This is a genomic window from Aquimarina sp. KJ22-3 (genome assembly GCF_055808215.1).
This window is the reverse complement of record NZ_CM147859.1, coordinates 3973357-4030540: the sequence shown is the minus strand read 5'-3', so window position 1 is coordinate 4030540 and position 57184 is coordinate 3973357. Positions and strand designations below refer to the sequence as shown.

57 protein-coding genes, 2 tRNA genes and 1 pseudogene (2 of these 60 running past the window's edge) are annotated in these 57184 nt (G+C 36.3%); 26 read left to right on the top strand and 34 right to left on the bottom strand.

The features are described from left to right. From AC0L3Q_RS18610 to AC0L3Q_RS18600, 3 genes are all read left to right on the top strand, one after another. Positions 1-244, top strand: partial view of a CsgG/HfaB family protein gene (locus AC0L3Q_RS18610; protein ID WP_473281837.1) — the 3' portion only. It extends 1229 nt beyond the left edge of the window; 244 of the gene's 1473 nt are visible here — the last part of the coding sequence; the start codon falls outside the window, past its left edge; its stop codon occupies positions 242-244. Positions 245-296: 52 nt separating this feature from the next. After that, on the top strand, positions 297-1787 hold the full coding sequence (locus tag AC0L3Q_RS18605) for a carboxypeptidase regulatory-like domain-containing protein (protein ID WP_473281835.1): 1491 nt from the start codon (positions 297-299) through the stop codon (positions 1785-1787). Between the two features lie 121 nt (positions 1788-1908). Further along, positions 1909-3090: an AIR synthase related protein gene (locus AC0L3Q_RS18600; protein ID WP_473281833.1), complete on the top strand. Its 1182-nt coding sequence runs from the start codon at positions 1909-1911 to the stop codon at positions 3088-3090. On the opposite strand, the gene AC0L3Q_RS18595 is transcribed toward AC0L3Q_RS18600, so the two are convergent. The 3 genes from AC0L3Q_RS18595 to AC0L3Q_RS18585 form a co-directional block, all read right to left on the bottom strand. Beyond that, the gene (locus tag AC0L3Q_RS18595) at positions 3087-3578 is read right to left on the bottom strand and encodes a peptide-methionine (S)-S-oxide reductase (protein ID WP_473281831.1); all 492 of its coding nucleotides are present in this window, start codon (positions 3576-3578) and stop codon (positions 3087-3089) included. The genes AC0L3Q_RS18600 and AC0L3Q_RS18595 overlap by 4 nt on opposite strands. An 87-nt stretch (positions 3579-3665) precedes the next feature. After that, the gene (locus AC0L3Q_RS18590; protein WP_473281829.1) at positions 3666-3869 is read right to left on the bottom strand and encodes a hypothetical protein; all 204 of its coding nucleotides are present in this window, start codon (positions 3867-3869) and stop codon (positions 3666-3668) included. A gap of 95 nt (positions 3870-3964) precedes the next feature. Further along, positions 3965-4351 carry a hypothetical protein gene (locus AC0L3Q_RS18585; protein ID WP_473281827.1) on the bottom strand — a complete coding sequence of 129 codons (387 nt, stop codon included), beginning with the start codon at positions 4349-4351 and terminating at the stop codon, positions 3965-3967. 115 nt (positions 4352-4466) lie between these two features. On the opposite strand from AC0L3Q_RS18585, the gene prfA reads away from it, so the two are divergent. Beyond that, positions 4467-5543 carry a peptide chain release factor 1 gene (prfA, locus tag AC0L3Q_RS18580; protein ID WP_073317649.1) on the top strand — a complete coding sequence of 359 codons (1077 nt, stop codon included), beginning with the start codon at positions 4467-4469 and terminating at the stop codon, positions 5541-5543. A 54-nt stretch (positions 5544-5597) separates the two neighbouring features. Here the strand turns inward: prfA and AC0L3Q_RS18575 are convergent, their stop codons facing one another. Further along, positions 5598-6032, bottom strand: a complete 435-nt coding sequence (locus tag AC0L3Q_RS18575) for an Lrp/AsnC family transcriptional regulator (protein WP_473281825.1) — start codon at positions 6030-6032, stop codon at positions 5598-5600. A 105-nt stretch (positions 6033-6137) separates the two neighbouring features. On the opposite strand from AC0L3Q_RS18575, the gene AC0L3Q_RS18570 reads away from it, so the two are divergent. Continuing rightward, a complete protein-coding gene (locus AC0L3Q_RS18570) occupies positions 6138-6854 on the top strand; it encodes a sulfite exporter TauE/SafE family protein (RefSeq protein WP_473281823.1) in 717 nt (238 codons plus the stop codon). 115 nt (positions 6855-6969) lie between these two features. Here the strand turns inward: AC0L3Q_RS18570 and AC0L3Q_RS18565 are convergent, their stop codons facing one another. From AC0L3Q_RS18565 to folE, 5 genes are all read right to left on the bottom strand, one after another. Then, positions 6970-7911 carry a glycoside hydrolase family 5 protein gene (locus AC0L3Q_RS18565; RefSeq protein ID WP_473281821.1) on the bottom strand — a complete coding sequence of 314 codons (942 nt, stop codon included), beginning with the start codon at positions 7909-7911 and terminating at the stop codon, positions 6970-6972. Between the two features lie 106 nt (positions 7912-8017). Next, a complete protein-coding gene (gene lgt, locus AC0L3Q_RS18560) occupies positions 8018-8959 on the bottom strand; it encodes a prolipoprotein diacylglyceryl transferase (protein WP_473281819.1) in 942 nt (313 codons plus the stop codon). A gap of 124 nt (positions 8960-9083) precedes the next feature. Next, positions 9084-9335, bottom strand: a complete 252-nt coding sequence (gene yidD / locus AC0L3Q_RS18555) for a membrane protein insertion efficiency factor YidD (protein ID WP_473286964.1) — start codon at positions 9333-9335, stop codon at positions 9084-9086. 20 nt (positions 9336-9355) lie between these two features. After that, positions 9356-10852: a cysteine--tRNA ligase gene (gene cysS, locus AC0L3Q_RS18550; RefSeq protein ID WP_473281817.1), complete on the bottom strand. Its 1497-nt coding sequence runs from the start codon at positions 10850-10852 to the stop codon at positions 9356-9358. Positions 10853-10877: 25 nt separating this feature from the next. Then, complete coding sequence (gene folE, locus AC0L3Q_RS18545; RefSeq protein ID WP_473281815.1) at positions 10878-11555, bottom strand: GTP cyclohydrolase I FolE; 678 nt, start codon at positions 11553-11555, stop codon at positions 10878-10880. A gap of 262 nt (positions 11556-11817) precedes the next feature. On the opposite strand from folE, the gene AC0L3Q_RS18540 reads away from it, so the two are divergent. Continuing rightward, positions 11818-13323: a T9SS type B sorting domain-containing protein gene (locus tag AC0L3Q_RS18540; protein ID WP_473281813.1), complete on the top strand. Its 1506-nt coding sequence runs from the start codon at positions 11818-11820 to the stop codon at positions 13321-13323. Between the two features lie 60 nt (positions 13324-13383). On the opposite strand, the gene AC0L3Q_RS18535 is transcribed toward AC0L3Q_RS18540, so the two are convergent. Together AC0L3Q_RS18535 and AC0L3Q_RS18530 are read right to left on the bottom strand one after the other, a co-directional pair. Then, the gene (locus AC0L3Q_RS18535) at positions 13384-14895 is read right to left on the bottom strand and encodes an OmpP1/FadL family transporter (RefSeq protein WP_473281811.1); all 1512 of its coding nucleotides are present in this window, start codon (positions 14893-14895) and stop codon (positions 13384-13386) included. An 80-nt stretch (positions 14896-14975) separates the two neighbouring features. After that, entirely contained in the window at positions 14976-16097 is a 1122-nt protein-coding gene (locus AC0L3Q_RS18530; RefSeq protein ID WP_473281809.1) for a hypothetical protein, read from the bottom strand. 99 nt (positions 16098-16196) lie between these two features. On the opposite strand from AC0L3Q_RS18530, the gene proS reads away from it, so the two are divergent. The 8 genes from proS to AC0L3Q_RS18490 all read left to right on the top strand — a co-directional run bounded on the left by proS (position 16197) and on the right by AC0L3Q_RS18490 (position 22639). Next, complete coding sequence (proS, locus tag AC0L3Q_RS18525) at positions 16197-17675, top strand: proline--tRNA ligase (protein ID WP_473281807.1); 1479 nt, start codon at positions 16197-16199, stop codon at positions 17673-17675. Positions 17676-17755: 80 nt separating this feature from the next. Next, positions 17756-17827 (top strand) — tRNA-Glu (locus AC0L3Q_RS18520). A gap of 70 nt (positions 17828-17897) precedes the next feature. Continuing rightward, positions 17898-17969: transfer RNA gene (locus tag AC0L3Q_RS18515), tRNA-Glu, on the top strand. A 39-nt stretch (positions 17970-18008) separates the two neighbouring features. After that, positions 18009-18257: a 30S ribosomal protein S20 gene (gene rpsT, locus AC0L3Q_RS18510; protein WP_073317281.1), complete on the top strand. Its 249-nt coding sequence runs from the start codon at positions 18009-18011 to the stop codon at positions 18255-18257. Positions 18258-18801: 544 nt separating this feature from the next. Further along, positions 18802-18984, top strand: a complete 183-nt coding sequence (locus AC0L3Q_RS18505; RefSeq protein WP_473281805.1) for a hypothetical protein — start codon at positions 18802-18804, stop codon at positions 18982-18984. Between the two features lie 312 nt (positions 18985-19296). Further along, complete coding sequence (locus tag AC0L3Q_RS18500) at positions 19297-19920, top strand: hypothetical protein (RefSeq protein WP_473281803.1); 624 nt, start codon at positions 19297-19299, stop codon at positions 19918-19920. A 23-nt stretch (positions 19921-19943) separates the two neighbouring features. Next, positions 19944-20462, top strand: coding sequence for a TlpA family protein disulfide reductase (locus AC0L3Q_RS18495; protein WP_473281801.1), 519 nt, complete (start codon positions 19944-19946; stop codon positions 20460-20462). Positions 20463-20467: 5 nt separating this feature from the next. Continuing rightward, the gene (locus AC0L3Q_RS18490) at positions 20468-22639 is read left to right on the top strand and encodes a peptidase domain-containing ABC transporter (RefSeq protein WP_473281799.1); all 2172 of its coding nucleotides are present in this window, start codon (positions 20468-20470) and stop codon (positions 22637-22639) included. Between the two features lie 11 nt (positions 22640-22650). Here AC0L3Q_RS18490 and AC0L3Q_RS18485 read toward each other — a convergent pair whose 3' ends face one another. From AC0L3Q_RS18485 to AC0L3Q_RS18475, 3 genes and pseudogenes are all read right to left on the bottom strand, one after another. After that, on the bottom strand, positions 22651-23889 hold the full coding sequence (locus AC0L3Q_RS18485; RefSeq protein WP_473281797.1) for a glycosyltransferase family 4 protein: 1239 nt from the start codon (positions 23887-23889) through the stop codon (positions 22651-22653). A 63-nt stretch (positions 23890-23952) separates the two neighbouring features. After that, a complete protein-coding gene (locus AC0L3Q_RS18480; protein ID WP_473281795.1) occupies positions 23953-24729 on the bottom strand; it encodes a zinc ribbon domain-containing protein in 777 nt (258 codons plus the stop codon). Between the two features lie 3 nt (positions 24730-24732). Next, positions 24733-25826, bottom strand: a pseudogene (locus tag AC0L3Q_RS18475) (Nif3-like dinuclear metal center hexameric protein). A gap of 80 nt (positions 25827-25906) precedes the next feature. On the opposite strand from AC0L3Q_RS18475, the gene lpxK reads away from it, so the two are divergent. Continuing rightward, a complete protein-coding gene (lpxK, locus tag AC0L3Q_RS18470; protein WP_473281793.1) occupies positions 25907-26917 on the top strand; it encodes a tetraacyldisaccharide 4'-kinase in 1011 nt (336 codons plus the stop codon). Positions 26918-27010: 93 nt separating this feature from the next. Here lpxK and AC0L3Q_RS18465 read toward each other — a convergent pair whose 3' ends face one another. The 5 genes from AC0L3Q_RS18465 to lipA all read right to left on the bottom strand — a co-directional run bounded on the left by AC0L3Q_RS18465 (position 27011) and on the right by lipA (position 31164). Next, complete coding sequence (locus AC0L3Q_RS18465) at positions 27011-28378, bottom strand: response regulator (protein WP_473281791.1); 1368 nt, start codon at positions 28376-28378, stop codon at positions 27011-27013. A gap of 74 nt (positions 28379-28452) precedes the next feature. After that, positions 28453-28677: a hypothetical protein gene (locus tag AC0L3Q_RS18460; protein WP_473281789.1), complete on the bottom strand. Its 225-nt coding sequence runs from the start codon at positions 28675-28677 to the stop codon at positions 28453-28455. Positions 28678-28706: 29 nt separating this feature from the next. Next, a complete protein-coding gene (locus AC0L3Q_RS18455) occupies positions 28707-29252 on the bottom strand; it encodes a hypothetical protein (RefSeq protein WP_473281787.1) in 546 nt (181 codons plus the stop codon). Between the two features lie 9 nt (positions 29253-29261). Continuing rightward, on the bottom strand, positions 29262-30266 hold the full coding sequence (gene gap / locus AC0L3Q_RS18450; protein ID WP_473281785.1) for a type I glyceraldehyde-3-phosphate dehydrogenase: 1005 nt from the start codon (positions 30264-30266) through the stop codon (positions 29262-29264). A 25-nt stretch (positions 30267-30291) separates the two neighbouring features. Then, positions 30292-31164 (bottom strand): lipoyl synthase, encoded by an 873-nt coding sequence (lipA, locus tag AC0L3Q_RS18445; protein ID WP_073317298.1) that lies wholly within the window; start codon positions 31162-31164, stop codon positions 30292-30294. 269 nt (positions 31165-31433) lie between these two features. On the opposite strand from lipA, the gene AC0L3Q_RS18440 reads away from it, so the two are divergent. Continuing rightward, positions 31434-32081 carry a hypothetical protein gene (locus tag AC0L3Q_RS18440; protein WP_473281783.1) on the top strand — a complete coding sequence of 216 codons (648 nt, stop codon included), beginning with the start codon at positions 31434-31436 and terminating at the stop codon, positions 32079-32081. Between the two features lie 150 nt (positions 32082-32231). Further along, the gene (locus AC0L3Q_RS18435) at positions 32232-32465 is read left to right on the top strand and encodes a hypothetical protein (protein ID WP_073317304.1); all 234 of its coding nucleotides are present in this window, start codon (positions 32232-32234) and stop codon (positions 32463-32465) included. 27 nt (positions 32466-32492) lie between these two features. Here AC0L3Q_RS18435 and AC0L3Q_RS18430 read toward each other — a convergent pair whose 3' ends face one another. The 4 genes from AC0L3Q_RS18430 to AC0L3Q_RS18415 all read right to left on the bottom strand — a co-directional run bounded on the left by AC0L3Q_RS18430 (position 32493) and on the right by AC0L3Q_RS18415 (position 35582). Next, the gene (locus AC0L3Q_RS18430; RefSeq protein WP_244548161.1) at positions 32493-33065 is read right to left on the bottom strand and encodes an RNA polymerase sigma factor; all 573 of its coding nucleotides are present in this window, start codon (positions 33063-33065) and stop codon (positions 32493-32495) included. 41 nt (positions 33066-33106) lie between these two features. Continuing rightward, entirely contained in the window at positions 33107-33313 is a 207-nt protein-coding gene (locus AC0L3Q_RS18425; protein ID WP_073317309.1) for a membrane or secreted protein, read from the bottom strand. A 65-nt stretch (positions 33314-33378) separates the two neighbouring features. Beyond that, the gene (gene murB / locus AC0L3Q_RS18420) at positions 33379-34392 is read right to left on the bottom strand and encodes a UDP-N-acetylmuramate dehydrogenase (RefSeq protein WP_473281781.1); all 1014 of its coding nucleotides are present in this window, start codon (positions 34390-34392) and stop codon (positions 33379-33381) included. Beyond that, the gene (locus AC0L3Q_RS18415) at positions 34392-35582 is read right to left on the bottom strand and encodes a pyridoxal phosphate-dependent aminotransferase (RefSeq protein WP_473281779.1); all 1191 of its coding nucleotides are present in this window, start codon (positions 35580-35582) and stop codon (positions 34392-34394) included. Before AC0L3Q_RS18415 ends, murB begins: the two co-directional genes overlap by 1 nt. Before the next feature lie 104 nt (positions 35583-35686). Between AC0L3Q_RS18415 and AC0L3Q_RS18410 the strand changes: the two genes are divergently transcribed. Beyond that, positions 35687-37036 (top strand): retropepsin-like aspartic protease, encoded by a 1350-nt coding sequence (locus tag AC0L3Q_RS18410; RefSeq protein WP_473281777.1) that lies wholly within the window; start codon positions 35687-35689, stop codon positions 37034-37036. A 52-nt stretch (positions 37037-37088) separates the two neighbouring features. On the opposite strand, the gene AC0L3Q_RS18405 is transcribed toward AC0L3Q_RS18410, so the two are convergent. Further along, positions 37089-37484 (bottom strand): DUF1573 domain-containing protein, encoded by a 396-nt coding sequence (locus AC0L3Q_RS18405; RefSeq protein WP_473281775.1) that lies wholly within the window; start codon positions 37482-37484, stop codon positions 37089-37091. Between the two features lie 233 nt (positions 37485-37717). Here AC0L3Q_RS18405 and AC0L3Q_RS18400 point away from each other — a divergent pair, with 233 nt between their 5' ends. Beyond that, positions 37718-40354: a valine--tRNA ligase gene (locus tag AC0L3Q_RS18400; RefSeq protein ID WP_473281774.1), complete on the top strand. Its 2637-nt coding sequence runs from the start codon at positions 37718-37720 to the stop codon at positions 40352-40354. 55 nt (positions 40355-40409) lie between these two features. On the opposite strand, the gene AC0L3Q_RS18395 is transcribed toward AC0L3Q_RS18400, so the two are convergent. The 6 genes from AC0L3Q_RS18395 to rsfS all read right to left on the bottom strand — a co-directional run bounded on the left by AC0L3Q_RS18395 (position 40410) and on the right by rsfS (position 45281). Continuing rightward, entirely contained in the window at positions 40410-40676 is a 267-nt protein-coding gene (locus AC0L3Q_RS18395; RefSeq protein ID WP_473281772.1) for an acyl-CoA-binding protein, read from the bottom strand. A gap of 2 nt (positions 40677-40678) precedes the next feature. Further along, a complete protein-coding gene (locus AC0L3Q_RS18390; protein ID WP_473281771.1) occupies positions 40679-41326 on the bottom strand; it encodes a phosphatidylserine decarboxylase family protein in 648 nt (215 codons plus the stop codon). Continuing rightward, positions 41316-42119: a phosphatidate cytidylyltransferase gene (locus tag AC0L3Q_RS18385; RefSeq protein ID WP_073317331.1), complete on the bottom strand. Its 804-nt coding sequence runs from the start codon at positions 42117-42119 to the stop codon at positions 41316-41318. Before AC0L3Q_RS18385 ends, AC0L3Q_RS18390 begins: the two co-directional genes overlap by 11 nt. 90 nt (positions 42120-42209) lie before the next feature. After that, positions 42210-42821 (bottom strand): LUD domain-containing protein, encoded by a 612-nt coding sequence (locus AC0L3Q_RS18380; protein ID WP_073317333.1) that lies wholly within the window; start codon positions 42819-42821, stop codon positions 42210-42212. Between the two features lie 113 nt (positions 42822-42934). Continuing rightward, positions 42935-44893 (bottom strand): ATP-dependent zinc metalloprotease FtsH, encoded by a 1959-nt coding sequence (gene ftsH, locus AC0L3Q_RS18375; protein WP_073317336.1) that lies wholly within the window; start codon positions 44891-44893, stop codon positions 42935-42937. 16 nt (positions 44894-44909) lie between these two features. Next, entirely contained in the window at positions 44910-45281 is a 372-nt protein-coding gene (rsfS, locus tag AC0L3Q_RS18370) for a ribosome silencing factor (RefSeq protein ID WP_073317339.1), read from the bottom strand. 160 nt (positions 45282-45441) lie between these two features. Here rsfS and AC0L3Q_RS18365 point away from each other — a divergent pair, with 160 nt between their 5' ends. Then, a complete protein-coding gene (locus AC0L3Q_RS18365; RefSeq protein ID WP_473281768.1) occupies positions 45442-46101 on the top strand; it encodes a biotin--[acetyl-CoA-carboxylase] ligase in 660 nt (219 codons plus the stop codon). Between the two features lie 11 nt (positions 46102-46112). Here the strand turns inward: AC0L3Q_RS18365 and AC0L3Q_RS18360 are convergent, their stop codons facing one another. Both AC0L3Q_RS18360 and pyrE read right to left on the bottom strand, forming a co-directional pair. After that, positions 46113-46505: an SRPBCC family protein gene (locus tag AC0L3Q_RS18360; protein ID WP_473281766.1), complete on the bottom strand. Its 393-nt coding sequence runs from the start codon at positions 46503-46505 to the stop codon at positions 46113-46115. A gap of 14 nt (positions 46506-46519) precedes the next feature. Beyond that, a complete protein-coding gene (pyrE, locus tag AC0L3Q_RS18355) occupies positions 46520-47161 on the bottom strand; it encodes an orotate phosphoribosyltransferase (protein WP_473281764.1) in 642 nt (213 codons plus the stop codon). Positions 47162-47169: 8 nt separating this feature from the next. Here pyrE and AC0L3Q_RS18350 point away from each other — a divergent pair, with 8 nt between their 5' ends. After that, positions 47170-47778, top strand: a complete 609-nt coding sequence (locus AC0L3Q_RS18350; protein ID WP_473281762.1) for an NUDIX hydrolase — start codon at positions 47170-47172, stop codon at positions 47776-47778. Here AC0L3Q_RS18350 and AC0L3Q_RS18345 read toward each other — a convergent pair. Next, on the bottom strand, positions 47770-49515 hold the full coding sequence (locus AC0L3Q_RS18345; protein WP_473281760.1) for a M14 family metallopeptidase: 1746 nt from the start codon (positions 49513-49515) through the stop codon (positions 47770-47772). The two genes, AC0L3Q_RS18350 and AC0L3Q_RS18345, sit on opposite strands and share 9 nt — an antisense overlap. A gap of 149 nt (positions 49516-49664) precedes the next feature. Between AC0L3Q_RS18345 and AC0L3Q_RS18340 the strand changes: the two genes are divergently transcribed. From AC0L3Q_RS18340 to AC0L3Q_RS18325, 4 genes are read left to right on the top strand one after another with little or no spacing between them, the layout of a single operon-like run. Further along, on the top strand, positions 49665-51263 hold the full coding sequence (locus AC0L3Q_RS18340; RefSeq protein ID WP_473281758.1) for a SulP family inorganic anion transporter: 1599 nt from the start codon (positions 49665-49667) through the stop codon (positions 51261-51263). Between the two features lie 38 nt (positions 51264-51301). Beyond that, positions 51302-52063 carry a prolipoprotein diacylglyceryl transferase gene (locus AC0L3Q_RS18335; RefSeq protein WP_473281756.1) on the top strand — a complete coding sequence of 254 codons (762 nt, stop codon included), beginning with the start codon at positions 51302-51304 and terminating at the stop codon, positions 52061-52063. After that, positions 52035-53429 (top strand): radical SAM protein, encoded by a 1395-nt coding sequence (locus tag AC0L3Q_RS18330; protein ID WP_473281754.1) that lies wholly within the window; start codon positions 52035-52037, stop codon positions 53427-53429. Before AC0L3Q_RS18335 ends, AC0L3Q_RS18330 begins: the two co-directional genes overlap by 29 nt. Then, a complete protein-coding gene (locus tag AC0L3Q_RS18325; RefSeq protein WP_473281752.1) occupies positions 53426-53644 on the top strand; it encodes a hypothetical protein in 219 nt (72 codons plus the stop codon). The genes AC0L3Q_RS18330 and AC0L3Q_RS18325 overlap by 4 nt, the downstream gene beginning before the upstream one ends. A 322-nt stretch (positions 53645-53966) precedes the next feature. Here the strand turns inward: AC0L3Q_RS18325 and AC0L3Q_RS18320 are convergent, their stop codons facing one another. Continuing rightward, positions 53967-54461, bottom strand: a complete 495-nt coding sequence (locus AC0L3Q_RS18320) for a class I SAM-dependent methyltransferase (protein WP_473281750.1) — start codon at positions 54459-54461, stop codon at positions 53967-53969. 338 nt (positions 54462-54799) lie between these two features. Between AC0L3Q_RS18320 and AC0L3Q_RS18315 the strand changes: the two genes are divergently transcribed. Continuing rightward, a protein-coding gene (locus AC0L3Q_RS18315) for an RICIN domain-containing protein (RefSeq protein WP_473281748.1) crosses the window boundary here: on the top strand, positions 54800-57184 show its 5' portion. Its footprint extends 1197 nt past the window's final position; only the first 2385 of its 3582 coding nucleotides appear in the window; the start codon lies at positions 54800-54802; its stop codon lies off the right edge, out of view.

Below are 57184 nucleotides of genomic sequence, written 5' to 3'. Positions count from 1 at the left end.
TAACATAGGACTCCTGGCCAATGCTACTCATAATGTATTGCTTGGAGATAAATTGGATAATATTGCTCAAGGAAAAAGAGATGATCAATACTTTAATTTCTCTTTAGGATTAAACTGGTATTTCGACAATCCAATTAAAATGAATAAGGATGCGCGAAGAGCCAAAAAAATCGAAGAAAAAGAGTTGTATAACTTAAGGCAAAGAAATAGAAAAGTTAGAAAACAACGATCTTCTACCAACTAGTAGATGTGTTTTATCAGTTGTGCTGATTGCTTAGAATTAAAAAAAGAACAAAGTGAAAGGATTTATCTATAAAATAATAGTAATCGTATTGGTTTTTTCTGCAGTTTCCTGTAGTGAAGATACTATTGATGTAGCAGGTTTAGGAACGGTAAGAGGAAGAGTGGTACGATCAGGTTCTAATGAACCTCTGGAAAATGTAAAAATCTCTACGAATCCAGGAACCAGTACTGTGTTTACGAATGTAGAAGGGTTTTATGTTTTAGAAAATGTTCCGGCTGGTGATTACTCTCTAACTGCGGAGCGCGAAGGTTTGTTAGCTTCTTTTGAAGGAATTACTGTGATTGCAGATGCAGCCTTGGAAGTTGTTTTTGAGATGGATACTGAAACGGCAGGGAATCGACCTCCTAATGCGCCGGTACTACTAACACCGGCTGATAATGCCGAAGATGTGCCTGTAGAAATAGAATTAGTTTGGAGTATTAGTGATCCCGATGATGATGAGCTTACCTTTACCGTGACTCTGCGCAATGAAGATGATTCTAACGTAGAGGTGTTCGAAAATATTACAGATACCACATTTACGCTTTCTAATTTGTCTTTCAGTACAAAATATTTTTGGCAAGTAACGGCAAGTGATGATATTAATGACCCTGTAAATAGTCCTACTTTCGCTTTTGAAACCGCAGGTCCTCCAAATAATAGAATTGTATATACTCGATTAGTCAATGGGAACAGTGTGATTTATTCTGCGGATGAGAATGGTGAAACCGAAATTGCGCTTACAACTACTTCAAAAAATAGTTTTAGACCCAGAAGAAATGTGGCCACAGGTAAAATTGCATTTTTACAATCTGTAGGTTCGCAAACTCATTTGTTCATTATGAATGAAGATGGTTCCGATGTGCAGCAGGTTACTTCGCAGATAGGAGTAGCAGGATTTAACCTCGAAGAAATAGATTTCTCTTGGGATGCTAATGGGTCTAAATTGTTGTTCCCGAATCAGGATAAGTTGTATTCTATTAATACAACAGGAAGTGGATTGGTATTGGTGTATCAAACCACCAATGGTAATTTGATTACAGAAGTAGACAAAAACGAAAACACTGGGATCATAGCCTTGAAGACAAATAATCTTGATGGGTACGAAGTAGAAATCTTCACGATCAACACTGCTGGAGTAGTACAAGCAACCGTTTTAACGGGTGTAACAGGTGCTGCAGGAGGAATCAATTTGTCTGTTGATGGATCCAGATTGTTGTATACCAGAGATGTTTCAGGTGTAGAAAACACTAATTATAGAAGGCTTAATTCGAGCATGTTTATCCATAGTTTTGGAGGAGATCCATTGGTAAACCTTTCAACAGATAAACCTTCAGGAACCAACGATTTGGATGCAAGGTTCTCGCCAAATGAAGCTTCAGTGATATATGTGAATACTTCTAATGATGGTATATCTGCTAATAATATTCAGACGTTATTGATTTCTGATCTGGATAATAGAAATACACTTATCGAGAATGCTGCTATGCCCGATTGGGAATAGTCAGTTGTCCTTGAATAAATAGAGGTTTGAAAGAAGCAGTTTTTCGTTTACAATAAATCACTACTTCCTATTCGTTATTAGTGATTAATTCAATTATCTTTGCGCTTTAATTTTAATGACTATGAGCCAAGAAGTAAGTAAGCGATATGCTCAACGAGGTGTTTCTGCAGCAAAAGAAGATGTACACAGCGCTATCAAAAATATAGACAAGGGACTTTTCCCTAAAGCGTTCTGTAAAATTGTACCTGATTATCTTACTAGTGATGAGGAGTACTGCTTGATTATGCACGCCGACGGAGCTGGTACCAAATCTTCTTTGGCTTATATGTATTGGAAAGAAACAGGAGATCTTTCTGTTTGGAAAGGTATTGCACAAGATGCACTAATCATGAATATCGATGACTTGTTATGTGTTGGTGCTACAGATAATATTGTGTTGTCCTCTACCATCGGGAGGAATAAAAATTTGATCCCCGGAGAAGTCATTTCTGCAATTATTAATGGTACCGAAGAGTTGCTTGAAGAACTCAAGTCCTTTGGAGTGCAAATTCACTCTACTGGAGGTGAAACTGCCGATGTTGGAGATTTGGTAAGAACGATTATTGTGGATTCTACCGTTACTGCTCGAATGAAACGTAAAGATGTAATCGACAATGCTAACATTCAAGAAGGAGATGTTATTGTTGGTTTAGCTTCTTTTGGACAAGCTACTTACGAAAAAGAGTATAACGGTGGGATGGGAAGTAATGGTTTAACCTCCGCCAGACACGATGTGTTTTCGAAAATTCTGGCAGAAACATATCCAGAAAGTTTTGATCCGTCAGTACCTTCAGACCTGGTGTATTCTGGTAAGACCAAACTTACTGATTCGGTCGAAGGTTCTCCAATTGATGCAGGTAAATTAGTGCTTTCACCAACCAGGACTTATGCACCAATTATCAAAAAGATTTTAGAGAAATTTGATAGTACAAACATTCATGGTATGGTACATTGTAGTGGAGGTGCGCAAACCAAAATCTTACATTTCGTAGATCATCTTCATATCATCAAAGATAATCTGTTTGATACACCACCACTATTTCGATTAATTCAGGAAAACTCAGGAACAGACTGGAAAGAAATGTACCAGGTGTTCAATATGGGACATAGAATGGAATTATATGTATCTCCAGATATAGCCGAAGAAATTATTGCCATCTCAAAGAGTTTTAATGTAGATGCCCAAATTGTGGGTAGAGTAGAAGCTTCGGAAGAGAAAAAGCTAACTATCAAAAGCGAATACGGCACCTATAATTACAACTAATCTGATATCATCGAATTAGTATATTTTTTCCTTAACAATTCGAGTTTTGGGTGAATGTATCTCTTGCAGAAGGGTTTTTCAGGGTTCTTGCTGTAATATTGGACAAACTCCTCTGACGAAGAAACAAAATCGTTGAAGGGCAATACCAAAGTAATGATAGGAAGCTCGAAATCACTTTGCAGATCTTTTAAGATATGTTGTATTTCTTCTTTTTTAGACGCTTCAAAATAGTAAATAGCACTTCTGTATTTCTTTCTAAAACTATGGTTTGAAGTACTTTTGTGGGTGTGTAGATGAATTTCTATTAGATCTTGTAACCGTATGATATCAGGATCATAGTGGACAATAACAGCTTCAGAATAGGCTTCGAATTCATCAAAACTACTGATGTAGCCTTGTTCTACACTTGTAACACCACGCAACGCATCAAAAACAGCTTCGGTACACCAATGGCATCCTCCACCTAGTCCTATCTTTTCTAATTTCATAGCATATAAAATTAATGCTTTTGTAGAAATGTATAAAAACAGTTTTGATAAGATACGTTACGTGGTTGAGTAAGTCCAGATTTCAGATTAAGATTTCAATTCCTGATCCAGTTTTTTGGTTTGTTCCTCTTCCGAAACGTTCTGTTGTTTTTGTTCAACTAGTTCTATGATATTATCACTATTGAACTTTCCCTGTTTCTTTTGGAAGAAAATAGGTGCAGGAACCATGGCGGCCATGATGATTAATGTAATTAATAGTATTCTTCTGAGTATTCTTTTTAATCTGCTCATTTTATGAATAGGTAATGACCCCTCGAAAACACAAAGGGTGCTGGGTTTTAAAAAATAAATGAATGTCCTAGGCTGTGAGTGTTAGGAATACAACACTAAGCCGTGATACAATGAGCAGAATCTTCGTCAGGAAATACTTGTGGTGTACTAAAATTAATTTTCTTTCTAAGCGATAATGCTAGATGAGGTGTGTGCTTCTTAAGAAATTTGTGAGTAACAGATGCATGCATATCAGACAAATCGAGAAGTGATTGCTGTATATGAATTGTAGAACGCTGGATTTCTTTGGATTGTACAGCCTTTTCAAAACGAATAGTTCTTTTCGTATCTGTTGCTGTAACAGTGAGTAATTCAATTTCCACCCTTTTGGTTTGAGGAGGGGTGTACTGCGAATACCCACCAAAACTAAAAATAGCAGCAAAAAGAAAAAACCACTTGATTATCGGAAAGTTTTGATATGTACTTGTTCCGTTTTGTTTCATGACACATTAAAAATACAACTTTTAGAAGAAAACCATGGTTAGAATGAAAGTAGAGTATAGGCTTTTCTTCAAAAAAGCTTACTTTTGTATATTCTACAGATTAGGACAATTTACGATGATTGATAAATTAAATATAGTTAAGCAGCGATTTGATGAAGTGAGTGATTTGATCATTCAGCCGGATATCATTGCGGATCAAAAGAGATATATTAAGTTAAACAAAGAATATAAGGATCTAAAAGCCTTGATGGATGAGAGAGATCGTTATATCGAATTGACAAATAACTTGAAGGAAGCCGAAGAAATTATTTCAGACGGTAGCGATGCCGAAATGGTAGAAATGGCCAAAATGCAGCTAGAAGAGGCAAAAGAAGAGCTTCCGTCTCTTGAGGAGAAAATCAGATTTATGTTGGTGCCCAAGGATCCCGAAGATGCCAAAAACTGTGTGGTTGAAATTCGTGCAGGAACGGGTGGAGATGAAGCAAGTATTTTTGCAGGAGACCTGTTTAGAATGTATACCAAGTATTGCGAAGGTAAAGGCTGGAGTACTAGTGTGGTAGATCTTAATGAAGGAACCAGTGGAGGATATAAAGAAATCATTTTTGAAGTAAACGGTGAAGATGCCTACGGTACCATGAAGTTTGAAGCTGGAGTGCATCGTGTACAACGTGTGCCACAAACCGAGACCCAAGGTCGAGTACATACCAGTGCTGCAACGGTTATGGTGCTTCCTGAAGCTGAAGAGTTCGATGTAGAATTAGATATGACCGAAGTGCGAATCGAGAGAACCACTTCTACAGGTCCAGGAGGACAGTCAGTAAATACTACTTACTCTGCAATTAAACTGCATCATGAACCTACAGGTATGATTGTGAGTTGTCAGGATCAAAAGTCCTCTCATAAAAACCTGGAAAAAGCGCTGAAAGTATTACGTTCTAGATTATATGAGTTAGAATTGGCTAAGAAACAAGCGGCAGACTCAGAGAAACGTAAGAGTATGGTATCATCTGGAGATAGATCTGCAAAGATTAGAACCTATAATTACCCGCAAGGTAGGGTGACCGATCACAGAATCGGACTAACCCTGTATGATTTAGGGAATATTATTGATGGCGATATCCAAAAAATTATAGACGAATTACAGTTGGTAGAAAATACCGAGAAACTGAAGGAATCAAACGAAGTTTTCTAGCCAGAGTTTCTTTTCTTATAACAACATAGGTGTTTCAAATTTGAAGCACCTTTTTTATGCTTGTTTATCAATAGTATTGGTAAGATCCGAAAGGATCAAATGTGTCGTTGGTTCTCCGTATGAAATGAGTTGGTCAATAAATTTCTGCAAATGAATTTGATCTACAAGTATCGCCTTTAGAAAAATGTTATAGTTACCTGTAACTCTATATATTTCCTTGATTTCGGATAAAGAATCCCATTCTTTGGTAAATGGATCCAGTTTACCGCTATGCAGTTTTAGCATGATAAAAACTTCTAATCCGTATCCTAGTTTGGCATAGTCAAGAGTTATTCCATATTTTTTTATGATTCCTTCGTCCTCCATTTTTTTAATACGCTCTCTTACAGAAGAAGGTGATAACCCTATTGTATTCCCTAACTCTACATAACTAACTTTAGAGTTTTTAATCAATACATCGATTATTTTTAAATCTAATTGATCTGCCATTGAATTTTTGGTTTTTTGTAAAATTACAATTTTTTAAATGGCAAATATGTTTTAATTCAATTGATTCTTTTTCTTGATATCTGCCTCAAGAAGTACTTTTGATCCATGGATATTTTTGTACTTATTTTGGCTGTGGGCATCTTTGTAGGTTTTTTTGTTCAGACTATTCTTGGGTTTGGAGGTGCGTTGGTCGCTTTGCCGATATTACTATTCGCGATGCCAGTACCAGAAGCTATAGCATACATTTCCATTTTTTATGTGTTCTCCAGTTTGTATTTAATGCGAAAAGAATGGGAGCATATAGATAAAAACCTGCTAAAGAAAATGACAGTGTCTTCATTGATAGGGGTTGCTATTGGTGTTATACTGTTAAGTTTTGCGAAACCGTTACTATTAAAAAAAGCACTAGGGTTATTTATTATTCTGTATGTTATTTATAAGTTAAAGGCTAATACCTCATTCAGATTATCTAATAGTTTCCAATTTGTGTTCAGCTTATTAGGAGGTTTTTTCTCTGGGCTGTTTTCTACAGGAGGGCCTTTATATGTAGTTGTGGTAAATGCATCTACACCTACTGTTCATACTTTTAGAGCAACGATGTTTGGTATTTTGGCATTAGTAACCTTTGCAAGAATCCCTTTGCTGATAGCTGGAGGGATATTGCATATAGAGCAATTTAAATATACCTTAATGACACTTCCTTTCTTTGCGATGTCGCTATTTTTAGGAAAATGGGTATATAAGGTGATCAACAAGGAGTTTTTGAGCAAAATGATTATGCTCATTCTTTTGTTGTCTGGTATTGTGTTGTTGATCAAATAAAATTCCTGGTTAGAATATTATTACGGATTTTTGTTTTTGATTTCACTTCTCACAAGCTTACCAGAAGTGGTTAATTCGTTTTCTGTCCATCCTCCGGTTCCACTAGCTCCCGGAGTTAACGCAGCAGATGCTTCTTGTTTGTCGGCGATCGACCAATTACACCAGGATATCTTGTTTTGATCCAAAAATCCCACCAAGCCTGTGTTTCAGTAGTGTCTATAAAACCATCTCCAGAGGCCTCGGTGACTCCGTATTCGGTTACAAATAATGCGATCCCTGCATCCAGTGCTTTCTGAGCTTTATCTCTTAAAAATTGTTTGTGGGTTGCTGCATAATAATGTAAAGTATAAGCAACATTATTGTCATTAATTGTATTTCCGATCACTTCGTCTACATCTTGAGACCAGGAACGGGTCCCGCAAATGATTAAATTATCAGCATCGTGTTTTCGTATTTCTGCGATAACCTGTTCGTGATAAGGTTTTAGAATATCATTCCATGAAGCTCCAGGAAGGGGTTCATTGTAGATTTCATAAATCACATTAGGTTGGTCTCCGTATTTTTGAGCAACTTCGGCAAAAAATGTTTTAGCTGCTTCTACATGATCTTCGGCGTGATGACTGTGCCAATCTACGATTACATAAATACCTTGTTCTATAGCGGCATCGATCACCGTAAAAATCTTTTGTTTTTCAATATCTGGTTTGCTTAAATACCCATCCGCATCTTCCACACCCATAGCAGCTCTTACGATTGTAGAATTCCAATCTTCTTTTAGCCATTGTACGGCTTCCTTTGTGTAGTATTGCCCCATCCACTGACTCCAAAATAAAGACATACCTCGCAACTGAACAGCTTCGTTTTGTTTGCCAACAATTTGATTTCCGGAAACTTTGAGTAATCCATGCTTTTGTACAATCGAAGAGGAATTATCTGGTTCTTCGGTGCCATCACCTCCAGTTGAATCGGTATCGGGCATAGCATCCGAATCTGATTCGCATGCAATCACAAAAGAGGTAGCAAATATAAATAGGAGTAAGGTCTTCAGGATTCTCATAGTGTGAAAGTTCTATTTGGTTATGTTTGAAATAACGAATAGAAGTCTCTTTTAGTGTGAGATTTTGAAGTTAACTATTAATATTTATTCAGAATTTATCTGTTATTTAATTTTGAGTTGCTTCCTCTTTCTTCTTGAATGAAACAATAACAAAATAAATTCCTGCGACAATAAAAGGAATACTAAGCCATTGACCGGTAGATAGTGTTTTACCTAAAGCTTCTTCGAAACCTCCTTGGCTCTTTTTTACGTATTCTACTACAAATCGTACAGTCCATAGAAGTATTAGGAATACCCCAAAGATAAACCCTCTGTAGTTGCGTTTGTCTGTTTTCCAATAGATCAACCAAAGGATGATGGCTACAAAAACATAACCAAAGGCTTCGTATAATTGAGCTGGATGTCTGTAAGGTACGCTGTCCAAAAGCGCCGAAAATTTTGGATTATCCACTATAGCAGCATAGGCTTTATTAACATCTTTGATACCTGTTTCTTTTACAACCTCAAACTTGCTAATTCCATCCCGGATAAATTTTACACCAAAAGGAGAGTCACCTGATTCTTTTCCAATAATTTCAGAATTGAAGAAATTACCTAATCTCACAAAAATTCCTCCAAATGCTACAGGAATAACGATTCTATCCAATACCCAAAGAATATGTTTTTGTACTACTTTTTTAGAGTAGTAATACATGGCGGTAATGATACCAATGGCAGCTCCATGGCTAGCCAAGCCTTGAAAACCAATAAATTCAAATTTTGGAGAGAATCTAAAAGGTAATATGATTTCTAGCAAATGATTTCTATAGTAATCCCAATCGTAGAAAAATACATGACCTAATCTTGCTCCAATTAATGTGGCCACCACGGCATAAATGAAGATAGAATCCAGTTTTTCCATAGAGATGTTTTCTCTGATGTAAATTTTCTTCATCAAATACCAACCCAGCGAAAAGGCTACAACAAACATCAGACTATAAAAACGAATGACAAAAAAACCAAGGTCGATGCCTTCTACGGGATTCCAGACAATTTTTGATAATATCATGGGTGGATTTATTTTTCGTGAGTAAATATAGGTATTTCTATCAGAAACTACTTAGCGGATTTTTATGGAAATAATGAATAGATAATGAAGATAAGTTCATAGTGCAAACAACAGATTTAGCTATTTATTTTGTATTTGATTTTTTCTTTACCTCTGGAACAGGGTCATACCCGCTTCCTCCCCATGGGTGGCAACTGAAAATTCGTTTTATAGCCAGTACACTTCCTTTGAATAATCCGTGTTTCTGCAGCGCTTCAATAGTATAATGAGAGCATGTGGGGTGGTATCTGCAGGTAGCAGGAGTTAATGGTGAGATCAAATTTTGATACAATTTCACCAATACCACAAAAGGAAATATGAGTACCTTTTTTATGATTTCCTTTGTCTTCAAAACATTTAATTCAAGGTGAATGTAGTTCCTTCTCGACTATCCTTAAGTTGAATTCCCATTTCTGCTAACTCATCCCTAATTTTGTCACTAGTTGCAAAATCCTTGTTAGCTCTAGCTTCTGCTCTTAGTTTAATCAGTAGTTCTACTGCTCCAGAAAGCTTGTCGGTAGCATCAGATGATACCTCGTTTGCATTTACCAGACCAAGAACATCAAAAACAAAATCACGCATGGTTTGACTCAAAAGTGCCAGGTCCTCTGCAGATATGCTTGCCTTTTGTTCTTTAAGCGTATTGATAAATTTTACAGCATCAAATAGTTTAGCAATAAGTATTGGACTATTGAAATCATCATTCATAGCCTCATAACACTCATTTCTCCAGGCAGTAACATCAAAACCTTGAGTTGCTTGAGTTGCTTCTAGAATAGATAGTGTTTGTAAAGCATCCATAAGTCTATGAAATCCTTTTTCGGAGGCCTCTAATGCGTCATTCGAAAAATCTAAGATGCTTCTATAGTGAGCTTGCATCATAAAAAAGCGCACGATAGAAGGGTCAAAAGCTTTGTTGAGCACGCTATTCTCTCCTGTAAACAATTCTGCAGGTGATATCGTATTTCCTGTCGATTTCGACATTTTTTTACCATTTAAGGTAAGCATATTAGCGTGCATCCAGTAATTAACCGGTGTCTGTCCACAGGCGGCCTCTCCTTGAGCGATTTCACATTCGTGATGAGGAAATTTCAGATCCATTCCACCTCCATGAATATCAAATTGCTCGCCTAGGTATTTGGTGCTCATTACAGTACACTCCAAATGCCATCCCGGGAAACCATCGCTCCAAGGTGCTGGCCATCTCATAATATGCTGAGGTTCTGCTTTTTTCCAAAGCGCAAAATCCTGAGGGTTCTTTTTGTCTGTTTGTGCTGCCAATTCTCTGGTGTTGGTAATCATGTCCTCAAGGTTACGGCCACTTAGCTTACCGTATTGACTAGTTTCATTGAACTTTTGTACATCAAAGTATACAGAACCATTAGATTCATAAGCAAAACCATTGTCAATAATCGTTTTGATAATTTCTATTTGCTCTACAATATGCCCCGTGGCCGTAGGTTCAATACTAGGAGGAACGGTGTTAAATTTTGCCATAACATTATGGAAATCCAAGGTGTATCGTTGCACGATTTCCATAGGTTCCAATTGCTCAAGACGAGCTTTTTTAGCTACTTTGTCTTCTCCTTCTTCAGCATCATTTTCCAAATGTCCAGCATCTGTAATATTGCGTACATACCGCACTTTGTAGTCAAGATGTCTTAAATATCTAAAAACAAGATCAAAAGAAATAAAAGTTCTACAATTCCCAAGGTGTACGTTGCTGTATACTGTTGGACCACATACATACATGCCAATATTCCCTTCGGTAATAGGAGTGAAGGTTTCTTTTTGACTTGTTAAGGAGTTGTAAATTTTTAATTCTTGAGTTTTGTACAAAGGAGCTGTCGCCATAATTTGTTAGGTGCCGAAATTAATATTAGAATGTTGTGTCTAGTTGGATGTAATCTAAAAATTCTCTTTTTGTAGCAGGATCTTTAAACTTTCCACCAAATTCACTGGTAACCGTGCTACTTTCAATGTCACGTATTCCTCTGGAGTTTACGCACAAATGTTTTGCATCTATCACACAAGCTACATCTTCAGTTCCTAATACCACTTGTAGATCTTGAACAATTTGCATCGTTAAACGCTCTTGTACTTGAGGTCTTTTGGCATAGTAATCTACAATACGATTCATTTTGGATAGTCCTACTACAGTACCATTGGAGATGTAGGCAACATGTGCACGACCAACAATAGGTAATAAATGGTGTTCGCAAGTAGAATATACCGTAATGTTCTTTTCTACCAACATCTCGCCATATTTGTAATGGTTCTGAAACGTAGAGGCATCGGGTTTTCTTTGCGGGTGTAACCCGGCAAAAATTTCATTTACAAACATTTTTGCAACGCGTTGTGGAGTACCTTGAAGGCTGTCGTCGGTAAGATCTAAACCTAAGGTTTCCATAATATGTTTTACATCTTCTTTAATCAGAGCAATTTTTTCTTTATCACTAAGTTTAAAGGCGTCTTCTCTAAGAGGGGTGGTAGCGCTAGTAGCTACATGATTATCACCTAGCGCTTCAATAGCTTCAAGGGCCTTGTCAATTTTCACACTTCAAATATTTAATATTCATAAAATCCTAGTAAGAATCACACCTCAAAACATATATTTGCACATAAATTTTTACAGCAGTGTGGTTTCCGTTTAGGATACTTTCATAACATAGTTTGCAAAGATACGATTTTGTTGATTTACTTAGTAAAAGCAATGTTAAACAATTACGTATTGTAGTTTTATTGTAGAAGTTCTGTATATTTAAATCCCAAATTTAACCGAAACACAAGAAAATTGTAGTTTCTAACGTTATATGACAATGGCAAAAAAAATATCTTTACCTCAAATTGCGTTGATCCTCTTTTTTATTGGAGTAACTCCTTTTTCTGGAGTTGCCCAAGTGGATTTTGATGTAGCGTGTCGATTTGCTCAACCGTTTTGTTCTGATGCCGCTCAAGAGCTGACTTTTCCTAATATAACTGGAGAAGATATTAGCTTTCAGGGATTAGGTTGTTTGGATAGTACACGTAATTCTTCCTGGTATTTTCTTAGGATCGATGAAGCAGGAGAGTTGATTTTTGATATTCAACAATGGGTCGATGGTAATGATAACAGTCGATTAGACCGTGGAGAACAGCAATTAGATGTGGATTTTATAGCTTGGGGACCGTTTAATACTTCTTTTATCAATTGTGAAGATGACCTGGCCCGAGGATGTGATACAGCTGGTGATGATACGCCAAGACCTGCAGAGTGCGTTAACAATGTAGACGATCCGGATTTTTATACTACAGGCCCATTGGGGTTAGATAATACCAATATTGTAGATTGTAGTTTTGCCAGAAACCCCGAGGAAGGGATCTTTACTGAGACCTTTACTATTCCAAATGCACAAACAGGAGAATATTATTTCATTTTGATCACTAATTTTTCTGATGAGGCTGGTGTAATTCAATTACAACAAACCAATCTTGATGAAGATAATGCTGGTACTACGGATTGTACAATACTAGAACCAGGAGTAGGTCCTGATATTGCTACCTGCGGGGAGTTCCCTATTTCTATTGAAGGACGTTTTCCTGGAGCAATTGTATATCAGTGGCAGTCTGCGCCCTTAGGGTCTACAGCATTTACTAATGTGGGCGGATTAACAGATACTCCAGTGCTAAGTGTTACTGCTGAAGGAGCCTATCAATTAATTGGGTATTCTGATACAGCGGGAACAACCGAGGTTGGACGTGATGATTTATCAGTAGTGGATGTATCTACCAAAGAAATTACGGTAACAGGGAATATTGCTGAAGAATCTTTTGCCGGGAGTTATACGATAACGGCAGAGGTTACTACAGCTCCTATAGATATACAAGCATTAGGGTTTACTGATTTTGAGTACCGATTAGATCGGGATATAGGTCAGGGATTCCGTGAGTATCGCGAGTATCAGTCTTCTCCAGTGTTTGAGGATGTTCCTCCAGGGGATTATCGCATTTTGGCGCGATATGCAAATTGTCCTGCTACCGAGAGAGAGTCGGATATTATTATGATTTTGGGGTATCCTAAATATTTTACGCCTAACGGAGATAGTTTTCATGATACTTGGCATATCATTAATATAGAAGATCAGCCTAATGCGCGGATTTACATTTTTGATCGCTACGGAAAGCTATTAAAACAATTACGACCAGGAGGTCTGGGTTGGGATGGAACCTATAACGGGAGAATCATGCCATCCTCCGAATATTGGTTTAGAGTAGAGTTCAATGAACCACGAGATCCAAACATGCGAAGAAGAGTATTTGCAGGAAGTTTTTCCCTGATACGATAAAACACAAAAAGAGCTTCCAAATAGGAAGCTCTTTTTGTTTATATCATTTATTTCGATCTCTTAAAAATTCATTCCAAGAGTAAATGTGTAATTGTCTTTAAAGGTATCTACCACTGCAAAATTAGTAAATCCTGATCCTGGAAAAAATTGTTCTTGTCTTTGTTGATCGGTATAATCATAAGCGAAATCAAATTTGAACTGGCCAAAATTGTAACCGAAGCCAACAGAATATCCGTTTTTATCACTTAGGATGCGATCATTTTTGTACGGACTTTCTTCGTAGCTGTATCCTGCTCTGATACTCCAGTTTCCATTTCTCCATTCAGTTCCTAAGCGAATAATGGCAACATCTTGTAATGCAGTGTCAATATCGCTATTCACTCCGGCAAAGTTTGCACCGTTATCAGAACTTAATTCTATTGAAGTATAATCCTTGTACGAGTAATCCAGACTAATTAACCCTTGCTTGCCAAAAATTAAGGCGGCACTACCGGTATAGGTTTCGGGAGTTCTTAGTTTGTACTCTGGAAAAAGATTAATGATGTTGGGGTTTACCACAGCGGTTCCATCCGTATCACTAAAAGTTTCCAAACGTTGAACAGTTTCCTCTTCAATATAATACCAAGTAGGGGATTCGTATGAAGCACCCAGACGTAATATATCAGATACCTTTGCAATAGCTCCAAATTGAGCAGAAAAACCTGCCCCATTGGTGGATAATCTATTTGTGAAAATCACCTCATTTATATTGCTACCTGCATTGTTGTTTCCTTCAAAAAATTCTGTGACTCTATCGTAATTTATAAAATGGGTATTCAAGTTAACTCCTACATACAAATCGTCATTAATTTGCGCTCCTCCGTTGATGGTGAATTTACCGTTAAGACCTGTGCTTTCTACAATGTATTCTTGATCAAAAACACCCGATGCAATATTGGAAACATAAGCTGTATTATCTGGATCACTAGGATCCACAGCATCGATAACGAAGGCTTCATGTCCCAAAAAGGCCTGTTGTACGCCAAAACCTTCGGTTTCTCCAAGAAAGGCATACAGATCATTTACAGATTCGCCAGTTCTACGTGTTATTAAATCCAATGGTAATCCTTGAGCTTCTGCAAGAAAAAAACTGTCGATAGAATTTGTACTGCGACCAAAGCTTACAAATTCATCCGCATTATCTGCCGTTTGCTCATAAGCAAGACCAAGAGAAAAGCGTTTGATATTGGAAGAGGAGTGACTGTTGTCGTATACCAATACGGTTCCCAATTGATTAAAATTGATATTAGTGTCACTTTCGCTGGCAAATCCATCAAAATAGCGAGCCTCATTTATAGTTCTTGTAGATCCAAGTGTTATTGATCCATAGGAATTTAAGAAAACTGCCGATCCTGCCGGGTTAATCTGAATAGATGACAAATCTCCTCCCAAGGCTCCAAAGGCTCCACTCATTCCTCTAAATCGAGCTGTACCCAATACATTTTGCTGAGAGTATCGCAGTGCATCTGTAATATCCTGAGCGTTCAGAAAAGACATAGATAGGACACCTATGAACAAAAATAGTTTTTTCATTTTGTACAAATTTAGATTTACAGAATGTCTGTGTTATGATGACATTCTACAAATAGAATTGATAAAGATCAAGGTGTTTTTTATCCTCTTCCTCTACTTCTGCTACCACTACTTCTCGAAGAAGATCTGCTACCTCCTCCTCGGTAACCACTACTTCTTGAACTTCCTCCTCTAGAATAACTACCACGGCTTCTCGAAGATCCTGAAGAAGGAGTATATGATCTGCTTCTATTAGAAGAACTGCTACTTCTTGCTCTTGAACCAGAGCTAGAGTATGTTCTTGAGCTATTTCCATTTACGGATGATCTAGAACGTGTTCCGTAACCGGATCCATTAGAGTAGCTAGAGCTACGCGATCTACTTGATGCATCTGCAGAAACTCTTCTGCGATTGGTGTATCCTTGTCGAGTTCGACTATAATTTGCACTACGTGATCGATTTGCATAAGTCCTGGAACCACTGTATCGACTTCTTGAAGCGCTGTATCTGCTATTATATCTACTTCCGTTATACGCAATATATCCGTTTCTTCTTCCGCGATTATATGCGATATATCTTCCGCCACGGTAAAAAGGAGCTCCGTAGAATCCTCTACCATAAAATCCTGGTCCATAGAATCCGGCTCCATAAGGAGGGCACCAAAATCCTCCACCAAACCCAAATCCAAATCCTCCGCCAAATCCAAATCCACCGTATCCAAATCCAAATCCCCAAGGGTCATAGAAACCATTCCATCCCCAACCAGGACCATAGAAACCATTCCATCCCCATCCAAGACCCCATCTAGGACCCCAGCCATTCCATCCGGTATTGATTAGATTTACATTAACTTCTGTGGGGTTACTTCCCCAAGAAGGATTTCCTACTTCATAATTTAGTGCGGTCGCTGTAGTGTCAGCCGCATCATATCCTTCACTCGAGTAAGAGTCGATATCAGTAAAAACTTCATTCTGTTCGACAACATCGTCAATTTGCGCCGACTTTTCAGAAAAGTAACTAGAATAATAATTGGATTGATTATTGGGTTGATTAGCTGTGTTATTTCTTGGGGTTTCTACATTTCTCTGGCTTCTGGCTTCTCCGTATATCCCATCATCGTAAGGTACATATTCATATGAGCCACAAGACGTCAACAAAAATGCGCTAGCCAAAAGTAACACTCCAATGGCTCCATTTTTCTGAAAATAATTTTTAGGTCGCATATCTTCTTATTTTATTGTTGAACATTACAAATTTAGTTAGTTTTGCGCTAACAAAATTTTATTTAACAATGTCACAACATTTGTGCCAAATAATAGTTTATGGGTAAGAATTTAACAAAGCGTAGCGAAGATTATTCAAAATGGTATAACGAATTGGTCGTGAAGGCCGACTTAGCCGAGAATTCAGCGGTAAGAGGTTGTATGGTAATCAAGCCCTATGGATATGCTATTTGGGAAAAAATGCAAGCTGAGTTAGATAGAAAATTTAAAGAAACAGGGCACCAAAATGCGTATTTTCCATTGTTTGTGCCTAAAAGTTTGTTTGAAGCCGAAGAGAAAAATGCAGAAGGATTTGCCAAAGAATGTGCAGTGGTAACTCACTACCGATTGAAAACAGATCCTGATGATGCTTCAAAATTAATCGTTGATCCAAAAGCCAAATTAGAGGAAGAGCTGATTGTTCGACCTACTTCAGAAGCAATCATCTGGAATACTTACAAAGGCTGGATACAATCTTATCGTGATTTGCCAATTTTAGTGAATCAATGGGCGAATGTAGTGCGATGGGAGATGAGAACGCGTTTGTTTTTGCGTACAGCAGAGTTTTTGTGGCAAGAAGGTCATACTGCGCATGAGACTAGAGAAGAGGCGATAGCAGAAACCGAACAGATGAATAACGTATACGCGGATTTTGTAGAGAGTTTTATGGCGATACCTGTAGTAAAAGGTAGAAAAACGGAAAGTGAGCGTTTTGCTGGGGCAGAGGATACCTATTGTATCGAAGCATTGATGCAGGATGGGAAAGCGCTTCAGGCTGGAACTTCTCACTTTTTAGGGCAAAATTTTGCAAAAGCCTTTGATGTGAAGTTTACTTCTAAGGAAGGAAAGTTGGACTATGTTTGGGCAACATCATGGGGTGTTTCTACCAGACTTATGGGAGCTTTAATTATGACGCATAGTGATGATAATGGGCTTGTGCTACCTCCAAATTTGGCGCCAATACAAGTGGTGATTGTTCCTATATACAAGGGGCAGGAGCAATTGGATCAAATTTCTGAAGTGGCCAATGAATTGGTTGCAGACCTTAGATCAAAAGGGATCACTGTAAAATTTGATAATAGAGATACGCATAGACCAGGAGCTAAGTTTGCACAATATGAGTTGCAGGGTGTGCCGTTAAGAATTGCCATTGGTCCTAAAGACCTGGAGAAAGGTACTGTAGAATTGGCAAGAAGAGATACATTGTCTAAAGAGTTTGTGAATAAAGATGAAGTGGTGGATAAGGTAGATGCTTTGCTTAAAGAGATTCAGGAGAGTTTACATCAAAAGGCTACTCAATATAGAGATGAGCATATTACAGAAGTTAATTCTTTTGAAGAATTTAAAGAGGTTTTAGAGAATAAGGGAGGATTTATTTCTGCGCACTGGGATGGTACCGCAGAAACCGAACAAAAGATAAAAGAGCTTACAAAGGCTACAATTCGATGTATTCCTTTTGATGCTAAAGAAGAAAATGGTACTTGTGTGTATACCGGTAAACCGTCTAAAGTGAGGGTTTTATTCGCAAAGGCATATTAAGTTTTAGAAAAAAATAAAATAACACTTGCGCCATTAAAAAATAGTTGTATTTTTGCATCCGCAATTAGGCAAGCAACTATGGCCCGTTCGTCTATCGGCTAGGACGCCAGGTTTTCATCCTGGTAAGAGGGGTTCGATTCCCCTACGGGCTACGAAGATTAAAATTAATTGCAGATTAATAGTGAAAGCTGTAAATTTGCAATCTTTGAAAAAAGAAAAAATGGCCCGTTCGTCTATCGGCTAGGACGCCAGGTTTTCATCCTGGTAAGAGGGGTTCGATTCCCCTACGGGCTACAAATTTTTAGTAGTAAGAAATTTAATTAGCAAAAGAAGATGGCAAATCATAAGTCAGCGTTAAAAAGAATTAGAAATAGCGAGACAAAGCGTCTTAGAAATAGATATCAGCACAAAACTACACGTAATGCTATCAAAAAGTTACGTGAGGCTGATAAGAAGGAGGCAGAGACATTGTTCCCTACAGTTGTTTCTATGCTTGATAAATTAGCGAAGAACAACGTTATTCATAAGAATAAAGCCGCTAATTTAAAGTCTAAGCTTGCAAAGCACGTAGCTGCTCTTTAATTAAGAGTAAGCATTGTAAAAAAGTATATAAGCTCTTCCTGAAAAGGAAGGGCTTTTTTTGTTGTTTGTATAATAGTACTTGTAGTTGTAAATTACCATCATAAGTAAATCAAAAACAGATGTCAAGCTATAGTTTTTGTTAAGATAGCTTTAGTAGTAGTGCTCGCAGGATTGTTTTTTTTGGGAGTAGAGCAAATTTTTGTAAACCTACTTGGGTATTAATTTTGAGCTTCATCAATTGAGTTATTTCTTTCATTTTACTCAATAAATTTCACCTTCCTTTTCAAAAAAAGATAAGAGTATGTCTTTTTTTTATGTCATTATTTAATTAATAAAACACTGTAATTTATTGGCTTACGATTTTTTTTGAAAAAAATCAAAAAATCTTGATTAACATTTTTATAGTAGGGGTCACCTAGAAGTAAGTAGTTGGATACAAACATTGATATGTGCACTAACTCAATATCAATTCTACTACCTATATGGGAAACCTCAACTCATATAAAAAGCTTGGGGGAATTATAATTTTTTAAAATCTTTATTTATGAAAACGTTAGAATTAAACAAAATGGAAAATGTTGAAGCTGGTGGATGTGCAACTTCTGCAATTGCTTTGGGATTAAGTGTTGTGGCTGTTGGTGTATTAGGAGCTACTACTGCTGGAGCAGGTTTTTTTGCTGCTGGTTTTATTCTGGGAAGTATTAACTTAGCTGATGCTTGTAAGTAATAATTTAAATCAGATAATTATGGCATTTTTGAAAAAAATAGAAGAATCATTTTATTATTTATTATGTTCTTTGGTCTTTTTTTTACTGGACAAGAGTTATATGAAATCTTAACTCATGGTATAGATAGGAGCAAAAATGTTATAGTTGAGTTGTCTGGTTTGTTTTGTTATTTCTTTCTTTCTGTTGGTGCTTTTTGGGAATTGTTTGTTAGGAAAAGAAGGAATGAAAGTTAATGCTTTTTATTAAACAAAATATCTCCAGGATGTATTAAGTGTCCTGGAGATAAATAATTATTAGTTTGAGATAAAGTGATGAAAAAGTATAGAGCGTTTATTTTATTAAGTCTAGCTTTTGTTGTTATGGCTATTCTTAATAAAACAATCTTAAATTCTGACGAACTGCTATATGATAGTTTGTCAGAACAATTGACCGGTAATCAGATAGATGAAATCTTGGCGTTTAACAAAAAATGGCAGTGGTTATCATATTTGATGATTCCAATTATTCTATTTGTTAAAATTGGCCTGATTACGTGTACGTTATATTTAGGGATCTTCTTTTTTAATCTTAAATCATCATTGAAAAGATTGTTTTTTTTGGTGACTAAAGCTGAATTTGTTTTTGTGATAGTGGGATTGATAAAGTTAATTTGGTTGTCATTTCTTGATGACTTAACGATAGACGATGTTCAGTATTTTTATCCCTTGTCTGCTTTGAATATTATAGGCTATGAAGGGGTGTCTACTTGGTTTATTTATCCGCTTCAAGTTCTTAATTTATTTGAACTACTATATTGGATTGTGTTAGCTTATTTGTTAGCAAAAGAGATTAATATTACTTCTGATAGAGGCTTGAAAGTAGTTGCAAGTAGTTATGGATCTTTCCTGTTGATATGGGTAGTTGCTGTGATGTTCTTTACGCTTAACATCGGGTAATCCTAGTAATGAATAATGTAAGTATGAAGAAGCGAGCATTTAAAAAAGTAATCCTTCTGGGAGTGTTCTTATTACTGGTATTTCTGGGATACGGAGTGATCTCTAAACTAGGGGATAAACATAGAATTCAAAACACCTTGAACACCATTCCTAATTTTTCCTTCAAGACGCTGCAGGAAAGTTCCTTTACTCATATGGATTTAAAAAATAACTCAAATACTGTCTTTATTTATTTTAATAGTGCCTGTGAATATTGTCAGGAAGAGGCAAAATCTATAGCATCCAATTCTTCGATGTTTTCGGAAACCCAGATTTTAATGGTTTCTTCTCAGTCTCGCTCAGAGATTAAAGAGTTTGCTGCCGATTATGGTTTAGATGAATATCGGTTCATTACATTTTTGCAAGATGATCAAGATGTATTTTCAAGAGATTTTGATGCCACAAGCATCCCTTATATTTTGATCTATGATAAAAATAAGAACCTCGTAAAGAGGCATAAAGGTCAGCTTAATATCAATTATGTTTCTAATCTTATAAAATAATATAAATGTTTCGGGTAGCTAAGGATTATAAAAAAACTGAGAGGTCATTCGTTCTACAACACGATCAGAGTGATTGTGGAGTTGCGTGCTTAAAATCGGTAGTGCAATACTACAATGGTAATATAGGCCTTGAAAAACTTAGAAAATTAAGTGGGACAACTAGACAAGGAACTACTTTGTTGGGGTTATATCAGGCGGCGAATGCAATTGGTTTTACTGCTCAAGGAAATGAAGCAGATATACAGGCTTTAATAGATCATAAACAACCAGTGATATTACATGTTTTGGTAGATGATCGTTTGCAGCATTATGTATTGTGTTATGGATATGAAAATGGGAAATTTAAAATTGGAGATCCAGCAAAAGGGATTTGCTATTATTCGAAAGAAGAACTTGCAGAAATTTGGAAATCAAAAACATGTTTGACGCTTTCGCCAACCAACAAATTTATAGCTCATAAAACAGAACAAAAATCCAAAATAAAATGGTTTGTTGATCTTATCAAAGAAGATAATAAATTGCTAATCGTTAGTTCAGTTTTAGCGCTGCTAGCTTCTGTATTAGGTTTAGCAATGGCTATGTTTTCGCAAAAGCTTATTGACGATATTTTACCTTCAAAAGACTTTCAAAGATTAATAACTGGTATTGTATTGGTTGCTTTCCTGCTATTGATCAGAGTAATTTTTTCGGCTTTAAGATACTATTTACTTACACATCAAACACAGGACTTTAATAATCGAATTATCAGTGGGTTTTATTCAGCATTATTGAGTTTGCCTAAGTCATTTTTTGATACCCGTAAAATTGGAGAATTGGTATCAAGGTTAAATGATACTGAGAACATACAACGAGTAATACAAACCGTGACTAATGATTTTGTGGTGAATTTGTTCGTATCAATAGTTTCTATTTCATTTTTGTACTATTATTCATGGCAAGTCGGGGTGATAGCCACAATAAGTCTTCCATTCTATTTTTTATTAATGTATCGATTTAACTCCAAGATTATTAAATCGCAAAAGGAGGTTATGCAAAGTAGGGCTCATAACCAGAGTAACTACATTGCTACAATGAATGGAATCGCGACTATAAAAAATAATAATAAGCAATCCTTATTTAAAGAACAGAGCGAAGCTATCTATGGTTATTATCAAAAACAGGTTTTCGAGTTGGGTAAAATCAAGGTTAGACTTTCATTGCTGTCTGGGGTTTTTGGGGTTGTTTTCTTATTAGGAATACTAATGTATACTTCGTTGTCGGTTTACTATGATACCATGATGCTGGGAGAGTTAATGGCTATTTTAGGCGTAGCAGGATCTTTATTACCATCGGTCGCAAGTCTCGCATTAGTTGCTATACCGGTGAATGAAGCAAAGGTAGCCTTTAATAGAATGTATGAGTTTGTTTCTAATGAAAAAGAGAATAATGGCGATGTAGAAGTAGCTGAATTTCAATCAATAGATCTTAGAAGTATTTCTTTTCGTTTTGCAGGAAGAAGTCAGTTATTAAAAGATGTTTCGTTACAGATACGTCAAGGGGAATTTGTAGGGATTGTTGGAGAGAGCGGCAGTGGTAAAAGTACCTTGTCTCAGATTATACAAAATTTTTATGAACCTGAGAATGGTGAAGTGTTGATTAATAATAAAATAGCATTGCGAAATGTGAAACTGGATTCCTGGAGAGATAAAATTGGTGTGGTCGAACAAAATATCCAGATGTTTAATGCTTCAATTTTAGAGAACATTATTTTAGGTGATAGAAAAGATCCAAAGGAGATAGAGAAGTTCTTTAAAGATTATGGTTTTGATACGTTTATTTCCCAATTTCCCCAAGGATATGCAACTATGTTAGGAGAGGAAGGGATTAACTTATCAGGAGGGCAAAAACAAGTTATTGCACTGGCAAGAGTATTGTATAAAAAACCTCAATTGTTAATATTAGACGAATATACGTCTGCAATGGATAGAAAAACTGAAAACTTTTCTTTTGATTTATTAAAACGTATTAAAAAAGATGTTGGGATAGTTTTTATTACCCATCGTTTGCATACGTTACCTAAAATTGCGGACCGTATTTATGTGATTGATAATGGAAAAACAGAGGTTCACGGTTCTCATCATGAGCTCTTACAGACATCTAATTTTTACAGCGATTATTGGAATGAATATCATAAATAAGAAATAATTGTCTATTCCTTGTTCTTCTCTTCAATCCATCTAGACATGTACTCTGTGCTACGTAGAGTATGATGTTGTAGCATGGATCCAATAAAATTCTTAGAACGGTGCTTGGGTAGATTCGCAATTAGATCATCAATGGTGTTGTAAAAAGAATTCGTGAATTTTTCTTTTTGAAAGCGAGTATTAATAATTTCGATACCATTTTGTTGAGATTGTCGCCATAAATTTTGATCGGTATACAGTCGTATAGCGGCTTTGACAAAAGCAAGTGGATCTTCTTTGATAAAGCCATTCCAGTCCTGATCGTCATCGAGCATACCTTCGTTACCTATAGAAGTAGTTACGCTAGGGGTTCCGCAAAGCATAGCGTCTGCTAGTTTCCCTTTTATTCCGGCGCCAAAACGAAGAGGAGCCAAACAAACTCTTGCATTTTTGATCACTTCTTTTGCATTTTCTGTCCATCCTTTGATGATAAAACCGTCTTTTGTGTTGTGCAATTGCATGGCTTTTGGGGGAGGGTAGGCTCCATAAATATGTAATTCGGCTTTAGGAAGTTCTTTTCGAATCAAAGGCCATATATCCTCTTTGAGATATAAAATACTATTCCAGTTGGGTGCATGTCGAAAATTACCAATAGTTACAAAATGTGCCCTTTCTTCATATAAAGGCCATTTCTCTATAGTAGTGGGTGTGATACTTGGTAATAGGAAAGGTAGATAGTGCAATAGCTCATCATTAATATTGAAAGTGTTTTTTAAAAGCTCCATCTCATAGTCTGAAATGATCAACGAAAGATCGGATCGATAAATGCTAGCTATTTCTCTTTTGGTAATCTCTTCATCCAATAGATCTTGATGTTCGAACTTTTTACCGGCTTTCAAAAGAGCTTCCCTGGTTTTTCTAAGGGAGTGTAAATCTTCTGTATTTAGAATTCTTAAGGCGTTAGGGCAAGTATTAGACACTCTCCATCCAAACTGTTCTTCGATCATGAATCGATCAAATATCACGATGCTTGGATCTAAATTTTTTAGAATAGTATCAAAACTAGAGTTATTGACTTCTATGTTTATTATTTGAATTCCAATACTTTGCAAGTCATACATGTTTTCGGTGGGGTTTGCCGTGCTTGCAAAAGTAATTTTAAACCCTTTTTCCAGTAATAGTTGTATAAGTTGAAGCATTCTGCTACCTGCAGCAGACGATTTAGGTTCTGGCCAAACGGATCCTATAATAAGTACATGCTTCATGATTATAAGTATCAAAAAAGCCTCAGATAACTGAGGCTTGATTATATTTTTAAAATAGTTTCTTTATAGCTTAGAGAAAAGTGCTTCCATTTTTTCCTTTTCTTCTCTGGCAAGTTCTTGATCTACCAAAATTCGACCACTGTGCTCGTCAGTAATGATTTTTTTGCGAGAAGCAATCTCCATTTGAACTTGAGGAGGAATAGTAAAGAAAGAACCTCCAGAAGCTCCACGCTCGATAGGAACTACTGCTAATCCATTTTTTACGTTACTTCTTATTCTCTTGTAAGCAACAATTAGACGCTCTTCGATTTCTTTCTGAAAATCTTCTGATTTTGCGATTAATGCTTGCTCTTCTTTCTCGGTTTCTGCTAGGATAGCATCAAGCTCACCTTTTTTGTGAGATAAGTGCTCATTACGTTCACCAAGTTTGTCTTTGGTTTGTGTGATGATTTCGTTTTTCTGAACGATCTGCGCTTTGTGCTCTTTAATGTGCTTTTCAGCTAATTGAATTTCTAATTCTTGAAATTCAATTTCCTTACTTAATGAGTTGTATTCGCGGTTGTTTCGAACATTTTTCTGTTGCTCTCCGTATTTTTTAATCAAAGCTTTAGCTTCTTCAATCAAATTTTTCTTGTTCTTGATACTATCATCGATAGTCTCCAGATCCGTAGTAAGCTTTTCTAATCTTTTATTTAATCCGGCTACTTCATCTTCAAGATCTTCAACTTCTAAAGGTAGTTCTCCACGTACGTTTCTGATCTCATCAACTCTAGAGTCAATTAATTGCAAGTCGTATAATGCTCTTAATTTTTGCTCAACAGTAACTTCTTTCTTTGCCATATTTTACAGGTATTGAATTGGATTGGTGTTTTTATCCGATAAAATGATTGCAAAATTACTGATTTTTTTCTAAGATAGCTAACAATTAGATTTTTTGTGTACTGTTCGCTTTCATAATGCCCAATATCAGCCAATATTAGCTTTTTTTCAGCCTCGTAAAATTGGTGATATTTAAGATCTGCCGTAATAAAAATATCAGCACCTGCTCTTTGCGCATTTTTTATAGCAAAGCTACCGCTTCCTCCTAGTACAGCTACTTTTTTGATGGGTTTTCCTAATAATTGAGAGTGTCTCACACATCCGCTCTTAAAGGTTTTTTTGATGTGCTTTAAGAAATCTAATTCATCCATGGTATCTGGAAGTTCGCCAATCATTCCCATCCCTATATTTTGATTGGTATTTTCAAGGGTGGTCACTTCATAAGCCACTTCTTCGTAAGAGTGATTATTAAAAAGAGCTTTCAAAATAGCGCTTTCCAAATGTTTTGGAAAGGTAACCTCAATTTGACTTTCTTTTTCGGTGTGCGTTTTTCCAATTTCTCCGATAGAAGGATTTGCGGTCTCAGAAGCTTGAAATGTTCCCAAACCTTCACTAGAGAAACTACAATTGGAATACTTGCCAATAGTTCCTGCTCCAGCTTCAAATAGTTTAGACTTCAATTGATCGGCTTCAGCCACAGGAGCGTAAGTAACCAGCTTCTTAATGGTTTTTTGCTGTGGAATTAATATCTGTCGGTTGATTAATCCTAGTTGTTCACAGATCATATCGTTTACCCCGTGTAGGGCATTGTCCAAAGCAGTGTGAATTGCAAATATGGCTATATCGTGTTTGATCGCTTTGGTCACTACACGATCAACATAAGTCTTGCCATTGAACTTTTTGATTCCTTTAAAGACGATAGGATGGAAACTAACAATCAAATTACAGTTGTTCTCAATAGCTTCGTCAATTATAACTTCTAATGTGTCTAGAGTTACTAAAATTCCTGTAACCTCTGTATCCGGTGTCCCTACCAATAATCCAACATTATCAAAATCCTCTGCATAAGATGTTGGTGCCAAAGCTTCTAAATGTTGAATAACCTCTTTAATTAACATTGTGATTTCTTTTTATTAAAAAATGGAATGTAAAAAAACTTTTAGCAATAATCAAAGTTTCGTTTTATACTTTTGTGCGTATGAATGTGCTTCGGAAATTACTTTTACCCATAGTTCCTATTTATTACCTGATTACATGGTTTAGAAACAAAATGTATGATCTTGGTATAAAAAAATCTACTAGTTATGAGTTCCCGGTTATCGCCGTGGGGAATCTAAGTGTTGGAGGGACAGGAAAAAGTCCGATGGTGGAGTATTTGATTCGGTTGCTAAAAGATCATACTAGAATTGCGACTTTAAGTAGAGGATATAAGAGAAAAACTAAGGGATTTCAAATCGTAAAAACGTCTTCTGAAGCTGTAGATGTTGGAGATGAGCCGCTGCAATTTAAAACTAAGTTTCAAGATGTTTTGGTAGGAGTAGATGCGGATCGACGTAATGGAATCCATCAATTGCGATCTCAGGACCCACAACCCGAATTGCTAATTCTTGATGATGCGTATCAACATCGGAAGGTAAAAGCTGGATTTTATATTTTGTTGACTCCTTATTATGAGTTATATAGTGAAGACGTCGTTTTGCCTACAGGTAATTTGAGAGAACCACGTAGTGGTGCGCAACGTGCAGACATTATTATAGTAACCAAATGTCCGGCTTCAATAACAGAGCAGGAGCGGAACAAGATAGAGAAGAAACTCAATGTTTTGCCTCATCAATCCTTATTTTTTACTTCTATAGCTTATGAAAATACACTAGTGGGTGCGCAAGGAGCGCAGTCGGTAGAAAAATTTCACCAATTACCTTTTACATTGGTAACAGGAATTGCTAACCCGGGGCCGTTAGTTAATTATTACCACGAATTGGGACTAAAGTTTGAGCACTTAAATTTTCCGGATCATCATAATTTTACTGATAAGGATCTGGAAAAATTAAAAAAATGTGAGCGTATTATTACCACAGAGAAAGACTATGTGCGTTTATCCAAGCAGCTTGATGATACCACCGAGTTATGGTACCAGCCCATTTCAGTAAGTTTTATCGTAGCGCGGGAATTGTTTGATCAAAAAATATTGGAATGCATAAAAAAATGAGGTCAAAAAGACCTCATTCTAATTTTATCTAGGCTAATTCAAAAGCTTGTTTTACTAAGCTTAATTAGTACTTATCAATTCTTATGCCATTTATTATGTGGTGGTTTGTTTTTCTTTTAAAGCCTTATGTAACTTCGTGAAAAATTCCTCAGTTTTATAGGGTTTTGGAATGATATCATTAAATCCGTTATCGTAAAACTCATCCAGATTATCATCTAGAGTTACTGCAGTTAAGGCGATAATCGGAATCTCAGTATTAAATTCTCTAATTTGTCTAGTGGCTTCTATACCACTAATTCCAGGCATGTGGATATCCATGAGAATAAGATCATAAGTATTTTCTTTTACTTTGTGTACCGCAATATCTCCATTGTCAGCAACATCGCAAATGATTTTGTTCTTTTCAAGAATTTTTCTGGTAATCAGCTGATTGATTTTATTGTCTTCTACAATCAGAATGTTTTTATCGATCATTACTTTATAATCGATTTTCTTAGCTTCTTCAGAGTAATTCGTGCTTTTGTCTTCCACGACCTCAAATTTTAAATCAAAAAGAAACTTAGAGCCTTTACCGAGTTCACTTTCTAATTTAATCTCGCTATCCATTAGATTAAGAAGATTCTTTACAATAGAAAGTCCTAATCCTGTACCTCCAAATTTTCGATTGATTTGAACAGAACCTTGGGTGAAGTTTTCAAATATACTTTGTTGTTTCTTTTCAGAAATTCCCACACCATTATCCTCAATACTAAAGTTGAGGAAAACTTTGTTTTCAATCATGCTAATTAGCTTAACTCTTATCCAGATATCGCCGTTTTGTGTGAATTTTATAGAATTTCCGATTAAATTAATCAAGACCTGAGAAACCTTTAATGGGTCTCCTTTTAGTTTAGCAGGTACATTGTCATCGAATTCGTAGTGTAGTTTGTTATTTCTGTCTTTTGCAGATTTACCCAAAGCGATAAGTACATCGTTAATTCTTTTCTTGAGATTGAAAGAAGTATTTTCGATTTCTACTTTGTTGGCTTCTAATTTGTTTAGATCTAAAATGTTGTTGATAAGAGATAAAAGGTATTCTCCCGAGAACTTAAGGGAATTTAGATGTTCTTTTTGATTAGGTGTTGGGCTTTCTTCTAATAGTAAATGGGTTAGTCCCGTTACCGCATACAAAGGTGTACGTAATTCGTGAGTAATGGTCGACAAGAACTGTACCTTTGCTTCACTTGCTCTTTCTGCATTTTCTTTTGCCAAGATGAGTTCTGTGTTTTTATTTTGAAGCAGTTCGTTGGCTTTGGCTCGCAGATTATTGTTTTTATACAAAGAAAGCGTAAGTAAAGAGAGTATAGTAATGAGTGCGATACTCAAAATGGTAGTAAGTCTTCCTAGTTTTAAAGATTTTTGTTGTTGAATATTTTCTTCTGTCAACTCTTCAATCAATACATTGTTTTCGTTCAAATTCAATTTAGCTCCTGCTTCCTGAGCAATAATCTCTTTATTGATATTAAATAGAGAATCTTTTATTTTCTGATGGGTCTTTAAGTGATCAAGAGAGGTAAGAAAGTTTTGTTGCTTTTCAAAAATCCTGCTGTATAACTTGTAGCATTCTGATCGAATTTCGGGATATTTTTTTCTTTACCGATTTGAAGGGCAAGTTCATTGGTTTGTCGTGCCTCATCCGGCATATCCAACATCAATTGAGCTTTTGCTTTATTTACATAAAGTTTAGCCTTAAAGTAATGCATGTCAAACGAATCAATCATCGGGAGTCCACTATTGAAATGTTGGATGGCTAGATCAGGTTTTTTTGAGCCAATGCCAATATACCAAGGTTGGTCTTTATTGGGCCTTGATACCCTGAAATATCGTTTTCTTGAGTTAAGGTAAGTGCAGAATTTAAAGCTTCTTCAGCAACGTCATACTTTTCAAGTTTGGTGGCAATTGCTCCATAAATCATATAGGAATGCGCCAACATTTCCTCATTCTCTTCCTCTTCTTGAATTTTTATAGCATCTAGAATCTGATCTTCTGCTTGATTTAAATCACCGAGTTCTCTGTATAACTTAGCCAAGACCATATTCGTTTTAGAGATATAGATACGATCTTGATTTTGTAAAGCGATTTCTTTTGCTTGAATAATGTTAGAAAGGGCAAGTTCTAGTTGAGCCTGATCAATTGAATTTGAAGCTCTTACTAAATAACTTTCAATAGAATCCTTGACCTGATTGTTTTTTGCAATTTCTGGAATTTGAGCAGACGCATAAAAACAACAGATACATAAAAATTTGAATATAAAAAATCTGATTTGGGTTGGCATTTTTCCTTTGAAATATGTCAACTAATATAGTTATTTCTTACAAATGTTAATAATTAAATCTATTATTCTATGACTATAGCCTATCTCATTGTCATACCATCCGATAATTTTTACCATTTTTCCGATAACAGATGTCATCAGAGAATCAAAAACACAGGAGTGTGGATTTCCAATAATATCGATAGAAACAATTGGATCTTCAGTATAGGCTAATATACCGCTTAGATTGTTTTCTGCGGCTTGCTTAAAGGCATTATTTATCTCTTCTATCGTAGTTTCTTTTTTTACGTTAAAAGTAACATCAGTCAAAGATCCATCGGGTACAGGTACTCTTATTCCGCAGCCTCCTATAACCGAACTTAACTCAGGAAAAATTTTGGTCAGTGCCTTGGCGGCTCCAGTAGTGGTGGGAACAATAGATTGCCCAGCAGCTCGTGCTCTTCTCAAGTCACGGTGGGGTTGGTCATGTAAACTTTGATCTGTGGTATAGCTGTGTACTGTGGTAATATAAGCTTGTTCGATTCCGCAAAGATCATTAACCACCTTGATCATATGCGCTGCATTGTTTGTAGTACATGAAGCGTTGGATATGATAGTTTCTGATCCATCCAAAATATCATCGTTTACTCCCAAAACCACAGTTTTAATCTGGTCATCCTGAGGCGGTACAGAGAGGATTACTCTTTTGGCTCCAGCATTCAGGTGTTTTTCTAATAATGGTCTGGTCTTAAATTTTCCGGTAGCCTCTACCACAATATCCACTTCATAAGAACTCCAATCACAATGTTCTGGATCCTTTTGATTAAGAAGAGGAATCTTTTTTTCGTTAACAATGATATGGTCCTGGTCGTATGTTACCTCCAACGGTAAAACGCCATGGATACTATCATACTTTAGTAAATGACTAAGAGTTCTTGCATCTGCAAGATCATTTATGACCACAACTTCAATTTCAGAATGATCGATAAGCAATCTAAAAAGACTTCGTCCAATTCTTCCAAAACCGTTGATGGCAATTGTAATAGGGGTATTCATTACTTCCTAACTGATGCTTTTTTGTTTAGGTCAAATGTTTTTGTGCTTTGTATGAGGATCTCACCAATGCGCCACTCTCAACATGCCTGAACCCCATTTCTAAACCTATTTTTTCATATTTCTGAAATTGATCTGGTGTAATGAACTCTTTGACAGGTAAGTGTTTTTTACTAGGTTGAAGATATTGCCCAATAGTCACGATATCCAGGTTCACTGCCCTAAGATCCTTCAGCGTTTGTATTACTTCTTCTTCGGTTTCACCCAGCCCTAACATAATTCCACTTTTGGTGCGATTAATGCCATTATCTTTCAGATATTTTAATACCTGAAGACTTTGTTCATACTTTGCCTGAATGCGCACTTCTCGAGTAAGTCGTTTTACCGTTTCCATATTGTGTGAAACCACTTCTGGTTTTACTGCTATTATACGGTCAATGTTTTTGGTTTTTCCTTGAAAATCTGGAATTAAAGTTTCTAGCGTAGTTTCTGGGTTCATTCGCCGTATAGCCTGAATGGTTTCTGCCCAGATGATAGAACCTCCATCTGCCAAGTCATCTCGATCCACCGAAGTAACTACAGCATGTTTGATGTTCATTATTTTGATAGAACGCGCTACTTTTTCGGGTTCTTCCCAATCTACAGTTTCTGGTCTACCGGTTTTTACCCCGCAAAAACCGCAGGAACGGGTACAGATATTACCAAGGATCATGAAGGTAGCGGTTCCCTCACTCCAGCATTCTCCCATATTAGGACAACTACCAGAAGTACAGATAGTGTGTAAGTTGTATTTGTCTACAAGTCCTCGTAGTTCGGTATATTTTTTCCCCGTTGGGAGTTTTACTCGTAACCACTTTGGTTTTGTTTTTGGCGGAGCTACGCTACTTACGTCATTGTTCATACAAGCAATATTTTTAGCAAAAATACGAAGAAAGGTTTGATTAGTATGTAGTTCTTATAAAAGTTATGTTTTCTATAAGAGTCTATCCTATTTCTAGTTTTTATCCAAAGGTTTTAGTCCCATTTTTGATCAGGTTTTTTCCTGTTTAGATTCAGTTGTATGATCCTAATATGCTGTTATTCATGTTGTTACATTTGTTTTGAATTTTTTAACAAAGGTGGTATCCGAAAAACCTAAATAGAGTAGGAGAACTCTTAAAACCATTAATTATGAAAAAACTAACAGTAATGATCATGGGTGTAATGCTTTTGTTATCAGGAGCATGCGAGAAAGAAACAGATTACGAACCACAAAATTCGATTACCGATAGCCAAGTCGGAGTTGAAGAGGCCGTAGAAGGTAAATATGGCGGGCGATACTGCGTATATTTTATCGAATACGGTAGGTGGGTTGCAAGTCCATTCGGGTTTTATTGTAACAAAAACTTACCGGGAATTTGTAACATCGAAAGATTTTGTTTCCCAGAGATTATTTTCGATCCATGTTGGTTAATTCCTTGTTGGGTAGAAATTTTTGACCCTTGGGACATTTATGAAAAAATTAACCCAAGAGAATTTGAATCCATTCGTGATAAACTGGAGCTAGAAATTGATCCAAGAATTGGGTCTGCTCCGTTTGCACTCAATGAACAAATTGCAGGATTACAGTTCTATGAGCAAAATGAGCTTATGGAAATTCGAGACAAAGAATCTGGTGTTTTTTATTTGGAAAACGATCTCAAACTAGATGCAGAAACAAGTAGATCATTGGGATTATTCGGGAATACTGTTAAAGCTGGAAAGTATCCGGTGTTGGTGAATCCTGAAAATGAAACCTTTAATGTTATTTTATCTGTTGAAAAAGGATTCGAAAGGTAGTTGCTATCAAACAAGACCAAAAGCCGGTATAGAATTGCTATACCGGTTTTTTTATTTATAATTCATAAAATTATTTTAACATGAGGTTAAAATTAAGTTAACATAAAATTTTTTTCAGATTTAAAAGTTATCAAAGCAAAACGAGGAAAAATGATGCAAGAGGAATTAGTCAGTCCTAAAAAAAGACAAAACGATCGTAAGCGTGTAGAAAAATGGTTGTTGAATAACCACAGATATATCAATATTACTGCGATAGAAAAAGAGATTTCGGCACCAAAAGGCTTAGTGCAAAAATTTGTGAAATACGATAAAAAGATTAACGACAAATGGATAGATCCACTGTTTGTTGTCATCAAAAGGTTTACTACTTTTAATTTAAGGTAACTAGCATAATACCTTACATACCAAAAATTAAGTGTTGGGATTAGTAATAATCTCGGATAATAATTTTTTGGCCCTCAATAATTTTACTTTTACATTATTAATAGGCTCATCTAGAGACTCAGCAATTTCTTTATAACTTAATTCCTGAAAATACCTGAGATTAATTACCTGCTGGTAATTTGGTTTTAGTTGTTTTATGTATAGTAACAACTGTGCCAGGTTTTGTTCGGTAATTAATTTATCTTCTGGTGTAGGGGTGTCATCGATTATTTTATATACTCTATCATCTACCTGAGTTGTGGTTTGGGATTGTATAGAAGCATTCTTCTTTCTTAATAAATCAATATGAATGTTTTTAGAGATCTGTATCAACCAGGTTTTAAAGGTGTACTCTTCTTTAAAAGTACCTATTTTATCAAAGGCTCTTGAAAAACTCTGAATGGTAATGTCTTCTGCATCATATTCATTTTGAGTTCTTTTCAGTTGAAAATTATATACGTCATTCCAAAAAGTATCCAGCAAATAATTAAACGACATTTGCTTACCTTCTTTAGCATTTTCGATATGCTCTTGTAATGAAATAGAGTCTTCTTTTTTCAACGATTTATTTTTGAATAGAATAGTTGCTGCCTAAGCTTAATTTATTTGGCATGCTCAGTTTCGTTACAACTAGAATATTGATCCGGAGTTTTACCACAAAGCGAACAAGATTCTCCTTCTTTATTAAGAAAAGGGCTTTGACTAGCACAGGTTCCAGCAAATTTACCATCCTTTTTTGCCCATAATTTTATGGCAATCCCTGCAAAAGCCAAAAGAAGTAAACCTACGGTAAGTAATAGAAGTTTCATAACAATTAAAAATGTACTTAAATAGGAAGCAAAGATACAAAGAAAGTGTGGTAATACAGAAAATGTTAAATGATATTAACTTCGGTCTCTAGATTAATGTTAAACTTCTCTGTAATTTCTTTTTGTATCTCGCGAGAAACATTTAGAATTTCTTGTCCTGTAGCATTGCCGTAATTCACCAAAACTAAAGCTTGTTTATTATGCACTCCGGCATCACCCCATCTTTTGCCTTTAAAACCGGCTTGTTCAATTAACCATCCTGCAGGTATCTTTATATGGTTCTCATCTATGGTATATGACGGAATTTCTGGAAACCTATCTAATAGGTTTAGGTATTGACTTTTGGAGACTACGGGATTTTTGAAGAAACTACCACTGTTACCGATCTCTGATGGGTCTGGGAGTTTACTCTTTCGTATCTGGATAACGGCATCCGCAACATCTTTGATGGTTGGGTCCTGAATGTTTTGAGCAGAAAGTGCAGCTTCTATTGCTCCATAACTAGTGTTTAAGACATGATTCTTTTTACGTAGTCTGAAAGAAACCTTTGAGATAACGTATTTGCCTTTGACCACATTTTTAAAAATAGAGTCTCGGTATCCAAATTTACAATCTTCATTAGAGAACGTATATTTCTCTCCAGTTGCTATTTCAAATGCCTCGCAGTTGATCATAGTGTCTTTTAATTCAACACCATATGCTCCTATGTTTTGAATGGGAGCGCTGCCCACATTACCAGGGATAAGCGACAGATTTTCTAATCCACTGTATCCTTGCTGTATGCAATATTGAACAAACTCATGCCAGTTTTCACCTGCATTAGCGGTTACGCATACATATTCATCCGATAATTCTTCAGTTTCAATTCCTTTCAGAGTAAGATGTAAAACAGTAGCTTCGATATCTTTGGTAAGTAGCATATTGCTACCCCCGCTAAGTATAAAAAGCGTTTTGTCTTTATAAACTTGAAGTGCTTCTTTAAGAATGGATTCAGAACTGATTTCAATATATTCACGGGCAAACACCTCAATGCCAAAAGTGTTATATTTTTTTAAGGATTTGCGCTGCTCAATTTTCATTAACTGTTGTATTTTTCCAAGGCTACTCGTAATATTTCAATGGCTTTTTTTAAATCTCTTCGATTCAGTACATAAGCTATTCTTACTTGATTTAACCCCTCATTTGGGCTAGAGTAAAAACCAGATGCTGGTGCTAACATAACGGTTTCTTTGTTCAATTCAAATTTATCGAGTAACCATTGTGCAAAATGATCTGCATTATCGATAGGTAATTCGGCAATACAATAAAAAGCGCCCATAGGTTCGGCTACTTTTACCCCAGGAATTTCTCTTAGGCCTGCAACCAAAGTATCCCTACGATTTTTATATTTCGAAACGGTTTCCTGATAATAAGATTCTGGAGCTTCTAGAGCAGCTTCACTGGCAATTTGTGCAAAAGTAGGAGGGCTTAACCTAGCCTGAGCAAATTTCATCGCTGTTTCCATAACACTTTTGTTTTTGCTAACGATACATCCAATTCGTGCGCCGCACATGCTGTATCTTTTGGATACAGAATCTACTACAATAGCATGATCATCCAGCTCTTTTTCCTGTAGCACCGAATAGTGTTCGATATCGTCGTATACGAATTCGCGATATACCTCGTCCGAAATCAAAAACAAATCATATTTGATCGCTAGCTTGGCTAATTGTTGTATTTCGTCTTTGCTATATAGATAACCCGTGGGATTACCTGGATTACAGATCAATATCGCCTTAGTCTTTTTGGTAATCAGCTTTTCAAACTCTTCGATTGCAGGTAATGCAAATCCCGTTTCCAATTTTGATATCACAGGAACTACTGTAACCGTAGATTGCGTAGAAAAACTATAGTAATTGGCATAAAAGGGTTCTGGTACAATGATTTCATCTCCCGGATCAGTAATGCTACCCATCGTAAAAATCAAAGCCTCACTACCTCCGGTAGTTACTAAAATATCATCAGACGTTATTGTGATATCATGTTTGGCATAATATCCCGCCAATTTTTTTCTGAAACTTTCAAAACCTGCAGAATGACTATAGGCTAGTACATCCAACGAATGGTTTTTTACCGCTTCCATAGCTTCAATAGGCGTCTTAATATCAGGTTGACCGATGTTAAGATGATAAATATGCTTGCCTTCTTTTGCTGCTTTCTCTGCAAAAGGCACCAATTTTCGGATTGGTGATTCTGGCATTGCTTTACCTTTTTGAGATACAATAGGCATCTGATCTGATTTTAAAAATAAAATAGCGGTAAATTTCTTAAATTATTTAAGAATTAAATACATATTAACGACTATTTTTCAACTATTTTTCTATATTTAGAGGAATGAAGATTTTATCACAGAAATTTTATCATTTTCTTAAAAGCAAGGTTCTTGTTTTCCTCCTATTTTTCAATGTTGTAACGTTTTCTCAGTCTCACTTCAGTTTACCTGCCGGATCGTCTAGTGACAAAATAAAATTCGAGTTAGCCAATAACTTAATGATTATCCCTGTTTATGTTAATGGAGTAGAACTTTCTTTTATTTTGGACACTGGTGTAGGTTCTACAATTATCTTTAGTGTTGACAACAAAAATTCTTTAGAGCTTAAAAATGCTTCTAAGATATACCTTAGAGGGTTAGGTGATGAAGCACCTGTAGAAGCGATTAAATCCGTTAGTAATGAAGTAAGAATAGGTAAAGCACTTAGTGCATCACATACTATTTACTTGGTTTTGGATGAGTCGATCAACTTTTCTCCAAGAATGGGGTTTCCTATTCATGGGATTATAGGATATGATTTTTTTAAGGACTTCATTATGGATATTAATTATTCGAACAACTATATAAAAATCAACAGACCAAGTACCTATAAGTACAAAAGATGTAAAAAGTGTTATCAAACGGATTTAGGGTTTCAGGATCAGCATAAAAGACCTTTCCTGACCGCAAAATATAAGTCCAAAAAAGGATTGATAGATGTAAACTTGCTATTGGATTCGGGTTCAGGATCCTCTCTCTGGTTGTTTGAAAATAAAGAAAAGGGGATAGAAGTTTCAGAAAATTCATTCAGAGATTTTTTGGGTAAAGGTTTTAACGGGGATATCTATGGTGAACGAACTAAAATAGATGAATTACATATCGGTGATTTTATGCTTAGAGATGTTACCACATCATTTCCGGATTCTGTATACATCAAAGGAATTTCGGTGAATAATAGGCAAGGTTCGCTAGGAGGTGGGGTGTTACGAAGATTTAACGTGATCATGGACTATCCCAACAAAAAAATATCTCTTAAGAAAAATAACTATTTCGAAAAACCTTTTCATTATAATATGAGTGGATTAACGATCCAGCACGTGGGGTTTGCATTTGCGAAGGATTATAACGAAAAAGACCGATTTTACATAGGGTTGAATAAAATCATAAACCAAAAAACGGTACAATTTACCAATGATTTTGTGCTAAAACCTAAATACGAAATTTCGGATGTTCGACCAGGTTCTCCCGCGGAGGAAGCAGGGCTTAAAAAAGGAGACATTTTGATCGAGATCAATGGGCGAAAAGCCTATACCTATAAATTGTCAGAACTTAACGATTTGTTTTATCTGGAAGAAGGAAAGAAAATAAGGCTTAAGATAAAGCGATTAGGCGTTGAGATGCGTTTCGATTTTAATCTTAGAAAAGTAATATAAAAGAAAAGGATTGTCATCAGACAATCCTTTTTTATAGTCAGTATTTAAACTTTTAATTTTCTAGAACGCTTTTGCTAAGGACAGTTCCTTTAATTTTTATAGCCATTGTAGGGCTACTTGCTGCGTTAGAAGTAACGGTAATTGTTTTACGAATAGGTCCAACTCTTTTGGTATCGTACTTTACCTCGATTACACCAGTTTCTCCCGGTGCGATAGGAGCCTCAGGCTTTTTTGGAATGGTACATCCGCAGCTTGAATATACTCTTGAAATCACTAAAGGAGCATCTCCAGTGTTTTTGAATTCAAATTGACGAACGCCATCACTTCCTTTGGCAATCTCACCATAATCGATAACTTCAGTTTTAAATTCTATTTCGGCTTTACCATCCTGCGCTTTCACAGCAAAACTGACAAGACCTATAAATAAAATCATCATCACTTTTTTCATAATGTAGGTTTTTGTTACGTGTAAAAGTAATCACTTTTTAATCAACATCAAAATTGATGTTGCCTAGTACTAACGTTAAAGTGAGGATAATATTCTATCTTTTTTTACCATATTATGCGTTTTGGTTAACAAATTTTTCGCAGCAATGGTCATAATTTCTGATATCACACTTTATACTTCGTACTATAATAATTACTTTTGCACTTCAAAATTTCCAAAAATCGGACCAAAGTATGGCATTAGCAGCAAAATATGATGCAAAATCGGTAGAAGAGAAGTGGTATAGCTACTGGATGAAAAACAACTATTTTCATTCTGAAGTAGATGAAAGAGAGGCGTATACTATAGTAATTCCTCCTCCAAATGTGACAGGGGTCTTACACATGGGGCATATGCTTAATAATACCATTCAGGATGTGCTGATAAGAAGAGCTAGACTGAAGGGATACAACGCCTGTTGGGTTCCGGGGACGGATCATGCCTCTATTGCTACTGAAGCCAAAGTAGTAGCAAAATTAAAGGAAGAAGGTATTAGCAAGAACGATCTTACACGAGAAGAGTTTTTGAAACATGCATGGGATTGGACTCATAAGCATGGCGGGATCATTTTGGAACAGCTTAAAAAATTAGGAGCATCTTGTGATTGGGAGCGAACGGCATTTACAATGGATGACAACCTGTCAGCTTCGGTAATCAAAGTTTTTGTGGATTTATACAACAAAGGCTTGATTTATCGCGGATATCGAATGGTAAATTGGGATCCAGAAGCCAAAACTACCCTTTCTGATGAAGAAGTGATATATGAAGAAAAGCAAGGGAATTTATACTACCTAAATTATAAGATTGAAGGAAGCGATGATTTCTTAACTATAGCTACCACAAGACCGGAAACCATCTTAGGAGATACTGCTATTTGTATCAATCCTAATGATGAGCGTTTTAAGCATCTTAAAGGAAAAAAAGCTATCGTTCCTATCGCTAATCGTGCAATTCCGATCATTGAGGATGATTATGTAGATATGGAGTTTGGAACAGGATGTCTAAAAGTTACTCCGGCGCATGATCAAAATGATAAGGAGCTTGGTGATAGACATGGTTTAGAAGTAATCGATATTTTTAACGATGATGCGACTTTAAACGCACTTGGTCTACACTATGAAGGTAAGGACCGTTTTGTGGTTCGCAAGGAAATCGTAAAAGAGCTGGAGGGTATTGGTGCTTTAAATAAAATCGAAACGCACCTCAATAAGGTAGGAACTAGTGAACGTACAAAGGCAGTTATCGAGCCTAAATTAGGTGACCAGTGGTTCTTGAAAATGGAAGATTTGGCAAAACCTGCTCTGGATGCGGTTTTGAATAAAGAGGTAAACCTAGTTCCTGAAAAGTTCATAAATACCTACCGTCATTGGATGGAAAACGTACGGGACTGGAATATTTCTCGACAGTTATGGTGGGGGCATCAAATACCTGCTTACTACTATGGTCAAGGGAAAGAAGATTTTGTAGTTGCTGAGAGTAGAGATGAGGCTTTGGCTTTGGCTCAAGAGAAGACAAATAACTCTGCACTTACTGATGCAGATTTGACTCAAGATCCCGATGCTTTGGATACCTGGTTTTCTTCCTGGTTATGGCCAATGACCGTATTTAATGGTATTTTGGAACCAGAGAATGAAGAGATCAATTATTATTATCCAACCAATGATTTGGTTACCGGTCCGGATATATTGTTCTTTTGGGTGGCACGTATGATAGTTGCTGGATATGAGTACAGAGATGAAAAACCTTTTACTAATGTTTATTTTACAGGATTAGTTCGAGATAAGCAAAGGCGTAAAATGTCTAAACAGCTTGGAAATTCTCCGGATGCCTTAGAGTTAATCAATAAGTTTGGAGCAGATGGAGTAAGAGTAGGTTTGCTATTGAGCGCTCCAGCAGGAAATGATTTGATGTTTGATGAAGAATTGTGTGATCAAGGGAGAAAATCATTTGTTAATAAATTATGGAGTGCTTTAAATCTTATAAAGGGATGGGAGGTTGATGACTCTGTCGAACAACCAATTTCTTCTAGGATTGCTATTGAATGGTATAATTCCAAGTTTCAAAAATCTTTGGTTGAACTAGAAGAAAGTTATAATCAATATAGAATTAGTGATGCATTGATGACAACTTACAAACTTATCAGAGATGATTTTAGTAGTTGGTTATTAGAAATGATTAAACCGGCATACGGTAGTCCAATAGATGGAAAAACCTATAATGCGGTGATTGCTATTTTAGAAGACAATCTAAAGGTAGTTCATCCTTTTGCTCCATTTATATCTGAGGAGATTTGGCAACAGCTTGCAGAACGAAATGATGATGAAGCTTTGATTATCGCCAGCTGGCCAGAGGCGAATGAAGTTGATGAGAACTTGATTCAAGGATTTGAAATGGCTTCAGAGGTGATTTCTGGGATACGGACTATTCGTAAAGAAAAGAATATAGCGTTCAAAGAGTCTATCGAGATGATGGTGTTGAATGTCCAAAATAATAGCACTGAGTTTGATTCAGTAATTGCTAAAATGGGTAATCTATCCACATTAGCTTATGTAGACGAGAAAGTAGATGGTGCGCTTTCGTTCCGAGTAAAATCGAATGAATATTTTATTCCTATTTCCGGAGCTATTAATGTAGAAGAAGAAATTAAAAAGTTAACTGAGGAGTTGACTTACACCGAAGGTTTCTTGAAATCTGTGCAGAAAAAATTGCAAAATGAACGTTTTGTAAATAATGCTCCAGAACAAGTTATTGCCAACGAGCGAAAGAAAGAAGCAGATGCCGAAGCAAAAATTCAAACGCTAAAATCAAGCCTTGAGAGTTTGCAAAACTAAACAAAAGGGCTATAAATAATAAAAAAGCACCTTGAAGAAATTCAAGGTGCTTTTTTTAATCGGTTATATACTTATTTACGTATTCTATATACTTTAGTTTGGCTTCTTCCGGTGTTAAGTCTTTAACCTGAAACAAGGCATTTAACTTAAAAGCATTCCTGAGTTGACTATTCCCAGATGGAGTGTAAAACCCATCAGCATGTGTAGCCTGCTTATAATAGGCATAGAAATGAAGCATAACGTCCGGCGGAAATTGCATTTTTGTATTGCAAGCCTTCTCATATGCTTTTTCAAAAGCAATATTTAATTCCTCATTGGTCATGACTAAAGATTAGCTATAACACTTTCTCCTCCTCTTACTTTTTGATTTAAAGTAACATTAAGTTCGGTACCTATTGGTAAATAAACATCTACTCTCGATCCAAATTTGATAAAACCGCTATCCGATCCCTGAGTAACTTTTTCACCTTCTTTTGCGTAGTTCACAATTCTTTTGGCCAAAGCACCTGCAATTTGTCTGTAAAGTACTTCAACTAGATTATTTTTTACTACTACGGTAGTTCTTTCATTTTCTTCTGATGCCTTTGGGTGCCAGGCAACCAAATATTTCCCAGGATGATATTTGCTAAAGATCACTTCTCCATTGATGGGATGGCGAGTTACATGTACATTTATTGGAGACATAAAAATAGATACCTGTAACCTTTTGTCATCAAAGTGTTCTTTTTCATGCACCTCTTCGATAACTACCACTTTGCCGTCTACTGGTGCCACTACTGTGGTGTCACTCACTGAGGTTTTTCTTTTAGGGTTTCTAAAAAACTGTAGTATTAAAAATAGTAGGACTAGACTTAAAGCCAGTATAGCAAATCGCCATTCATCATTCTGGATGGCCACATATGAAGCAACATTGATACCTATAAATAATACCAAAGTTATCGAGATGATTTTATATCCTTCTTTATGAAACATATTTCAAAATTTGTAAAAATGCATATAGAAATGGGCTTGCAAAAATAACACTATCCAATCGATCATAAATACCACCATGTCCAGGCATTATAGATCCACTATCTTTTACTCCAGCCTGTCTTTTGAACTTCGATTGTATTAGATCTCCCAATGTCCCAAAAATACTCATAATTATGCTTATAATCAACCAAATTGTAAGTGTAAGTGTATGAGATATGGTGGCTATAAGGTATCCGGCAAGGATGGAAAAAACAAATCCACCTACGAATCCTTCGATTGTTTTTTTAGGAGATATGCGCTCTAGTAACTTATGTTTTCCAAAATTCTTACCTACCAAATACGCAAAACTATCGTTGGTCCATGTAATTAAAAAGGCCCCTGCAATGATTAGGGGTTGATAGTCGCCAGAGTAATTAGGAGTTAGTGTTAAAAAGGTAATCGAAGTGATGAGATAGAAAATACTCGTCCCATATTTTCTTTTTTCGAACATAGGTATGATCCTGATGGTAAGAAGATCTTTGATCAAAAATAACTCTGTAATTAAGGTAAGCACCAAAATAGGAATGATGAGGTATAACTGATGCTGGAAAAAATTCATCAGAGCGAAAAAGAAAATGAAAAGGATGTACAGTCTTTTATTTTGTAAATTAATTAGTTTTTGAAACTCGTATACGGATATCATGCCGAAAATAAAAAATACACCTATGAATGTATATTTGGATACGAATATGCATACCAGTAGGATTACGACGTATAAAAAACCTGATAAAGACCTAGTGAGCAGTTCTTTCATCTACTTGTAATTGTTGTTTTTGTTGATGCGGAAGTGTACGTCAAGGATCATGTTGGTTAGTGCCAAATTAATGATTCGGCTGATTTTGAATCATAAATCTTCCAGCAGGAGCAAATATAAATTTTTTGAACTACTTCCATAGCTTAAGAAATCCTTTTCTTTTTGCGGTTCAAAATCTTTAATGGTAGTAATGTTTGAAGGAATGGCGTTTTTGTTTTTGTCTTTAATTCCTTTTAATCCTTCTCCGATGCTCTTAACTAATTGACTTGTAGAGGCTAAAATCACAAAATTATCCGGTAGTTCAGTAAGTTTTTTTTCTCGTAATTGATTGGAAGAAACTAATATGGCACCGCTATCTGCGATTAAATATTCGCAGGTAGCGAAAAAGAAAGAAGCATTCGAATTTTTGACGTAATTTAAATTGTATCCAGAAAATTTGTGTTCCAGACCAATGTCAAAACAGCAAACATCTTTTTCATACCAATCATTCTCCAATAGGATCTTGTCAAAAGAATCCAGGACCTCTTCATCTTTGTCACAGTATAAAAACTTACCACCGTTTCTTTTGAAATTCATCATGAAACTTTCATCGACAGGTAGGTCGATTTCCGGCATGTATTTACTGCGATCATCAATGTGACGCTCCTTACTCTTTTGGTCTGATTTAGATTTTGATGAAAATAATCTTCTAAATAGACTCATCTTTGGATTATGATTCGGGAATTACAATTTTAAGCTATCTTCAAAGATAAAAAAATCTTAACCAAAATTCTGTTCGGTTAAGATTTTTCATTTTACAAGTAAAAATATCTTTATTAAGAAGGCTCAGGAATGATTTCTTCTTCTTTTTTACCAAATGGACGCTCCCCGAATATCTTCTCAAGGTTATCCTTAAAGATCACTTCTTTTTCTAGTAATACTTCGGCAAGCTCAGTTAATTTATCTTTATGCTTCTCTAATAAATCAATTGCTCTTTGGTATTGTGTCTCAATAATATTTGAAATCTCTTTGTCGATCAACTCACTAGTTTGTTCACTATATGGTTTTGCGAAACTGTATTCACTTTGTCCAGACGAATCATAGTAAGTAAGATTACCAATTTTATCATTAAGCCCATAGATAGTAACCATAGCTCTTGCTTGTTTGGTTACTTTTTCAAGGTCGCTTAACGCACCTGTAGAAATTTCATTAAAGATCACTTGCTCCGCAGCACGACCTCCTAATGCAGCACACATTTCGTCCAGCATTTGATTTGGTCGAACGATTAATCGTTCTTCAGGAAGATACCAAGCAGCTCCCAAAGATTGTCCTCTAGGAACGATGGTTACTTTTACTAGGGGTGCAGCATGTTCTAACATCCAACTTACTGTTGCATGACCAGCTTCGTGGAAAGCAATAGCACGTTTTTCTCCTGGTGTAATGATTTTGTTTTTCTTTTCTAATCCACCAACAATTCTATCTACAGCATCAAGGAAATCTTGTTTTCCTACGGCTTTATTACCTTTTCTGGCAGCAATTAAAGCAGCCTCATTACATACATTGGCGATATCTGCTCCAGAGAATCCCGGCGTTTGCTTAGCAAGGAAATCTGTGTCAAGTTCGTTATCTAATTTTTTGAGAGGTCTTAGGTGTACCTCAAAAATTTCTTTACGCTCTCTTACATCTGGCAGATCTACGTAGATCTGACGATCGAATCGTCCAGCACGCATTAATGCTTTATCCAATACATCTGCACGGTTGGTAGCAGCAATAACAATTACATTGGTATTGGTTCCAAAACCATCCATTTCTGTTAGTAGCTGGTTAAGGGTATTTTCTCTCTCATCGTTAGATCCAGAGAAATTACTCTTACCACGTGCTCTACCTATAGCATCAATCTCATCGATAAAAATGATCGCTGGAGATTTTTCTTTAGCTTGTTTAAATAAGTCTCTTACCCTTGAAGCTCCAACCCCTACAAACATCTCAACAAAGTCAGATCCTGATAGTGAGAAAAAAGGTACTTTAGCTTCACCAGCAACCGCTTTAGCCAAAAGCGTTTTACCTGTTCCTGGAGGTCCTACCAATAAGGCACCTTTAGGGATTTTACCTCCTAGAGACGTATATTTTTCTGGATTTTTAAGGAAATCTACAATCTCTTGTATTTCTTCTTTGGCCCCTTCCAGACCAGCAACATTTTCAAAAGATACTTTTACATCTGTATTTTGGTCAAAAAGTCGTGCTTTGGATTTTCCAATATTAAAGATTTGCCCGCCAGCACCTCCACCAGCACCTCCACTCATTCTTCTCATAATAAAAATCCATACCCCAATGATAAGGGCAAATGGTAATAGTGTGATGAAAATCTCTCCCCAGAAACTACTTTCGGTGTCATAACTAACTGTAGTGCTCAGGTTATTTTCTTTCTTTATCGTGGCAATCTTATTTTCAAAATTCTGAAGATCTCCAAATTCAAATTGGTAATCGGGATCACTAGGGCTTTTAGGAAGGATAGATTTGCTTCTTCCTTCTTTGTGTTTATCCAAAGCTCTAGCTTCGGGAGTTAGAAAAACTTTAGCTTGTCTGCGATTAGTAACAACAACAACTTTTTCTACTTCACCTTTTTCTAAAAAGTCCTGGAATTCTGAAGGAGAGGTGTTAGGAGCAGATCCAAGGCCACTGCTACCACCCATAAAATTTAATACTAAAAAACCAACAATAATAATAGCGTATATCCAATATGCGCTAAATTTTGGTTTTTTATTTGGTTCTGGTTTTTTATTTTCTTTCGCCATTTATACGGTGTGCTTTTTAATAATTAGTTTCGATAACGGTTGTCTTTGCATCTCCCCAAAGTCCTTCTATATCGTAAAACTCTCGAATATGCTTTTGAAATACATGAACAACAACATCTACATAATCAATTAAAACCCATTCTGCATTTTCGCTCCCTTCAACGTGCCAAGGTTTGTCCTTAAGCTCTTTACTAACTGTTTTTTGGATGGAATTTACTATTGCGTTTACCTGAGTATTAGAAGTACCATTGCAGATTACAAAATAATTACAAACCGTATTTTCGATTTCTCTAAGATCCAAAATATTGATGTCATTACCCTTAACTTCTTCAATACCTTTTATAATTTGAGTAATTAATTGATCGTTACCGATTTCTTTTTTAATCATGCATTTTTTTTATTTGTGTAAAGTTATTACTTTTTATTGTTTATACGTCCGTATTGTGGGACATTTATGAAACTTTTACACCTTTTTGTATGCTTATAATCAAAGTTGATGCCATTGACTCTACGAATACTTTTCTTCGCAACCTAAATCGAGAAAAAAGTTGGAGAAACCTGTTTGTGTTTTGGCTTTTGAACAACTTGCTGGGAAAGGTCAAATGGGAACCGTTTGGCAAAGCAACCCTGGCGAAAACCTTACCTGTAGTGTGTTTATGCCTATAGAGAAGGTTGCATTAAAGGATCAGTTTTATATTTCGATTACAACTTCTTTGGCAGTTTATGATGCACTGCAAAATATGATGATTCCTAAATTATCTATCAAATGGCCAAACGACATTCTGTCAGATAGATTAAAAATTTGTGGTATCCTAATCGAAAATATCGTTAAAAATGGCAGTCTGGAAGGGGTTATTATCGGTGTAGGCTTAAATGTCAATCAATCAGAGTTTATCGATTTGCCTCAAGCAGGATCTATCAGACAAATTTTGGGACAACCAGTGGATATAGAAGAAGTGTTACATGGGTTTTTAAATGCCCTGGAACATCGTTTTTCGTTGCTGAGTCCTTTGTATTTTGAAAAGTTGAAAGAAGAATACGAAACATTGCTATTCAGAAAAGACAAACCCTCTACATTTGTGGATGTAAAGGGTGATTCTTTTGTGGGTATCATACAGGCAATAACCAATCAAGGAAAATTGCAAGTGATGTTAGAAGATGCAATCATTTCTACTTTTGATTTAAAGGAGGTTCGATTGCTCTATTAACCAATTTATTATTAAAGCTTTCCGATATTCTCGGTAAGTGTATTGATAAAGTTTTGAATTGGATTTTTGATCATCATGGCCATCATAGCGTTAAACTGACCTTCAAAAACCAATTGTGTAGTACTTTTTCCGTCTCCGGTGTCTACGATATCTGCAGTCAAAGTAAATGGTAATTTGTCGCTAGCAGCACCCAATACTACTTTAATCGGACTTTCGCTTGATTTTTGTTCCAAAACCAATTCTGGCATACCTTTTAATTGAAAAAGAAATCTGGAATCACTCAGTTTTTCAAACTTTTGTTTGCTCTCTGGCATCAACTGCTCAAAGTTCTCCACCTTTGTTAAAAATTCAAATACCTCTTCTGCGGTTTTATTTACGGTTACCGTAGGGCTTTCTAAGTTCATAAATTATTAATTTGTTAAATATTCCATTCAGCCGGATTCGTTCTCCAGCCTTGGAGGGTTTTTAATTGCTCCTGATTGATATAGCTTGTGTCCAAAGCTTGTTCCAGGAGATTTTCATAATTACTGAGTGTGTGCAAGGATAGTGCCGCATTTTTGAAATTGTCATCTGCTATTTGGAAACCGTAGTTAAAAATAGCAACCATTCCTAGCACTTCAGCATTTACTTCATTAAGCGCTTTGACTGCATTCAGGCTACTTTTCCCAGTGCTGATCAAATCCTCTACAACTACGACCTTTTTGCCTTCAGGAACAATTCCTTCGATTTGATTTTTACGACCATGTTTTTTGGCTTCTGGTCGTACATAAATGAATGGCAAGTCAAGGTGCTGTGCCACTAGCATTCCGATACCGATTGCTCCGGTAGCAACACCAGCGATCACATCAGGGTTTCCGTAGGTCTCTTTGATAAAGTGAGCTAGGTTTTCCTTAAGGAAATTTCGTATTTCTGGATACGATAAGGTAACTCTATTGTCACAGTAGATAGGAGATTTCCATCCCGATGCCCAAGTAAAAGGTTCTTGTGGTTGTAATTTAATTGCGTTAATTTGCAGTAATAACTCAGCAGTTTTTTTTGCTGTATTTTTGTCAAAAATCATAGTTGCAAATGTATAAAGTTTTTGTGAATAATACGCCTATTATTCTTTCTACAAAAAAGACAATAGAGGGGTATAAAACAATCTCGATTAAAGATGTAGATTTTCCTCCGATCATTAGAGATATCCTCAAACAAGAAGGAGAAGGAAAGGAAGCCAAATATCATTTTTATCACAAGAGTGAGGACAAGCTCATGGATCATTTGTACGAAAAACTTCCGGTGGTGGTTGCAGGAGGAGGAAAAGTCTATAATAAAGAGATGGAAATTCTCTTTATACGTCGTAATGGGAAATGGGATTTACCCAAAGGAAAGATTGAGAAAAAAGAACATATCGAAACTGCAGCCATACGAGAGGTAGAAGAGGAAACCGGAGTTTCTGGCCTTGAGATCACAAAGTTTTTATACAAAACCTATCACATATTTAAGCGAAACGGAGAGTTTCGACTTAAAGTCACCTACTGGTTTGAAATGAAAACTGAGTACGATGGAGCACTAGTACCTCAAACCAGTGAGGGCATCACCAAAGTGAAATGGAAAAACAAGAAAAAAGCAATGAAGGCGCTAACTAATTCTTACGCCAACATCAAAAAGCTTTTTTCTCACGACTATTTACCGTAAAATTCGATATACCGGGTACCTAAGGTGTGAGGTTTCGTAATTGCTCGATTGTTTGTGCAACCAATCTAATTGTGCGTACCAGTTATTGGCAAAAGCAGTATCTTTTTTCTTTTCTTCAAACTTTTCTTTCAAAGCAGGATTATTCATCAACAATTCTTTGGCTTTGTCTTCCCAGACATAAGGCGAAAATCCTTCCTTTTGCTGTAGTATGGTGTCAAAATAATTCCAGTTAAAAAAAGAATCGGTAGCTTCTGGTTCCAGAGTTTCTAATAAATATCTAAATCCTTTTTGAGCTACAGGAACAATAAGATCACCTTGTCTAAAATGAATAGTCTCTTCACTTTTGGTCACCGAGGTTTCAAAATGTAAATAGTGCCCTTCATATGGCGTTTTTCGGGATTTGTAGTCCTTGATGTGATAGGTTTCAACAGTAATAGAAGAATCCTTGGATAAAGGTGCGAATTCGATCTTATTTTGTTTCAAACGATTGATTACATTCCACCATCCTTGAGGGATTACATAGGCTTTAGGAACGACAACCTCAGTTTTAGGAATAAAGAAATCCTGATAGGTAACCTCTTTGGTATACGGTTGATTTTGGTCGTATTTCAATCTTTTTGCTCCTGTAAGATCACTGTCGATAAATTTCCCTTCATATCCTTTAAAATCAAATTTGGTGCTCCTGGTAGTATCAATCACCCAGTTTACAGGATAATTTTTTTGAGTTGGCCAGTTAGAGAATGCTTGTTCTCTTAATGAGCGTATAGTTGCTCCGTCTTTTTCGGTGATATCAATCATGGATCTCATTAATTCATAAGTCCCTTCAACTCTTTTTTTGTAGGGTTTAAGCATATGCGTTTCTACCATCATCCCTAGGGTATTCCATAGTGTTGTGTATCCCGTAGAGTACCTCGGAGAGTCCATAAACTGCTGCCATCCCTTATCAGGGGTAGTTCCCCATACGTTTACATAAGGGGTGATATCCCACTCTTTTTGAGCCAAAGATGTTTCTAATTGAGGCTGCATTTGGGTATGTAAATATTCACCGAGCTCTTTCCCAAGTTTGCTATGTTGCGTAAAGAGATGGGTCAAAGTGTACTGATAATCCGCGCCATTGCTTACATGGTTGTCGATAAAAACATCAGGTTGTACCAAATGAAAGATTTGTGAAAAGGCATTGGCGTTTTTAGTATCACTTTTGATAAAATCGCGATTCAAGTCGAAATTCCTTGCATTTCCCCTGAAACCGTATTCTTTTGGACCATTTTGATTGGTTCTGCTACCAGAGTTACGTTGTAAGGCTCCACCTATGTTATATACAGGAATGGTTGTCAAAACTGTGTTTTTAGGCATCTCTACCTTGCCTTGTACAAGATCTCTAAAAAGCATCATTGTAGCATCTATACCGTCGCTCTCTCCTGGATGAATCCCATTATTGATTAATAAAACTCTTTTTGAAGATCTGATGTTTTCAAAATCAAAGGTTTTATCTGGATTAAGAGTTACTAAATGCAATGGGAAACCACTGTCTGTGGTACCAATTTCCTGAATAGCAATTTCAGCATAGGTTTTATCAAGATCTTCATAATAACGGATAACGTCTTGGTATGTTGGGGTTTCGGTACCATTACTTTTTTCAAAAAGTGTTATAAAATCAGGTTGTTCTTCTGTTTTGTTTTCTGAAGTAGAACACGAAATAATAGATAGTAAGCTGAAAGCGAGTAAAATTTTGCGCATGATTGATGAATATGAAAGCCAAATATACTAAGTTTTCGAAATTCATGATTTCTAAAACGTTATAGTCCTTTGCTACTTACAGATACGCTTCGATTTTGCTTGTTTACCTACAAAATAAGCGTATTTTTGCACCCTCAAATACCATAGCTATGACAGAGTTTGTAAGAAAAAGAGTGGCGAACGCCAAAAATGACATCCTATCCGGATTAACAGTGGCACTGGCATTGGTGCCAGAAGCTGTTGCTTTTGCCTTTGTGGCTGGGGTAGATCCTTTGGTAGGTTTGTATGCTGCATTTATGATCGGTTTGATCACCTCAATCTTTGGGGGTAGACCAGGAATGATTTCTGGTGCAACGGGAGCATTAGCGGTTGTAATGGTGCATCTGATAGCAGAAGGAAATGCCATGGGAGCCGAAGGAGAAGAACTCGGGCTATATTATCTGTTTGCAACAGTAATTTTAATGGGGATTATCCAAATGCTAGCTGGTGTTTTGAAGCTAGGTAAATTTGTACGCTTGATACCGCATCCTGTAATGATGGGATTTGTAAATGGTTTAGCTATTGTAATTTTTCTTTCTCAATTAGGGATGTTCAAAGAGTTTGTAAACGGAGAGAAAGTATGGATGCAAGGAGGAGATTTATTTTTGATGTTAGGCTTGGTCTTGTTAACTATGGGAATCATGTGGGGACTACCAAAAATAAAAGCTACTGCTAAATTGCCGGAAGCACTTATAGGGATTATTGTGGTTTCTGCAATTGTTATTTTAGGAAACCTTGACGTAGCTACTGTTGGTAGTTTTATTAGAGATGGTGGAGGAGAAGGACTAAAAGGTGGACTCCCACAATTTCAATTTGATATATTCAATAAAGTGCCAATGACCTGGGAAACATTAAAATTCATTGGTCCATATGCAGTAATACTTGCTGCTATTGGTTTGATAGAATCATTAATGACCTTAAACTTAATCGATGAACTTACCGAAACCAGAGGAAATTCGAACCGAGAATGTCTGGCTCAGGGAGGTGCCAATATCGTAACAGGTCTGTTTGGAGGTATGGGTGGTTGTGCAATGATTGGGCAATCGATTATCAATATTAAAGGAGGAGGACGCACCCGACTATCCGGTATTGTTGCTGCAATTACGCTTTTGATGTTTATCTTATTTGCTTCAGGACTTATTGAGCAGGTGCCTATTGCCGCATTGGTTGGAGTGATGTTTATGGTAGTGATCGGTACGTTTGCCTGGTCAAGTTTCAGAATTTTAAATAAGATCCCTCTTACAGATGCCATAGTATTGATAGCCGTTTCATCGCTAACCGTATTCTTTGATTTGGCTGTGGCAGTTATAGCCGGAGTGATTATGTCTGCGTTGGCTTTTTCTTGGGAGAGTGCAAAACGAATTCGAGCAAGAAAGCATGTTCGAGAAGATGGTACCAAAGTGTATGAAATTTGGGGACCTCTTTTCTTCGGAAGTATACAGGCCTTTAACAACAAGTTTGATGTAAACAATGATCCCGACCAGGTAGAAATTGATTTTATGGAATCTCGGGTAAGCGATCATTCGGCGTTGGAAGCTATCTGGGCGTTGGTAGGAAAATATGAAGAAGCAGGAAAAAAGGTGAAAGTAAAACACCTGAGTGAAGAATGCCAGGCACTAATGATTAAAGCATCGCCACGATTGGCTAGCGTAATTGAACATAATGTAGATGATCCTCGCTACCATGTGATGGCCAAAGTAATGAAATAAAAACGTATATTTCGATTTTAAACGAAGTATACAAATAGATGGACATTCCTTTTGAACCTGTAATTTTTGGTATAAAAGTGAATGTCCATTTGATTTTGGAATATGCCGCTTTTTTTGTTGGTTTTAGATATTACGTATACCTAAGGAAAAAAAGTGTAGATCCTATCTCCTCAACCAATCGATTGTCTATTATTATCGGTGCAGTTTTCGGAGCTTTTTTTGGTTCCAGGATTGTTGGGTTTTTAGAACACCCTATTTTCTCTTTTGATTTAGAACATTTGATAGCTATACTTAGTGCTAAAACGATTATGGGAGGGCTTTTTGGAGGACTCTTGGGAGTAGAGTTAGCAAAAAAGATCATTGGAGAAAAAGAATCTTCGGGGGATCTGTTTACATTTCCTATTATTTTAGGAATTATTATAGGTAGAGTAGGGTGCTTTCTGGCGGGAATCAAAGAATTTACCTACGGAAAGGAGACCACTTTTTTTACCGGGATGGATTTGGGAGATGGACTTGCAAGACATCCAATAGCACTCTACGAAGTAGTTTTTCTACTTCTTTTGTGGATAGCATTGTCTTATGCTAAAAATAGACAAACCTTGGAAAAAGGGTTGGCTTTCAAGTATTTTATGATTTGCTATTTCTTGTTTAGGTTCCTTATCGAATTTTTAAAACCCAATATCTTTTTGATCTTTGGACTAAGTAGTATTCAGTATTTGTGTATCTTATGCTTTGTTTATTATCACAAAACTATCAAACACAAATTGTTTTATGCCAACAAGATCATACACCTATTATGATTACACACTAAGCCTTTGTCCAGAATGCCTTAAGAGAGTTGATGCCAAAATTGTTTTTGAAAACGATAAGGTGTATATGCTCAAGAATTGTAGAGAACATGGAAGATCAAAGGTCCTTATCGCAGACGATGTAGAATACTATAAGAACATTAGAAATTATAATAAACCTTCAGAGTTTCCTTATAAATTTAATACCAAAACCGATTATGGTTGTCCCTATGATTGTGGGTTATGTCCGGATCATGAGCAACATTCATGTTTAACAATTATTGAAGTAACAGATCGATGTAATCTTACTTGCCCGACATGTTACGCTTCTTCTTCACCACATTATGGGCGTCATCGTACTCTGGAAGAAATTAAAAAAATGTTGGATACTATAGTTGCTAATGAAAAAGAACCCGATGTGGTACAGATAAGTGGGGGAGAACCCACAGTGCATCCACAATTTTTTGAAATTTTGGATTATGCCAAGCAATTGCCAATTCGCCACTTGATGCTCAATACCAATGGCATTCGGATTGCCAAAGACGCCAACTTTACCAAGAAATTGGCTAGTTATATGCCGGATTTTGAAATATACCTACAGTTTGACTCTTTACAGCCAGAAGTATTACAAAAACTAAGAGGAGAGGACTTAACCAAAGTTCGAAAGCAAGCAATAGCCAATTTAAATGCAGAAAATTTATCGACAACATTGGTGGTCACTCTGGAAAAAGGACTAAATGATAATGAAATAGGAAATATTTTATCTTTCGCCACTCAACAGACATGTGTTAGAGGAGTTACCTTTCAACCGACACAGATCGCTGGACGATTAGAAGATTTTGATGCACAGTTGAATCGAATAACACTTACCGAAGTAAGGAGAAAAATTCTGGAACAGTTTCCAATTTTTGAATCCGATGATCTGATTCCCGTACCCTGTAATCCAGATGCTTTGGTGATGGGGTACGCATTAAAAAATGAGGACGGAATACTGCCGCTAACTCGATATATCAATCCGGCAGATTTGTTGGATAATGGAAAAAATACGATCGTTTACGAACAAGATCAAGAGCTACATGGTAAAGTCTTGGAGTTGTTTAGCACGGGTAACTCGGTAGAAACAGCTTCAGAAAATTTGAAATCGATCATGTGTTGTCTACCAGAAATCGATGCACCTAATTTGGGGTATGATAACCTTTTCAGAGTGATTATTATGCAATTTATTGATGCCTATAATTTTGATGTAAGAGCGATTAAAAAATCATGTGTGCATATCGTAGATAAAGATTATAAAATTATCCCTTTTGAAACAATGAATCTGTTTTACAGGGATGATAAAAAAGAATATTTAGAACAATTAAGAAAAGAAGTGATATGATGTATAACCTTACCATACTAGAACCGGGGAACCTTGACGGGCTGATTTACTTAATCCTTTTTATTCTTTTTGGACCTCCAGCATTCCTGGCTTTGATAGGTCTTTTTTTATTTAGATCGAAACACAAAAAAGCCGGTAAAGTATTTTTTATTCTGGCTGGAATCTATCTTGTAGTAGGACTCGGAATATGTGGAGCGTTACTCGCAGGGTTTTAAGCTCTCTTTAAAAGAAATAAAGTCTCATTAAGAACTTCTGTAGCGTTGTTTATGCGACTATTGGCATCATATTTTTTCGAGAGTTCAAATTCATCAGTAGCTTCAGAAATGGTATAGCCTTCAAGGTCTTGAAAATAGGAATACGGTATAGTTTGGTGGGAAAACGGATCGTTGGCATCATTATGACTATCAAAATAATGGAGTAAGCGTTTGTATACCGAAGTGTTTTCTACTTCAGGTAAGTAAGTAACACAACCTACTTCGTCTTGTGGTTTTTGCAGTAAATTAAAAACTTGAAATAACTTATCCGTAGTCGTCCTGTCTAAGAAAAAAATACGCCTTCAATTAATATAAAGGTGGGTGTTTTTTTGACCAAAGGTCGAATAGCATTTACAATTTCTTCTGCAGAACGTCGATTGAAATCTACCGCCAAATATTCAATTTCCCTTTTGGGTAATTTCCCTTGTGTTGTCCAGTTGTCAATTTTTTCCTTTTTGTATTGAATAATATCTTCCTTGTCAATTTCTATGGTATTGACACTCTCGGGTAACGAAAATTGATACATACTAAATCCAGAACCGAAGTTAATCAAAGTACCTCCGTTTTCGGTGTCAAAAAAGGATTGCATTTTTTCATAAAAAAACCGATTTCTTACACTATGCAAAATAGCTTCGTGTTCAGAAACACTATCCAATATTTCAGGGATCAAAGCATCTGTGGCAGCGTTGTTCCATAATTTGGCATAGACATCTTTACTGATGTCTTCATGAAAAGAGCGATAGGTAGATACTACAAAAGCGGTTTCGTGGATTTGCATGGTCGTGTTTTTTGTTAATTTCTAAAATATTGAGCAAAGAATTAGATCTCTTTTAAAAAGTTTAACACTTGGTATAAAAATCCTTTTTATAATTTTTGGTTGACCAAATTTTTTCAAATACTCAAAGAAAATAAACGAATTCTACCTCAAAAACTGCGAATTCTATTTTATCTCATTTTCATTGTCTATAAATCGTCATTTTGTTGCTTTTGAAATTATGTAATTGTCTCATTATTAGAATTATAAATTAAAAACACGCAATTGGTACAAGGTGTTATTAATTTGTAATTATTCGATTATATAATTGTTAAACCCAATCAAACTAAACTAACTCAACAATGAAAAAAAACAGTATTCTTAAAACCTTATTGAAAAAAACTGTACTGCTGATGATGGTCATTACCTCTTCATTAAGTGCAAAAGACATTTATGTTTCAAAAACCGGAAACGATGCTAACCCCGGAACAGCATCACAACCCTACAAAACCATTTCAAAAGCATCGGCGGTAGCACAAGCTGGAGATGTTATTATTATTGGAGAAGGAACCTACGAAGAAGTGATTCGACCAGCAAGATCTGGTGTGGCCGGTAGACCAATTACTTATGTAGCAAAAGACGGAGAAAAAGTAATTATCTCTGCTATGCAGGCGTTAAGTGGTTGGCAAAAAGACTCGGGCGTGATTTACAAAGTAAAAGTGAACTGGGATTTGGGCCAGGAAAATTTTGTAATGAACGGAAATACAGCAATGGATCTGGCTCGTTGGCCGAATAATGTAGATGGAGATGTATTTACGCTTAATTCGAAAAGAAATGATGGAGGGAGTGGTTCTAACGTGGTAAACGGGGCGTATCTCACCTCTTCACAAATTCCAAATATAAACTGGAAAGGAGGAACGGTATTCTTTTATGGAGATAAGCCGGGGTCTGGATGGATCGCCTGGAAAGCATTTATAAATAGTAGTACTTCTGGAAGAGTGAACTTCACTTTGGATAAAAACCCAAATTGGATCAGAACGTTTCATGCCCCAGCCGACAAAGGAGACTTTTACCTGGAAGGGGTAAAAGGAGCATTAGATTATCAAAACGAATGGTGGTTTAATAGTAATACCAAAGAATTATTTGTACAAATGCCAGGTGGAGCAGCTCCCGCCAACGGAGTAATCAGTATGCGAAGAAGAAATATAACCGTAGATCTTTCTGCTAGAAGCTATATTCATATCAAAAATCTAGCTGTTTTTGGAGGATCGATTAACATGCCTAATAATTCTGGGAATAATGTTATTTATGGAGTTTCTTCTTTTTACGGAAATCATACCCTTGGTGTGCAAAAAGGATTTTCTGCAAATAAGCAGAGTATCTTACTAGAAGGTAATAATAATAAAGTAGAAAAGTGTGAAGTTGCCTTTGGTGCAGCAAATGGAATTAAAGTAGGAGGTAATAACAACAAAATTCTTAACTCTAGAATTCATGATTTCAATTATATAGGGTCTTATGATGCTCCTATTAATGCCCGAGGAGGAAGAAATACTCTGTTTAGAGGGAATACTATTTTTAGAGCAGGACGAGATGGTGTTCAATTCTTCAATAACAGCAGTGAGTTTGCGTATAACGATGTGTATAGAGCAAACCTTATCAACGATGATTGTGCTCTAATTTACACAGTAGGAGGGCCTCATAATGGAGAAATACACCATAATTGGTTTCATGATAATGAAAGTCGTGGGAGATTGAGAAAAGCAGCAGCTATTTATCTGGATAATGATGCCGAAGCATTTTCTGTACACCACAATGTAGTGTGGAATATTGAGTGGACTGGAGTTCAAATCAACTGGAACGGTAAAGATATCGACATCTTTAACAATACCCTCGTAAAAACTGAGGGAGGTGCCATGGGAGCTTGGCATAAAGCCGGAACGGCATTTTCTAATGTTAAAGTATGGAATAATATTGCTGATGTTGAATCTGTAGATGATCCGAATACGCAAGAAGATGAAGGTACTTTTGAAAGAGATGCAGACAAACAGAACAATGTAATTACCCAATCTGGGTTTTTGAACTACAACGGAAACAAGTTCAACTTAACCGCTGGTTCTCCTGCGGTTAATGCAGGTAGACAAATCTCAGGAATTACTAATGGATATGTGGGATCAGCTCCGGATGCTGGAGCCTATGAATATGGAGGAGAAAACTGGGTGCCTGGGATCGATTGGAATCCAGCGCTTGGTCCTACTGGTCAAGGATGTTATGGTCTACCAGGAGAAAGCTGTTCTGATGCAAATACTGCTCCTGCTATATCATTTGCTACACCTGCCAATGGTGCTCAATTGAACCCTGGTAGTTCTTTAGCGGTAGAGACCAATGCTTCAGATGCAGATGGATCTGTAGCGTATGTAGAACTCTTCGTAAATAATACGTTTGTAAGGAGAGAAAATTTGGCACCATATCAGTGGGGGCAAGCCAATCAAAATGATCCATTATTACAAAACCTTACCGCAGGAACTTATGAGTTAAAAGCCGTAGCCTATGATAATGATGGTGATAGTAATCAAGCCACCATTACTATTACTGTAGGAAACCCGTTACCAAGTGTAGATACTATAGCATTTGTAAATGCTCCTACTACCATTGCTCCGGCAACTTCGTACACTTTTAGTTTAGATTATGAAGCTTCTGCTGATAGAGAACTTGTTGTGGAGTTTTGGTCTTCTAACAGCTGGATAGCT

Coding starts and splice junctions, on each gene's coding strand:
- AC0L3Q_RS18585 (WP_473281827.1), bottom strand. CDS start 4,351: ATGAAACAAAACGGAACAAGTACATATCAAAACTTTCCGATAATCAAG.
- AC0L3Q_RS18410 (WP_473281777.1), top strand. CDS start 35,687: ATGAAGATTTTATCACAGAAATTTTATCATTTTCTTAAAAGCAAGGTT.
- AC0L3Q_RS18345 (WP_473281760.1), bottom strand. CDS start 49,515: ATGCGCAAAATTTTACTCGCTTTCAGCTTACTATCTATTATTTCGTGT.
- cysS (WP_473281817.1), bottom strand. CDS start 10,852: ATGGCGACAGCTCCTTTGTACAAAACTCAAGAATTAAAAATTTACAAC.
- murB (WP_473281781.1), bottom strand. CDS start 34,392: ATGAAAATTGAGCAGCGCAAATCCTTAAAAAAATATAACACTTTTGGC.
- lgt (WP_473281819.1), bottom strand. CDS start 8,959: ATGATATTATCAAAAATTGTCTGGAATCCCGTAGAAGGCATCGACCTT.
- AC0L3Q_RS18480 (WP_473281795.1), bottom strand. CDS start 24,729: ATGGCAAAGAAAGAAGTTACTGTTGAGCAAAAATTAAGAGCATTATAC.
- AC0L3Q_RS18325 (WP_473281752.1), top strand. CDS start 53,426: ATGATGTATAACCTTACCATACTAGAACCGGGGAACCTTGACGGGCTG.
- AC0L3Q_RS18565 (WP_473281821.1), bottom strand. CDS start 7,911: ATGAGAATCCTGAAGACCTTACTCCTATTTATATTTGCTACCTCTTTT.
- AC0L3Q_RS18390 (WP_473281771.1), bottom strand. CDS start 41,326: ATGTTTCATAAAGAAGGATATAAAATCATCTCGATAACTTTGGTATTA.
- lpxK (WP_473281793.1), top strand. CDS start 25,907: ATGAATGTGCTTCGGAAATTACTTTTACCCATAGTTCCTATTTATTAC.
- AC0L3Q_RS18385 (WP_073317331.1), bottom strand. CDS start 42,119: ATGAAAGAACTGCTCACTAGGTCTTTATCAGGTTTTTTATACGTCGTA.
- AC0L3Q_RS18440 (WP_473281783.1), top strand. CDS start 31,434: ATGAAAAAACTAACAGTAATGATCATGGGTGTAATGCTTTTGTTATCA.
- lipA (WP_073317298.1), bottom strand. CDS start 31,164: ATGAACAATGACGTAAGTAGCGTAGCTCCGCCAAAAACAAAACCAAAG.
- AC0L3Q_RS18380 (WP_073317333.1), bottom strand. CDS start 42,821: ATGAGTCTATTTAGAAGATTATTTTCATCAAAATCTAAATCAGACCAA.
- ftsH (WP_073317336.1), bottom strand. CDS start 44,893: ATGGCGAAAGAAAATAAAAAACCAGAACCAAATAAAAAACCAAAATTT.
- AC0L3Q_RS18500 (WP_473281803.1), top strand. CDS start 19,297: ATGAAAAAGTATAGAGCGTTTATTTTATTAAGTCTAGCTTTTGTTGTT.
- AC0L3Q_RS18600 (WP_473281833.1), top strand. CDS start 1,909: ATGAGCCAAGAAGTAAGTAAGCGATATGCTCAACGAGGTGTTTCTGCA.
- AC0L3Q_RS18330 (WP_473281754.1), top strand. CDS start 52,035: ATGCCAACAAGATCATACACCTATTATGATTACACACTAAGCCTTTGT.
- AC0L3Q_RS18350 (WP_473281762.1), top strand. CDS start 47,170: ATGTATAAAGTTTTTGTGAATAATACGCCTATTATTCTTTCTACAAAA.
- AC0L3Q_RS18335 (WP_473281756.1), top strand. CDS start 51,302: ATGGACATTCCTTTTGAACCTGTAATTTTTGGTATAAAAGTGAATGTC.
- AC0L3Q_RS18405 (WP_473281775.1), bottom strand. CDS start 37,484: ATGAAAAAAGTGATGATGATTTTATTTATAGGTCTTGTCAGTTTTGCT.
- AC0L3Q_RS18505 (WP_473281805.1), top strand. CDS start 18,802: ATGAAAACGTTAGAATTAAACAAAATGGAAAATGTTGAAGCTGGTGGA.
- AC0L3Q_RS18415 (WP_473281779.1), bottom strand. CDS start 35,582: ATGCCTATTGTATCTCAAAAAGGTAAAGCAATGCCAGAATCACCAATC.
- AC0L3Q_RS18425 (WP_073317309.1), bottom strand. CDS start 33,313: ATGAAACTTCTATTACTTACCGTAGGTTTACTTCTTTTGGCTTTTGCA.
- AC0L3Q_RS18535 (WP_473281811.1), bottom strand. CDS start 14,895: ATGAAAAAACTATTTTTGTTCATAGGTGTCCTATCTATGTCTTTTCTG.
- pyrE (WP_473281764.1), bottom strand. CDS start 47,161: ATGATTTTTGACAAAAATACAGCAAAAAAAACTGCTGAGTTATTACTG.
- proS (WP_473281807.1), top strand. CDS start 16,197: ATGGGTAAGAATTTAACAAAGCGTAGCGAAGATTATTCAAAATGGTAT.
- AC0L3Q_RS18320 (WP_473281750.1), bottom strand. CDS start 54,461: ATGCAAATCCACGAAACCGCTTTTGTAGTATCTACCTATCGCTCTTTT.
- AC0L3Q_RS18485 (WP_473281797.1), bottom strand. CDS start 23,889: ATGAAGCATGTACTTATTATAGGATCCGTTTGGCCAGAACCTAAATCG.
- AC0L3Q_RS18575 (WP_473281825.1), bottom strand. CDS start 6,032: ATGGCAGATCAATTAGATTTAAAAATAATCGATGTATTGATTAAAAAC.
- AC0L3Q_RS18540 (WP_473281813.1), top strand. CDS start 11,818: ATGGCAAAAAAAATATCTTTACCTCAAATTGCGTTGATCCTCTTTTTT.
- rpsT (WP_073317281.1), top strand. CDS start 18,009: ATGGCAAATCATAAGTCAGCGTTAAAAAGAATTAGAAATAGCGAGACA.
- gap (WP_473281785.1), bottom strand. CDS start 30,266: ATGAATACCCCTATTACAATTGCCATCAACGGTTTTGGAAGAATTGGA.
- AC0L3Q_RS18490 (WP_473281799.1), top strand. CDS start 20,468: ATGTTTCGGGTAGCTAAGGATTATAAAAAAACTGAGAGGTCATTCGTT.
- AC0L3Q_RS18595 (WP_473281831.1), bottom strand. CDS start 3,578: ATGAAATTAGAAAAGATAGGACTAGGTGGAGGATGCCATTGGTGTACC.
- AC0L3Q_RS18495 (WP_473281801.1), top strand. CDS start 19,944: ATGAAGAAGCGAGCATTTAAAAAAGTAATCCTTCTGGGAGTGTTCTTA.
- AC0L3Q_RS18395 (WP_473281772.1), bottom strand. CDS start 40,676: ATGACCAATGAGGAATTAAATATTGCTTTTGAAAAAGCATATGAGAAG.
- rsfS (WP_073317339.1), bottom strand. CDS start 45,281: ATGATTAAAAAAGAAATCGGTAACGATCAATTAATTACTCAAATTATA.
- AC0L3Q_RS18435 (WP_073317304.1), top strand. CDS start 32,232: ATGATGCAAGAGGAATTAGTCAGTCCTAAAAAAAGACAAAACGATCGT.
- AC0L3Q_RS18360 (WP_473281766.1), bottom strand. CDS start 46,505: ATGAACTTAGAAAGCCCTACGGTAACCGTAAATAAAACCGCAGAAGAG.
- AC0L3Q_RS18460 (WP_473281789.1), bottom strand. CDS start 28,677: ATGATTGATTCGTTTGACATGCATTACTTTAAGGCTAAACTTTATGTA.
- AC0L3Q_RS18340 (WP_473281758.1), top strand. CDS start 49,665: ATGACAGAGTTTGTAAGAAAAAGAGTGGCGAACGCCAAAAATGACATC.
- AC0L3Q_RS18400 (WP_473281774.1), top strand. CDS start 37,718: ATGGCATTAGCAGCAAAATATGATGCAAAATCGGTAGAAGAGAAGTGG.
- AC0L3Q_RS18570 (WP_473281823.1), top strand. CDS start 6,138: ATGGATATTTTTGTACTTATTTTGGCTGTGGGCATCTTTGTAGGTTTT.
- prfA (WP_073317649.1), top strand. CDS start 4,467: ATGATTGATAAATTAAATATAGTTAAGCAGCGATTTGATGAAGTGAGT.
- AC0L3Q_RS18530 (WP_473281809.1), bottom strand. CDS start 16,097: ATGCGACCTAAAAATTATTTTCAGAAAAATGGAGCCATTGGAGTGTTA.
- AC0L3Q_RS18590 (WP_473281829.1), bottom strand. CDS start 3,869: ATGAGCAGATTAAAAAGAATACTCAGAAGAATACTATTAATTACATTA.